Here is a 57,671-nt window from a genome sequence, read left to right on the forward strand (position 1 = left end):
TGTTTTATCAGGTGCCGATGAACAACGGTCTTCTGTTCAGTGTAACAAACACAATTGATACGTATGTTTACCGCGGACTCCTGCAACTCAACGATGTTGGTCGTTCCTCGGCAGCCGGTTTCTTACAGTCTATTCTCGGTTTTGTTCTGGTTATGATTACGAATATGATTACGAGAAAGATCGATAAAGAAAGCGCGTTGTTCTGATTATACGGGAAAGGGATGATACTATGATTACCACAAGTAAGTCTGCTAAAATTATACCGCATATTGTTCTGATAATCTTAACGTTGGTGTGCTTGCTTCCGCTCTTGCTCCTGTTGATGGCATCCCTCACGGATGAACAAACACTTATGCTGAACGGTTATTCTTTCTTTCCGGAAAAGTTCAGTACGGATGCTTATACGTATATCTTTAAAACAGGAAAAACGGTTTTGCGCGCGTATGGCATTACATTCTTTGTCACGGCAGTTGGTACGGTTTGCAATGTATGCATGACGGTATGCCTGTCTTATCCGCTTGCACGCCCGGGCCTCAAAGGTCGAAATGCAATTGCATTCTTTGTGTTCTTTACGATGCTTTTTAACGGTGGTCTCGTGCCGACGTACATTATGTATTCGCAGTTCTTTCATATTCGCGATACAATCTTTGCCCTTTTGATCCCAAGCTTTTTGATGAGCCCGTTTAACGTAATTCTGATGCGCAATTACTTTAAAACGAATATTCCGGATGCAATCATCGAAGCCGCAAAGCTGGACGGCGCAAGTGAACTGCGTACGCTCGTCAACGTCGTATTGCCTATGTCAACACCGATCATCGGAACGATCGGTCTGATGTCCGGTCTGGCTTACTGGAACGACTGGACGAACGGTCTGTACTACCTTGTAAAACGTACGGATCTGTACAGTATTCAGAACGTTCTGACGAATATGCTTAACAACATTCAGTTTCTCAAAACCGCAACGCAGCTGCAGGGCATCAACATTGAAATGGGTACACTTCCGAGCGTCAGTATCCGTATGGCAATCGCAGTTGTGGCTGTTATCCCGGTCATGATCGTATATCCGTTCATTCAGAAATCCTTCGTCAAAGGCATTGTCATTGGCGGCGTCAAGGGCTGATAAAAAGGGGGAAGAGCATGTCTAACTGGAAAAAATATATGGAACAAAGTGATGCTTACGCAGCATCGCTCTGTAAAAAACCGCATAAAGTCTACGATGTAGATCCTTATGTTATGGTTTTTGAAGATGAAGATGTGCCCGGTGTTTTTCATATCTATTATGATGCACACAGCAAGGGCGCAGGTGCGTGGATGCACCTGATCGTCGGACAGGAACGGGCACTGCTGATCGATACGGCGTTTGGCATCGGTGATCTGCGCGGTCTGGTTGAGACTTTGACAGATAAGCCGGTTGATGTCGTCAATACACATTTCCATGGAGATCACAGTGCGGGCAACGGCCAATTTGAAACCATTTTTATTCATAAGTACGATATTCCGTATCTGGAAATGTCCGAAAAGGCAGAGAACAGACTATTGCCTGCACCGGGAACATACCGTGAGGAGGACATTATTCCTCTGCGGTCTGCGAAGCATATTGCGATGGAGGACGGCTTTGTTTTCCGTCTCGGCGAGGGACATGAAGTGGAAGTGATTCATATGCCGGGGCATGCAGCCGGAGGCTGTATGCTGCTTGACCGTAAGTATAACCTTTTATTCAGCGGAGACGCGGTTGTTTTTACGCCGACATTGATCATCGGCAGATTTCCGGCTCCGTATTACCCTGAGTATCTTACTGTTACGGCGTTCCGCGATGCGTTGAAAAAGGCGCTTCCCAAATGCCAAAATGTTAAAAAGCTCTATACAGGGCACAGTGTACAGGGGATTTCTCCCGTTTATTTGACGGATATGATGGATTGCTGTGAGAAAATCATTGCACATCCGGATCAATACGAGACCTACGATTATGTGTCGGATCCGTCACAAAAACAAATTATGTGTGTCGGTCGTGCGATGATTGTTTATACAAATGATCGTATTTAACGCGTTTTAAAGATCTGCTTATTTTGGAGGTAAAAATATGGCACAGATCCATTGCAATTTCTTTTCGTATTCACTTTGTCACGGTGTTGATATCGAAGTGACACTTCCGTCTTTTACATCCTGCAATATGGATGACCCGCATACACACAGCCTGCCGGGGAAATTCCCGGTTGTATATTTGCTGCATGGTATGGGAAACGACTACATGGCTTGGCTCCGCTATACAAGCGTTGAGAGATACGCAGAAGAAAAAAGGATTGCTATCGTCACATTCTCTGTCGGAAACAAGGCGTATATGAATGATGATATGGGCGACAATTACTACGATTTTCTGAATCAGGAACTTCCTGAATTTGTTGAAGCCTATTTCCCGATTTCCGACAGTCCGAAGGATCGCTATATTGCGGGTCTTTCCATGGGTGGCTACGGCGCGTTGCTGCATGGCATTGAAAATCCGGACCGATACAGCGCGATCGGTGCATTATCTCCGGCCGTATTCTCGAAAAAGGATATGGAAAGCAAAAAGATGAAGGGACCGCAGTGGGTAGATCTTTACGCTGCGACAGAAAAAACTGTGACAGAGGGTAAAAAGCTGCCGGATCTCTTCCTGAGCATCGGCGACAGAGATTTTCTTTATAAGAATGTGCAGGAATACCACAAATTTGTTGAACCGATCTGGAAGAGCGGTCGGCTGCGCTACGATGACCTGCCCGGTTATGAGCACGAGTTTGCCATTTGGGATCTTGAAATCAATAATTTCCTCGACTGGATCGACAGAGGGGATGTCTACAAGAAAATGGGTGCCAACAAAGTGTAAAGCAAAGGAAGACGACAATGAAAATTTCAGAAATCATTGATAAATTAGAAGCATATCACGGACCATTGGAGCCGGAGCGCAGAACGTGCGACATCGTGCAATACGGCGATCCGGATCAGGTCTGCACAGGAATCGTGTTGTCCTGTTGCCCAACGGCAGAGGTCATTCGTAAAGCTGCTGAACTGGGGTGCAATTTAATCATCGGCCATGAGCCTCTTTTCTACGACGGATGGGACGAGACCGATTGGCTTCAGGATAACCGTGTATATCAGGCAAAAAAACAACTTCTTGACCGTCTCGGTATCGTTGTATACCGCGATCACGATCATATCCACAATCATAGACCCGACGGTATCTTTTCCGGGTTGGCTAAAATGCTCGGCTGGGAACAGTATCAGGAGACGGAAAACTATTTTCCGGGAACCGCGTACCACTTGCCGCTCACTACGGTCCGCGCGGTGGCGGAGCATGTTGCGCATACCATGCAGATTGACGGAATTCGCATTATAGGAGACCCTGAAATGCCTGTGGAGCGAGTAGCTATCGTCGGACATTTTTTCGGAACGGACTGGGACAGGCAAAATATACAGCTCATTGAAAAAATGAATTGCGATTTGATCATTCCGGGTGAGGTGATCGATTGGACAATCGGCGAGTATGTGCAGGATGCAAATACTTTGGGAATCCGACGCGCGCTGCTGAATGTCGGACACTTCAATTTGGAAGAACCCGGAATGCGGTATATGGCACAGTGGTTGCCGAAAGTGCTTGCGTGTGATCTTCCGATCCATTTTGTACAATCCGGTAACAGTTTTGGCTGGCTTTCGTTCAAAAAGGCAGAAGAAGGCAAGAGATTATAAAAATATGGAGGTAAGTAAACTTGACTGCAGATTTGATGTTGACGCTTGAAAAAGCCATGCAGGCATGGCAGCCCCCGGAAATTCCGGAAGATATTCCGCAGGGAGATACTCCGGGAGACAAAATATGGATTGGACCGCAGCAGAAAGAAAAAGCCGCAAAGATTTTTCCGGTAGTTTTACCTATGCTGCGCGAAGTTCTGGAAAAATCACCGGCAAAACGAGCGGTTATTACGGTGTGCGGTGGATCCGGCGTGGGAAAAACGGGTATTTCGTCCCTTTTAACATACTATTTAAATCAACTCGGAATCGGGTGCTATACGCTGTCCGGCGACAATTACCCTCGGCGTATCCCTTCTTTGAATGACGCGGAACGTATGCGAATTTTCCGTTTAGCAGGCATACGCGGTATGCTGGAGCAGAATGTTTATACCCCGGATGCCGCACGTGAACTTAAAGCACTGCAGGAAGCGGAAACGGACTCTGCATCGAAAGAAGCAGACAGATACCCGTGGCTGACCGTATATCAAAAAGCCGGTCGAAAGGTGTTGGCAGAATATCTCGGTTCCGAACAGGAACAGGAATTTGATGAACTGTCCAAAACGCTGACACAGTTTAAAAGCGGTGCGGATAAGATATGGCTGAAAAGGATGGGCCGCACGGAGACGGAGCTTTGGTATGAAGAAAAGGATTTTCGGAATATTTCGGTGATTATTCTCGAATGGACGCACGGCAATTGCGGAAAGTTTGACGGTGTGGATATTCCGATCCTGCTGAACAGTACACCGGCTGAAACGAGAGAATACCGTCTGCTTCGTGCTCGAGATGCGAATACAGATACGCCGTTTATTGCTATGGTTTTGGAGATAGAGCAGGGTATGTTAGAAAACCGAGCACATGCTGCAAAAATTATCTTGTCAAAATCCGGCGACTTTTTAACTTACGAACAGTTTAAGCGGCAAATGGACGCCGGTCGATAGGAGATATTGTATGTGTGACGGTGATTTCTGCCTTGGCCCGATGCTGAATGCTTATCCTGACAGCTTGGGCGGCACATTAAAGGAATGTATATCGTTTTTGGAACAGCCGGAAATGAAGAGCGTATTTTCTTCGTTCTATATTCTTCCAAGCCTGTTCAACACCGATCTTGATCGCGGATTTTCTGTTATAGACTATCGACTCAATGACTTGCTGGCAGAACAAACGGATCTCGATGCGCTGCGTTCAATGGGAATTGACTTGAAGTTGGATTTTGTACTAAATCATGCTTCGGTGCTTTCCGAGCAATTTCAGGATATACTGAAAAACGGGGAGCAATCCCTCTATCGTGACTTCTTTATAGATTGGAACAGATTTTGGGAAGGCCATGGAACGATGACCGAGGAGGGATATATCCGGCCGGACCCCGAACTGCTGCAAAATATGTTTTTCCGTAAACCCGGCTTGCCGATTTTAATGGTGCAGTTTCCTGACGGCAGCAATGTTCCGTACTGGAATACTTTCTATCAGGAAGTTGTCTATTCCCATGTAGATGCGCAGGACTTTATGGCAATCACACACGGAAAATATGCTCCGGCAGCTCGGTTGGCTTCTTTGGTCAATGCGGCTGTCGAGCAGGGCAAATGGCCCGAGCAGACGGAACTTGGTCAATTAGAAGTGTATCGCGGTGCGGTGGTTGACTTCATGGAAAGAAATCGTCGATATTTGGGTCAGATGGATCTGAATATCCGTTCACCGCTCGTTTGGGAATTCTACAAAAATACGCTGCAAACACTTGCCGGTTACGGCGCAAAGATCGTTCGCCTGGACGCCTTTGCCTATGCACCGAAAGAGCCGGGTGCACGGAATTTCTTGAATGATCCGGGAACATGGGAGCTGCTCGGCAAGGTGACAGATTTGGCAAAACCGCTGGGCATCACGCTTTTGCCGGAGATACATGCCAGCTATGCGGAGGGAACATACCGCACGATTGCAGAAAAAGGTTATATGGTATATGACTTTTTCCTACCCGGATTATTGCTGGATGCACTTGAACGAAGGTCCGGAGAAGTTCTTGTACAGTGGATACGGGAAATCTGTGACCGCAAAATGCTGACTGTTAATATGTTGGGCTGTCATGATGGTATTCCGTTGTTGGATTTAAAAGGGCTGCTTCCGGAAGAAAGAATCCAAAGCCTCATTGATACAGTGGTGTCCCGTGGTGGATATGTGAAAGATCTGCACGGCGCAAAAAACGTATACTATCAAGTAAATGCCACGTATTACAGTGCACTGGGAGAAGATGACAAAAAAATGCTTCTGGCACGGGCAATACAGCTTTTCATGCCGGGCAAACCGCAGGTTTGGTATCTGGATTTGTTTGCCGGTCGTAATGATCATGCTGCCGTTCAAAGGGCGGGCGCCGGTGGGCATAAAGAAATCAACCGCACGAACCTGACAAGCTCTGATATAGCTGCCGGAATGAAAAAGCCGATTGTGCAAAAACAAATCGAGCTTTTGCGGATGAGAAACCGGTTTCCTGTTTTTTCTGCAAATGCAAAAATCGTGGCTGAAGTGAACGGAACAAAAATGGATATTCGTTGGCAATCCGGCTCCGAAGAAGCGGTTCTCCAAACAGATTTCGGCGATTATTCCTTCTCTGTCTCCGTTCGAGATACGTCTTCCGATACAGAATATTTCAAGTACGGTTCGTAATGTGTATGGTGATTTAGCCGGAATTGAAAATAAGATGCACTGAGAAGTACGATTTTATCAAAAAAAGTCTTGGCGACTGTTTGCAGCTCCTGCTGTGTCGCCAAGACTTTCTTTATGCTTTTAAAGCTTAATAATACCGAATGACCGCGATAACCTTGCCGAGAATGGTGATTTCATCGGAGATGATGGGCTCGAAATCCGGGTTTTCGGGCTGGAGACGGAACGTGCCCTTCTCCTTATAGAAGCGCTTCACGGTGGCTTCATCGCCGATCATGCCGACCACGATCTCGCCGTTTTCCGCCACGGGCGTTTTCTCTGCGATGACATAGTCGCCGTCCAGAATGCCGGCGTTGATCATGCTCAGGCCGTCTACGTGCAGCGCGAAAAGCTCCTTGCCGCTTTTGTCCGGGTAGGGAATATAGCCCTCAATGTCTTCCACGGCCAGAATGGGCAGACCGGCCGTCACCTTGCCGAGAATCGGCACCTGCTTTGCGGCAGATGCGCCTACAATGTGAATGGAGCGATTCAGGCCCGCATCGCGTGTGATATAGCCAAGCGCCTCCAAAGATTTCAAGTGGGAATGCACCGTAGAGGTGGAGCGCAAACCGGTCGCCGCGCAGATCTCACGCACAGAGGGCGGCACGGCACGTTCCGCCATGGTGGAGCAAAGATAGTCATATACAAGCTGCTGGCTTTTCGTTAAACTCGCCATATGCGATTCCTCCGTTTTAATACAAAATCAGTCCCGTAGAAATGGGCAGTTCTTTAATTAAAACCATTGTATCATATATTTCCGAAAAATGCAAACGATTGTTTGCTTTTTCTGCGGATTTTCTCGAAAAAAGCGTTCATAAATGCGTTCCAAAATCTTTAACGTTTATTCATGGCTATTTAACAACTCTTTTTGAAACCGCGGTATAATATAAGCGTATTCAGAAGAAAAGGAACCGCACCTTTCTTGGATACATGTTCTACCCTCCTCAATATACCCCTCAAGCTAAAAGGAAGAAGGACCGAGCCGCATCGGTCCTTCTTCCTTTTGTATAATGGTATTTTCAGCGCGGAGAAGTGCCGATTTTGCACAGCATTGAAACTGAAAGTTTCCGTCTGCCGAAATCCACTGACCGAAGTATAGTTGCATATTTTTCTCAAACCTGCCCATACTACGGGTAAAGAAACCCAATGACGCTAAAAACAGGAGAGAAAAATATGGCTATGCACTTTAAAAAGCAGGAAAAAACCGAAGCGGAGCGCAAAAAGAGTACGGAGCGGCGCGGGTTTTACCTTGCGCTTGCCGTGTGTCTGACGGCCATCGGCATTGCGGCGTGGAGCACATACGATACCGTTTCCGGGTTCTTGGAGCCCACAGGGAGCGAGAGCAGTGCGTCTTCCGCCGCGTCTACACCGCGCCCCACGCCTGAAACATCCGTCCCCGTAGACGATGACCCGGAGAGCGCCGTTTCTGCGGGCCACGCGCAGGGCACTGTGCCGGAGGTCTCCGCAAGCACAGAAGCGGAGCCGCAGGAAGTGAACGCTCCTGCAGAAGAAACGCCCGTCGAAGAGACCGCTGCCGAGCCGACGTATACGGTCAGCGAAACGCTCACCCGACCGGTGCCGGGGGAGGTCATGACGGAGTTTTCCGATACGCCGGTATACTCCGAAACGATGCGCGACTACCGCGTACACGCGGGCACGGATTACACCGCGGCGCACGGCGAAACCGTGCACGCCTGCGCAAACGGAATTGTAAAAGAGACGCATACGGACATGCTGCGCGGGAATATGATTGTGATAGAGCACGGCGATTACGAAGTGCGCTATTGCGGCCTCGGTGAAACGTTCCTCGTGCATGAGGGCGACGTCGTCACGGCCGGGCAGGACATCGGCAGCGTGACCGCCGCGCCGTTTGAGTCCGCACTCGATTCCCACCTGCATATCGAAGTCACCAGAAACGGCGAGCCGGTAGACCCGGAATCTGTCTTCGGTTAAAATTGAGCCAAACTGCCCCCGGCATCGTTTTAGGGGCGCGCAGCCTCGGTGTAAAAATGCACCGGGGCTGCTTTTTGCTGTTTACAATTTGTTCCTTGATTTTTCTGGTTTCTCGTTCTATAATATAGTTCAAAATAGAACGAAAGTAAGTGAGTATATGATCTTTTGGGAGCGGCAAAAATCTCTTACGGCGTTTTACGAAGCGTGCACAAAGCCGGTGCGCGATACATACGACCTGACGCAGATGCAATTCAATATTTTAATGTTCCTGCACAATAACCCGCAGTTTGATACGGCGGGCGATTTAGTCAAAACGCGCCACCTCACAAAATCGCACGTTTCAACGGCGTTAAAGGAACTTGAAGCGCGCGGGTGGATTGAAGCGCATTACGCTGCGGGCAACCGCAAAAGTCAACATTTACGCATCACGAAAAGCGCCGAAGCCGTCATCGCGTCGGGAAAAGCGGCGCAGGAGGTGTTCGGTAAGCAGCTTTTTAAGGGCTTCACACCGAGAGAAACCGAACAGTACAAAATGCTGTTTGACAAAATGTGCGAAAACGCCGCAGAAGGCTTAGCGGAAACGGAAAGGATGAACTGATATGGAGCTTTTAGCCAAAATCCTCGTCTGCTTTTTGGCGGGCGCGGGCGCAGGCATCGGCACAGGCTTTGCGGGCATGAGCGCCGCCGCGGTCATCGGACCAATGCTTATGACGTTTCTCGGCGTCCCGGCGTATCAGGCGGTCGGCATCGGCCTTGCAAGCGATGTCTTGGCCAGCGCCACAAGCGCGTGGACATATAAGAAGCATAAAAATCTTGACGTCAAAAACAGCCTGCCGCTGCTCATCAGCGTGCTTGTTATGACATTAGTCGGCAGTTTTGTCGCAAGTCTCCTGCCGGAGCGCGCCATGAGCGGCACCATGCAGATCGCCATGATCTTCATCGGCTTGCGTTTCCTCCTAAAGCCGGTCAAAACGACCAAAGAGCAAATGGTCGCGGCCACGCCGAAGGAACGCCTCATCAAATCCATCGTCGGCGGTGTCCTCGTCGGGTTTATCTGTGGCTTCGTCGGCGCGGGCGGCGGCATGATGCTGCTGTTCGTTTTGACGTCGTTCCTCGGCTATGAGATGCACATGGCGGTTGGCACCAGTGTGTTCATCATGGCGTTCACTGCGCTGACTGGTGGCATCAGCCACTTCGCCATCGGCGGCATGCCGGATGTCACATGCCTCGTTCTCTGCGTCGTTTTCACGCTCCTTTGGGCGAAGATTGCCGCCGCCATCGCAAACCGCGCCAGCGCCGTCACCCTGAACCGCGTCGTCGGCATGGTCATGATCCTGACCGGCATCGTGATCTTGCTTGTGAATTATGTATTTTAATAAATAATCTCCTCCATAAAAACGAGACCCCCGAAGCACGCTTTGGCACTTCGGGGGTCTCGTCTGTTTAAGCTTTAATACTCATAATGATGCGCTTCTTTCAGCATCATGTCTTTCACCTTCATCAGGCGGATCTGGGTGGAGCGCTCGTTTTCGTCAAGCTTCATCGTGATGTACTTGATGTTCGTCTGCAGCTCCGGGATCATGACGTGCTCCAGCGCGTTGACGCGGCGGCGTGTCTTTTCAATCTCTGCCGCCATCAACTGGCAGGATTTTTCCACTTCCGCCAGCTTCAGCATTTTCGGGAAGACCTCGGAAAGCGAAAGGATCGCGTCGTCAAGGTCGCCGGTCGTAAAGGCGAAGCCGTAGGAGTACATGTCGTTCTGGTCCGGTGTACGCGTCTTAAAGTCAAAATCCGGAATCTCCACGCTCATCACGTTCTGCGTGCCGGCGGAGATCGTCAGTTCCTGCTTCGGCGCAAGCAGCGCGGTGTTCAGCATTTCGTCCGGCATACCGGCGCGCGCCAGCATGAAGTTCTGGTTAGCGGAGACGAGCGCCGTCTCCACTTCTTCGCGCAGCGCTTTGTTTTCGCGCACCTTATCGAGGAACTGGCGCATCAGCTCGTCGCGCTTATCCTTCAGAAGCTTGTGCCCGCGCACGGCGGTGACGAGCTTCTTTTTCAGCCGCGTCAGCTCCATTCTGGTGGGGTTTACCTGGGTGCCTGCCACCGCGCATCACACCTTTCCGTAATACTGATCGAGGTACTTGTCGTCGATTCGCTTCAGTTCGCTTCTGGGCAGGATGGAAAGCAGCTTCCAACCGAGCTCCAGCGTGTCTTCAATGTCGCGGTTCGTGTTGTAGCCCTGCGAAACATACTCGTTTTCAAAGGCGTCCGCAAACTTCGCGTACAGCTTATCGATGTCCGTCAGCGCGGCTTCGCCGAGGATGACCATGAGCTCTTTTGCTTCTTTACCGCGTGCGTAGGCGGCAAACAGCTGGTTCATGGTGCTCGCGTGGTCGGCACGAGTCTTGCCCTCGCCGATGCCCTTATCCTTCAAACGGGACAGCGACGGCAGAACGTCGATCGGCGGCGCAATATTCTTGCGGTACAGCTCACGGCTTAAGATAATCTGACCCTCGGTGATGTAGCCCGTAAGGTCCGGGATGGGGTGGGTCTTGTCGTCTTCCGGCATGGTTAAAATCGGGATCAGTGTGATGGAACCCGTCTTGCCGTTTTGGCGGCCTGCGCGCTCGTACAGGGACGCTAAGTCCGTGTACATATAGCCCGGGTAGCCACGACGGCCCGGCACTTCCTTACGTGCGGCGGAGACCTCACGCAGCGCATCCGCGTAGTTCGTAATATCCGTCATGATGACGAGAACATGGTAGTTCTTTTCAAAAGCGAGGTATTCCGCAGCAGTCAGCGCCATGCGGGGTGTTGCGATACGCTCAATGGCCGGGTCGTTTGCAAGGTTTACAAACATGACCGTGCGGTCGATGGCGCCCGTCTCGCGGAAGCTTTCGATGAAGAAGTTTGATTCCTCGAACGTGATACCCATAGCCGCAAACACAACGACGAACGGGTCGTTCGTGCCGCGCACCTTAGCCTGACGTGCAATCTGTGCGGCAAGCTGGGCATGGGGCAGACCGGAAGCGGAGAAAATCGGCAGCTTCTGGCCGCGCACCAGCGTGTTCAGACCGTCGATGGCCGAAACACCGGTCTGGATGAATTCCTGCGGGTAGTTGCGGGCCGCCGGGTTCATCGGCAGACCGTTGATGTCGTCGCGGCGGTCGGGCAAAATCTCCGGGCCGTCGTCAATGGGGCGGCCGAGGCCGTCGAAAATACGACCCAGCATGTCTTCGCTTACGCCTAATTCCATCGTTCTGCCGAGGAAGCGCACGCGGCTGTTCGAAAGGTTGATGCCGGTGGAGCTTTCAAAAAGCTGCACCAGCGCGTTGCCCTCGTTAATTTCCAGCACCTTGCAGCGGCGCTTTTCACCGTTTGCAAGTTCAATTTCCGCCAGCTCGTCATACGTTACGTTTTCAACGCCCTTTACGAGCATCAGAGGACCTGCGACCTCCTGTATGGTTCTGTATTCCTTTGGCATCAGAAGTCCTCCTTGTTTTCAATGGCTTTGTCAATCTGCTGAGAGAGCTCTGCGCAGATCGCATCGTATTCCGCGGAGACCCGGTCGTTCGCCGTGTATTTAAAGCGGCCTATTTTTTCGCGAACAGGCAGCGCGATGAGGTCGTCCACCTTCGCGCCCTTGTCGAGCGCCGCAACGCACTGGTCGTAGAAATGAACGACCAGCAGCATCATGTCGTGCTGCTTTTCAAGGCTTGTGTACGTGTCCGTCTCATGGAATGCGTTCTGGTGCAGGAAGTCTTCACGAATGGAGCGTGCAGCCTCCAGCTTCAAGCGGTCAGGCGCGGAAAGCGCGTCCATACCGACAAGCTTTACAATTTCTTCAAGCTCTGCTTCGTCCTGCAAAATGCGCATCAAACGCGCACGCAGATCCATCCAGTCCTCCGCCACGTTCGTGTTGAACCAGTTCGCCATCGTGTCCACATAAAGGGAGTAGGAGGTCAGCCAGTTCACGGCGGGGAAGTGGCGCTTATATGCAAGGTTTGCATCAAGACCCCAGAAGACCTTGACGATACGCAGCGTTGCCTGTGAGACCGGCTCCGAAATATCGCCGCCCGGAGGGGAAACGGCGCCGATAACGGAAAGCGCACCCTCGCGGTTGTCGCTGCCGAGCGTAATGACGCGGCCGGCACGCTCGTAGAACTGTGCCAGACGGCTGCCGAGGTATGCCGGGTAGCCTTCTTCGCCCGGCATCTCTTCCAGACGGCCGGACATTTCACGCAGCGCCTCCGCCCAGCGGGAGGTGGAGTCTGCCATGAGGGCTACGGAATAGCCCATGTCACGGAAATACTCCGCAATGGTGATGCCGGTGTAAATGGACGCCTCACGCGCCGCAACCGGCATATCAGACGTGTTTGCGATGAGCACGGTGCGCTTCATCAGCGAATACCCGGTTTTCGGGTCAACGAGCTCCGGGAACTCGTTTAAAACGTCGGTCATCTCGTTGCCGCGTTCGCCGCAGCCGATGTACACAACGATGTCGGCTTCCGCCCACTTTGCAAGCTGATGCTGCACAACGGTCTTGCCGCTGCCGAACGGACCCGGTACGGCCGCTACGCCGCCCTTTGCAATCGGGAACAGCGTATCGATAACGCGCTGGCCGGTGATGAGCGGCATATCCGGCGAAAGCTTTTTCTGGTACGGTCTGCCGCGGCGGACAGGCCACTTCTGCATCAGCGATACGTTCACACCGCTGCCGTTCGGCGTGTCAATGACCGCCACGGTGTCCGTTACGGTGTATTCACCGGCGGAAATGGAGCGGATTGTGCCGCGCACGCCTGCCGGTACCATAATCTTGTGCAGCACGATCTCGGTCTCCTGTACGGTGCCGAGAATGTCGCCGCCTTCTACTTCGTCGCCCACCTGTTTAAGGGGCGTGAAGCTCCATTTTACATCGCGCTTTAAGGAGGGAACCTCCACGCCGCGCTTTAAGTTGTTGCCCGTCATTTCCATAATGGCGGTCAGCGGGCGCTGAATACCGTCGTAAATGGAGCTGATGAGGCCCGGCCCGAGTTCAACGCTCATCGGCTCGCCGGTGGATTCCACAGGCGCACCCGGCCCGAGACCGGAGGTCTCCTCGTAAACCTGAATGGAGGCCTCGTCTCCGTGAATTTCTATGATCTCGCCGATCAGTCGCTGGTCGCTGACGCGCACAACGTCGAACATGTTCGCGTCGCGCATACCGCCTGCAACTACGAGCGGACCGGCTACTTTTTTGATTGTGCCTTGGCTCATGTGCTTAGTCACCCGTTTCGTTAATCGTTGTCGTTAAAGATAATATCGGAGCCGACTGCCTGCTCCACGGATTTTTTAACCATTTTAATGCCCATGCCCGTGTTGCCCGTAACGCCGGGAATCGGGATGATGGCGGGCAGCGGCTGCAGGCGGAAGTGGTCCAGCTCGTGCTCCAGCTCGGCGGCAAGCGCTTCCGTAATGTAGATCACGGCGTATTCGCCCTCCGCTAAGCGGCGCAGCGTTTTGGAGCCCATCTCCGAATCCGTCACGGGAAAGACCTCCAGACCGAGCGCGGCAAAGCCGTAAATGCTGTCGCGGTCTCCGATGACTGCTGCTCTGTACATTTCGTTTCCCTCTTTCTTTACAGGTCTCTCAAACGTGCACGGATGCGCTCATCCGGCAGGTTGTTCTGCTTGCCGGAAATAATAATGCGCACGGTAGAAATCTCGTTTTGGCGCGCCGTAACATACCCAAGCAGCGGCGCCACCGTAAAGTAATCCTGGCGGCTGATTTCTTTTACAAGCGCCGTCTGGCGGTCGTCGCACCATTTTTCAAACGCGGAGAAGCCGTCCTTCAGCGTCTTTACGCCGTCAGCATAGTCTGTGCGGGAAAGGTATGCGTAAAACGTATCTGTGTCTTTCGACGCCGCGTCAATGAGCTCTTCCAGATCCAGCGTGTCGCACGGGGCGAGGCTTTCTTCCAAAAACGCACGGCTTTTGCCGGTGTGCAAAGCGCGTGCCGCGATTTTAATGTCCGCCGCCGCCACCTTAAACTCGGAAAACGCCGTAATCAGCGCGTTTTTGCTCTCTTTACCGGTCTTGTGGATCGCCGTGAGGCATGCGCGGTCTAAAATGATGTCGCACCGCTGACCGTCGCGCGTGGTAAGCAGCGCGTCCGTCGCCTTTTTTGCGGCCTCCGCCATAAAGTCCGGCAAAAGGGAGAAGTCATTTTCTCTGACCGCTTGCTGCATTTTTTCCGGCTCCACGGTGCCGCCGGACATAAACACGTTGTGCGGCTCCGCGTTTGTGACGGTGCACTTCACCGCCGCTTTCATATTGTTGAAGTCTATGGGATACAGCAGTACGCTGAACGGCGTGAGGTCGGGCAGCAGCTCGTGCATGAGCGCCCACGTTTTCTCCTCCTCGGCGGCAAAAATCGCCTCGGCAGAGGTTTCGCCGCCAGCGCCCCAGCCCTTATCGGCCAGTGCACGGAAGCACTCTGTCGGCGTTTTGCACGCCATCAGCCTGTCCAGATCCTGCTGCGTCAAAAGCGAAAGCTCCCGCGCTTTAATGCGCGCCACAGCATAGATGTATTCCTGTTCCATTCGTTAAACCACCTTTTCTGCCGGCGGCTCAGCGAAAGAGCATGCCGCCCGCAAGGTCCTGCAATGTGTCTCCGGCGGCCTCAAACAGCGAAGCGAACGTGCAGTTCACGTCGATGCCGCCGTAAACGAGCAGGAAACCGTCCGGGATATTGCACGGCGTGTTCGATACGGTGATGTTCGTCCCGGGCACAGCCATTTTCAGCTGCGCCGAAAAATCCTGCGGCATGCGCGCAAGGTCTTTTTCGTTTAACTGCATTTCAGCATCGCCCGGCAGCGCGTTTTTCTGCGCAAGCTTTAAAAGCACGCTGAAGTATTCGTCATCCGGCAGATCGTGCAACTCTTTCTGTGCCGCCGCGATTACATCGCGAATGGCGTTCTGCTTTGCGGCAAGCACGGTGCGGCGGCGTGTGAATTCCGCGGTCGAAGCCGCACGGGCTTTAATGTCCGCGCCGACTTTTTCACTGTCCGCAAGCAGGACATTTGCTTTCTGCTCTGCCTCGGCGGCAGCGTCCGCAAGCGTCTTTTTTGCTTCTTCTTCCGCAGCGGCAACCTGTTCCGCCGCTTTCGCTTCGGCATCCGCAAGGATCTGTTCTATAATTCTGTCCAGCCCTGTTGCCATGGATCGATCCTCTTCCTTTCTTTTTTGGATTTTTGGGAGTGGATCATCAGATGGCGATGCCGCCGATGTTTGCAACAGCCAGCAGGGAAACGAGCAGAGCCAGAACCGCGTAGGTCTCAACCATGGCCGGGAAGATCATGGCTTTACCGAACTGATCCGGGCGCTTTGCAACGAGTGCGATGGAAGAAACGGCTGCCTTTGCCTGCTGCTTTGCGGAGATGAGACCGATCACGGCCATCGGCATGCAGGCTGCAAGATAGAGAAGGCCCTTTGCAAAGGAGATGTCTGCGCTGCCGCCCAGAACACCGATGTTCGTCAGCGTGAGGAAGGCGATGAGCAGGCCGTAGATGCCCTGCGTACCCGGCAGAAGCTGAAGAATAAGGACTTTACCGAACAGCGGGGGATTTTCGGAAACGACGCCTGCGGCTGCCTGACCGGTCATGCCTACGCCGATGGCGGAACCGATGCCGCCGAGAAGTGCTGCCAGAACTGCGCCGACAAGCGCGAGAACGATGCCGAGAGAGTTGATATCGAACTTATCCATGTTATTTTTCCTCCGTAATTTTGAAATATTTGGTTTTGGTGGTGAACGGTGCGAATTTGCGTCCGCCGCCCTCAAAGAATTTGCCGAAGAACTCAACAAACTGTAAGCGGTTCGTGTGCACATACGCGCCGAGCACATTGATGCCGATATTCAGCGTGTGTCCCACTACAAAGGCGAAAATAAAGATAATCACGCCGAGCGGGTTGTTGCCGGGCATGGCGCCCATCTGATTGAAGACCGAAGCGATAACGCCGGTTGCAAGGCCGAGAGCCAAAAGTCTCGAGTAAGAGAGAATATCGCTTAAATAGCTCGAAACACCGTACAGCCCGTAAAGACCTTTTAAGAAGCGCTTGCCGATGCTCTTGGAGCTGCGGCCCGAAGTGAGCACAATGCCTACCGCGCCGATGCCTGCCGCAATAATGCCCGCGGTGCCCACCGATGCCGGCAGCGTAAAGGAAAGCGCCACCATGTCGGCGAACATCTGCATGGAAAGCAGATAAATAATCGCGCCGCCGACGAGCAGATACCAGAACACAACGTCATAGATCGCGTCCAGCCACTTGCCCTGTTTTGCAAGCTGGTAGAACTGTGCGCCGAGGCCGGCGAACAGGTGGATGATGCCGACGAGGAACGAGAACAGCAACAGCCGCATCGGTTCATCGACCGGCGTGAACCACAAGGGTGGTATCACGATATCGGTGTTGAAGAATGTTTTTGCGATAACGGTGATTGCGTCACCGAAGAAGCTGCCGAATAAAATGCCCCAGAATATCGTGGAAATACCGCAATAGAGGAACATTGTCAGCGTCTTGCGCAGACCTTCTTCCATGTTTTTGAACTTGTGTAAGATGATGCCGCAGCCAAGGACCATCACAAGTCCGTAGCCCGCATCGGAAAGCATCATGCCGAATAGAAAGTAATAGAAGACCGCCATGATGCCGCTTGGGTCGATTTCATGCTTGCCCGGCATGCTGTAGCTTTCCAGCACGCCCTCGACCGGGGCAGCGAACTTGTTGTTTTTGAGCTTTACGGGCACATCGTCCGCGTCACTCGGGTCGCACAGCTCCACGTAGGCTTCCTGCGTGGTTGTGAGCTCCGTCTTAAGCGCCTCGGCGTTCTCTGCCGGAATGTATCCCGTAATGAGAAACACGTGCGGGCTCTGCCATAAGCGGCCCAAAACATCGTATTTCTCGGTGCGCATCGTAAAGTAATCGATGGTGTAAAGCAGGTCTTCGCGTCGGTTTTTATGTGTGCGAATTTCCGCTTCGTTTTTATCGATCTCTTTTTGCAGCGCCGCAATGCGTCCGTTCAGAATGTCCACGCGCTCTGCGGGCGGCACCTTGCTCGGCTCCGCCGGATACGTAAACCCGATGGAGCGCAGGTAGGTTTCAAGCTTTAACCCCTGTGAGATGTGGCACATCAAAAACGCGCATGTCTGCTGCGGGGAAGCGCTCAAAATCTCCACGACCACACCGTCCACGTCCGGCGCGCCTTCGGCGATTTTCGCCCGCAGCGTTTCTTCCGTGTATTCTACCGGGAACGACCCCGTGAACACGGAGGTTGTCGGCGTGCTGATGGTGCGCATGGAAATATCCAGCTTCATCCACGGCTCCAGCGCACGGATTTGTGTCTGCAAGCGGAGAATTTCCGCGCGGTTGTCCGCACACTTTTTCCACAGCGTGTTGATGCGCGAGGCAATTTTTAAAAGCTCGCCCGCACCGTCAGCCGTTTCCTGATATTTGGAAAGCGGTATCGCGTCGCGTCCGTTCAGAGACGCGAAGAGGCTTTTTTCGGGCGGCTCCAGTTTATCGAGCGCGTCTAACGCCGATTGCAGCGCGGCTGCATTGTTTTCAAATCTTGATTTTGCCGGGACGGTATCCATCTTGGCAAAAACCGTTTCATCCGCTTTGCGGTCATCGATTTCCACGACGCCGCGCCGCTGGATCAGTTCCAGGATCTGTTTACGACGGTTCTTGAGCGCATAAATGCTGATGCGCTTCATAGGCATTACCGCCATAGGGGGATCCCCTCCTTTCGTGTTGGCGCCGCGTCAGCCGGTGATGGCCTCGCGGATAGCGCGGATTACGTTCGCGCTGTTTTGCTGCGCTTTTTTGCGGATATCCTCCGCCAGTGCGGCAGTTTCCTGCTGCGCTGTGCGTTGTTCGGCCGCAGCGGCCGTCTCTGCGCTTTGTTTTGCGGCTGCAAGGTCCGCTTTTGCTTTCTGCATGCGCTCCGTCTTCAGCTTGTCCGCCTTTTGTGCGGCGTCCTGCCGAATGGCGGCGCAGCGTGCAGCGGCCGTGTCCAGAATGCCGGCGGCCTTCTGCTCCGCATCCTTTACGGCGTCCAGAGCTTCTTTTGCCAAAAAATCACCTCCTGCTTCATTATTTTCAAAGAGCGGCGGCAAAAGGGGAAAGACCCGCTTTTTGCACCGTAGGTCATAACATAATACGCCTCCATTATAATATTATTTGCGGAATTTTACAAGAGATTTTACGGGAGTTTTCTCGAAAAAGTGCTTTCATATCGATAATAAAATAGACGTTTTGACGAATTCGTCTGCCTTTTAACATTCCGTCCATAAATGGATCTTTTTCTTTGTGTAACCCGCACGTTCTCTTACAAGTTTCTTACAAAAATTCACATTCTGTTTATGATTTTTTTTGAATCCGTGTTATAATAGAAATAATCACTTAATATGGATAACGGGCCGGTGCGGCCCGCGAACTTACAGGAGGCAGTCAAAATGAAAGCAAAGTCCCTTCACTTTTCCAAGAGCGGCAATGTACAGCCGATCGCATCCGAAATCGGCAGAGTTATGCAGTGCGTATGTGACCAGATTCCCCCGGCATACCCGTGCGAGGGCGAGAAGGTCGTTTTTATCGGCGTTGAAATGAACGGCAAGCTCCCGGGCGCAGTCGATCACTTCTGCAAGGATCTCAACCCCACCAGAGCAAAGGGTGTCGCATTCTATGTTCTGAACAGCAACGGTAACACGGACGGTCTTTCTTCCATCATCGATACGATGAAGAAGAACGGCGTCGAGACCTACGGTGAGCCTCTGGGCATTGCTGTCAAGGGCGGCCTCTTCAAGAAGGGCATGCCGACCGACGCAGACACCAAGAAGGTTCTCGAGTGGGCAGACAAGATTGCAAAGATGTAATTTCTTTGATAAAACAGCCTTTATAATTTTTCATAAAAAAAGGATGGCGCATGCTGTCCTTTTTTCTGTTTTTACGGGATATACAAACCCCGCTTGCGGTGGTAAACTGTATGAGAAATCTTTGAATGTTATTTTTCCCGTAAAGGTGTGAAATTTTCAGTATGACAAAAGAAATGACGAGCGGTTCGCCCATGAAGCTCATCCTCGGGTTCTCCATCCCGCTGCTTTTCGGCAATCTGTTCCAGCAGTTCTATTCCATGGTCGATACCATGATCGTCGGGCGCGTGCTTGGCACGGGGCCGCTTGCAGCCGTTGGCTCCACCGGATCCATCACGTTCCTCATCATCGGCTTCTGCCTTGGTCTTTGCAGCGGCTTTGCCATCCCGGTGGCGCAGCGCTTCGGCAGCAGGGATTATAAAGAGCTTCGCCGCTTCATCGGCAACGCCGTATGGCTGTGCGTCGGCTTCGGCATCGTCTTAACGGTGCTCACGGTCATTTTCTGCCGCAATATCTTAGAGCTCATGGGCACGCCGGCGGATATCATCAACGACGCTTACGCGTACCTTGTTATCATTTTTGCCGGCATCCCCGCAACGTTCCTCTATAATATGCTTGCCGGCATCCAGCGCGCTATCGGCGACAGCCGCACGCCGGTTGTCATCCTCGTCATCGCGTCCATCATCAATATTGTGCTCGATATCGTCCTCGTTGTTTTCATCCCCATGGGCGTCGCAGGCGCGGCGGTCGCAACGGTCGCTTCACAACTTATCGGCGGCGTTGTATGTCTCCTCTATGTGAGCAAGCATTATGAAGTCCTCAAAATGACCCGCGAGGATTTCAAAATCAACGTGCCGTGCATCAAGCGCCTTTTAAGCATGGGTCTGCCCATGGCATTGCAGACATCCATCACGGCTATTGGCAGCGTTATTTTACAGGCATCCGTTAACTCCCTCGGCTCTACGGTCGTCGCCAGCATCACAGCGGGCAGCAGGCTCTATATGTTCTTCGCCTGCGCTTATGATGCCATGGGCGTCACCATGTCTACATACAGTGGGCAGAACATCGGTGCGCGTAAAATTGACCGTATTGGGCAGGGCGTCAAAGCCTGCAACATCGTCGGCATCATCTATTCCGTTCTGGCACTGCTCATCATCGTGTTCCTCGGCAAATGGATGCTTCTTCTGTTTGTCGATGCCGGTGAGACTGCCATTATCAATTCTGCCTATTGGTATCTTGTGTGCAGTGGCCTTTTTATGATCCCGCTGACATTCGTCAATGTGCTGCGTCTTACCATTCAGGGCATGGGGTACAGCCGCCTCGCGCTCTTTGCCGGTGTGTTTGAGATGATCGCCCGCGGCGGCGTGGGTCTGTTCCTTGTGCCGCTGTTCGGCTTCAACGCCGCCTGCTTCTCCGGTCCGATCGCATGGATCTTAGCCGATAGCTTCCTCATTCCCATGTATTACCACGTCATCCACCGTGCAAAACGCGGCGAGGGTATTTACTAAACAAAACCAAAACCGTCCTGCACGAACAAAATATGCAGCACGAAGAGCTTTTAGTCTGCTACCCGGAGCACTGGTCCCGGCTCGTCAAAGCCATTATCGATTGAATTCCAAGGCAGCTGGTTTCGACAAGGGGCTGCCTCAAAAAATTTTCCAAAATCAATTGAGGCAGTCCCTTTAATATTTTATCCGCGAATGCGGAGACTGCACAAGCCTGCAAATAAAAAGTCAAGCCCAAAGCGGACATGACAGAAGAAAGATTTGTAGGCAGCAGATAGAGAAAAAATGCAGCACAAAAAGGCCGCCGCAAAAGTGCCGACCTGAGAGGTCAGGTTACAGTCGGTTAGTCCGTGTGGTGCAGACCTGTTGAGTTCATGTCTACAGGCGGAAGCACCTCAAGAGTGGAGAAGTATGCCGTCACCTTGCCGTAATAACAGCGCAGAAATTTGTTTCCCGCAGCCGTCATGTAAACGAAGTGCGGCTTGCCTTCCGTGCGCTTCTTGTCCAGCAACCGGAACACCGGCTCGTCTGCCGGAGTACGCTGCAAATGTGTTTTCATGACATCGAACCATGTTTTGCGCAGATACGGAGAGCCACGTTTCGTAGCCTTGTTGCTGCGAGGGAATAGTTACCCGATTCGCTCGGCGCCGGGTCAATGTCTGCAAAGGCAACAAGGGATCGCTTGTTTTCAAAGCGGCGCACATCGCCAATTTCCGCCATGAGCTGCGGCCCGAGAGATTCCCTGACGCCGTACATTTCCATGACGATAGAGTACTCCGGGAGCCGACACGATGCTGAAAAACGCTTTGCGCGACGGCGCCGAATTTGCATGGGTGCCGAACGGCGACACCTGCGCGTTCTGCATGACGCTGGCGTCACGCGGGTGGCAGAAGGCGAGTAAGAAAGCCATAAAAAACGGGCACGCAGAGCATATCCACGCGAACTGCGACTGTACATACGCTATTCGGTTTGACCCGGAGGTAAACGTGGAGGGCTACGACCCTGACGCATACCTCAAGGCTTACCGCGATGCCGGCAGCGACGTGAACGAGCTGAGGCGCATCCACTACGCCGAAAACCGCGAGCGCATCAATGCCCAGAAAAGGGCGGCGTATGCGGAGAGAAATACTTTACCAAAGCTTTCAAACTTCACGCCGCTTCCCGAAAATCAAGTAGTCAAAGTTCTTCGCAAAGAAGCGCAAACATGGATCAATGGCTTGTCTGAGGAGGAACGAATTGCAATACAGAAATATACATATAACTCTGGAGACCAGAAGCCTAATCGCTTTTTTGAACGGGTCAATCGAATGTTACGTGGCGATGCGGAAGAAGATACCAAACTACGTGCGTATGCTGAGAATATTTCTGACGCACTGAAGCGCAGTTCACTTGAGCATGATGTCTTATGCTATCGTTCAATGGAGTTTAATCCGTTTGAAGAAATGCAAGTTGGCGATATTGTCTTCCCGGGGCAGTTTTATAGCACTTCTGTGGTAAAAAGCGGTTCGCTAAAAAAAGATTTCCGCATAACGATTTGTGCCCGGTCGGGTTCTTTGGCTGGGTATGTTGAACCGTTAAGTAAATTTAAAGAACAACGAGAACTTTTATTTGACAAAGACACTCTGTATAGAGTATTATTGTGTAAAGAAAAGGAAATTGTATTGGAGGTGATTTTGCCATGAACGATGGGAAAAACATGACTGATGGGGAACGTGCTTGGCAGGAGCGTCAGGAAATTTTGGCGAAAGAACCTGTTAAGTTTCGTAAGCTTACACCCGAGGAAATCGAAGAATTAGAAAAGCAAGGACGTATTTAATGTCACTTGCGCATTAAGCCACGATGCGAAGCTGCACCGTGGTTTTTCTTTACCTTTAAGGAGTGTTACAATGACGAATGAGCAGATAAACAAGTATATCAGCAAGGCAATAAGAGAAATTCAGAATGCCGGACTGACCATTGCAAAAAACGCAGAGAAAATGGTAGGCGGATATATCAGCCAAACTGGAGATATAGACATTCATATTTGCGTACCTGTATCTCGAAGTGGAGCCACTGTAATTACCGTAAATCACGAGCTGGTGCCAGACACGGTATACGATGAATCGAACTGTGTTACGGTATTGCATGGCAGGTAAAGTATAAAATTAAACATTGTTGAATCAGCACGCTGCCGATATTTTTCGGCGGTGTGCTTTTTTCATACCTAAAATTACGCGACGGCTGCGGAAAAGCCGGAAAGGAGAACCAAAATGGCAGAAACTGTAAACCAGGAAACGAACGGCACTGCGGCCGAAACGCAGGAAAACGAGCAGCGCACCTTTACGCAGGCGGAAATGAACGCGATCATTCAGGACCGGCTGACGAGGGAACGCGGCAAATACGCAGACTACGAAGCGCTGAAAGCGAAAGCGGCGAAGTTCGACGAGGCGAAAGAAGCGCATTGCAGAGATCAACGCTCTGATTCAAAAAATCTACGAGGACAACGCCAGCGGAAAGCTGTCCGATGAGCGCTATGCCACCCTGACTCTGTCCTACGAGGAGGAACAGAAAACGCTGAAGGCCGCTGTGCCGGAGATTGTTTTGGCTGGAAAATTGACTTGAAAAAGACCTCTATCACGCGAAAAAAATTTGAAAAATCTTAGTTATGGAACCAGAGACCCTATATGTGGGTATTTCACTTTGATAAACCCAGACATTGGGGAAATTCTGTGTAAAGCCGGAAAATAGACAAAAGAAGAATATGGTTTTAAGTGAGGACTCAACCAATGGTCGGTTGTTTTGCTCTTTGCTTTTTGCTATTGTAAGGATGAATTTAACACTGACGGAGCGCTTCGTTACGTAGCTACCCAATCTATGGGGAAATAGGTGTGTAAAAACAGACAGTAAAAGACAGCCGTGTTCCCTTCAAGGCAAGGGAATACGGCTGTCTGGTTGAATTTATAGATTCTAAAGAAGATTTTTATTCGAAAACAGGTACGCGTTTTACCACGCCGCCGTCCATGGCAGATTGGTGAGCGCAGATTCCTACACCGGTCCAGTAGGCGCCGTCAATATCGCTTGGAACCGGGGTTCGATCTTCCAGAATGCTTCGGACAAATTCGTGGACTAGATGAGGATGAGAACCACCATGGCCACCGCCTTGCAGGAACGATAGATGGGGATTGCTGTCATCATACACTGTTTGTTTGGTGAAGCGCCCAATTTCCGCCGGTAAACGATCTGCATAGTCGGGGATTTGGATACGTTCTTCCGTCACAAGGCCGCCTCGACCGTAATCGTTCATAACATGTTCAGCATTTGCACCACGCGCCATGGAGAACAGTACCGGTTGTTCCGATTCTAACTGCTGCCATTCAAAACTTTTTTGTTCACCATATATATTGAAACTTTCAGTGTAACCTCGGGCTACGTGGTAGAGGAACCGAGCCATTTCAATGCTTACATCACTGTCTTTTAGGGAGATCAGAGCTGACTCAAAGGCATATGGACAACCATAGGGAGCTTCCACTTCTTTACGTACTTTGCCGGAGCCCTTGCAATATACGGTTTCCGGACGCTTGCCCAGCAACATCAGACAAGGCGCTACCGCGTGGGTAGGATGCATCAGCGGAGGGAAGCCCAACCAGTAGTCCGGCCATCCTTCCATATCTTGATAATGCGCGCAGCGCATGAACTGTATTCTGCCCAGCTCTCCTTTTTCGTAAAGGTCCTTCACATACAGAAACTCTCGACCATAGACGGAGGTCTCCATAAACATATAGTGTTTCCCGCTTCTTTTTCGAGCATCGATGACTTGGTACAATTCATCGATACTCATTCCCATCGGAATGGTACAGGCACAGTGCTTTCCGGCGTTCATCACCTGTATAGATAGGGGAGCATGAGTAGCAGGCGGTGTTACCAGATGGACGGCGTCGATGGTTTTATCTTCCAACATGGCATTAAAGTCCGTCAAGCGTTCTTCCAGAAGAAACTTATCGCCAACCGCATTCAGCAGTTTTTCATTCGTATCCACTAACACCAAAGAATCTACGTCCGGGTGTTTCAGATAGATGGGTATAAATTCCGCGCCGAAGGAGACTCCTACGAGCGCCACTCTTAATTTACCGTTTTTCATATTGTATCCCTCCTAGGATTCTTTGAAATGATTATACAGTGTATCCGAAAAAAAGTCTATGGAGAGAATGAAAATAGTATGGAATAAACGAAACTATTTATTGAATTATTGTCTGGCTCCTTTTAGGCAGACATATCATAAGATCATTTTACTGGAAAAGGCAGATGTTCAACCATGGATATAAAACAAACCGATCTCCACTGGTTTCGGTTAAACGAGGAGATTCGCGTGGAGGATGTCGATAAGTTTAGCGGCAATAATATGCATCCGGATAGAATGATGACGCAGTGGGTACTGGTGTTGATGATCAGCGGAGAACGCTCTTTCCGTGTTTACGGTGAGAATTACGTCGTTCATAGCGGCGAATTTTTCCTGTTGCCTCCTTACGTGCAGCATTGCGGGCTTCAATATGATAATCATGCAGCCTATTTTGCTCATTTTCAGGCAACAGGTATTCAGATTCCACCGCCTGTAAAGGTAGATACCAATCATATTTTGCTTCCGTTACATGGACAGATTCCTCTGGAGCTACCTTGCTTTGATCTGATGGAGTACGCGATTCAGCACCGAACATTGCCTTTTTCAAGCAAAAATTTTTTATCATCCCAAATTCAGGCGATTCTGTACCAGATTAGTTTCGCTGTGCAAAAAAGAGAGCTTTGGTGTAATTTGGAAAGCAGACTGGCCTACCGAATCTTACAATATATTAATGACAACAAAGACCGGCACTTGAAGAATCGGGATTATGAGGATACCTTTGGGAAAACATACAATCGTCTAAACACTATATTCCAAACAGTATATGGTATGACGATCAAACAAATGCAGGTAACCTTGCGCGTCAATCAGGCAAAGCGTATGCTCAGGTCCGGCTATACTATTTCTGAAACCAGTACAGCCTGTGGGTTTGAGGACTATTTCTACTTTTTGAAAGTGTTCAAAAACAAAACGGGGATGACACCATCCGAATATAAAAATTCCTGATCAAATCGGTAGTAACTGTGATTCCAATGGAAATTGTTTTATCAGCTGTCTTTGCCAAAGGATGTTCTTTATATAGTTGACTTCACAGACAACAATTCCTTTCGGCTGCTTAAACAATTTTTGTTTTCAAATATGGAGACCGGCATTTCCAGACAAGAGAATATTTTGGTGGATACAATAGGACGAAATAAAAAGAAGATGAAATACATTGAATAACAATTAGTAATAGATTAAATAGCGGATTAAATGAGCATAAAGAAGTTTATAGATCTGTTTACGGACCCCAAAATACCAAGACATAAAAGGACGCCTCTTCAGGAGACCGCCACGAGTCGGCAATGTAGTTGGTCGACCCATTGGAGGCCCTTTTAGAGGCGTTGTCTGTATCATACCCTTCTAGGGCTTACTAGTTTTATGAAATTTGAATGCAATCCCGATACAGGAGGCGTCGAACTAGCGCACCGTCTCTACTCTGAATCGGCATGTTTTCCTCGCTCCGCAGAAGGAGCTACGCCGATTATCTTTTTGTATACCTGAGAAAAATAGGAGTAATTTTCAAAACCTACCCGGGCGGCGACTACAGCGACAGGCAAGCTGGTGGAACACAGGATGGCCTGTGCGATTTTCATCTTTTCGGATAAGATGTACTCCTTTAGGGACATCCCCGATTCTTTTCGAAAAAAGCGAGATAGATAATCGGGGTTCAGGTAAACGGCATCGGCAATATCGGAACGCCGAATCTCGTCGCAGAGATGATCCTGAATATATTCAACAATACGGGCCATTTGTCCTTTTTCGCTGCCTTCCTCTTTTGGAATTTGCAACTGTCGGAAAATTTCCTGCATACAGATAAGGGTGTCCTCCAAGCTTTCTGAGGCGTGAGAGAAAGCGGTCTGGATTTCTGGTTGTGCCAGCACATCCCGCAAATTGTTTCCACGAGGAAGTTTTGAAAGCATCTGAATGAAGTCGCCAAAAAACTGTTCGAGAAACTCGTGGTTTAAGGCACCAGACGCCTCTGCCTGATACAGATAACAGCAGACCTCATCTTCTGCCATTTTGGAACATCCATTGAGTAAGAGATTTTTCCAATACGGCAGTTTATCTGTGCGTGTGAGATCGGGAGGAAGCGGCTCAGGTTGTTTATAGAAAAATACGCCGCCTTGCCGGGAAATGTTGTCTAATTGCATCTTTTTCAGGCGCTGTGTCAGTTCTGGAGCGTCCTTTAACAGGATAGATGCGCCCACATAGCAGGCGATATCGCAGTGCAGGTGGTACCGAAAGGTCTCGAAAAGCCGAACCAGCTGAGCCTCTAAAATCGTATCTCCCGGAGGATTCTGAAGAGTCTTGGAAAACAGAAGAAGCAAGTAGCTCGTCTTTTCTAAGCGCAGAAGAAAAAGTCTTTGACCGAGTTGATCGAAGAGCTCGGCGGAGATATTTTCCATGGCGGTATAGAGAGAAGAAGCATCCCAAGGCTCATCGTGCCAGCGCAGTAAATGAACCATGGCAATGCGGACGTGCGACTCCTCTTTCACGGGGATTTTCAGATCTCCGAAGCACTTTAGGATTTCTCTGAGTTGAAGGGAAGCGCCGGTGAGCCAATCTTTTAGAATGCCCTGCAGAAAGAGATCTCGATTTCGGTATGCTGCTTTCCCGTATGAATATATCTGTTGCTCTTGTAGATTCTGCCGTACTTTTTTCACAGCTCTGCGAACAGCACCGCAGATTTCCTCATATCGGGCGGGCTGCAGAAGATAATCGAAGCTACCCAACTTCAACGCTTCTGCAGCGTAGATAAAATCTGCGTGTGCGGTGAGGAAAATACACTCTACCGGAAGTTCTTTGTTGCGTATCCAGCGCAAAAGACTCAAACCGTCCTCTACAGGCATTTCAATATCGCTCAAGAGAATATCCACCGGTTGGTTTTCCAAAACATCCCGTGCCATTGTTGCGTTGTAAGCGTGCAGCACCTTCGAGACGCCGGCGCTGGCCCAATCGACACCGGAAACAATGCCGTTGACTACATTGATCTGGTCGTCTACCACTAAAACGATCACGTGGAATCCTCCTCCTTGATATTGGAATCGTTTCTGGGCAAAAACAGCTCTGCGCAGGGAAACCCAGCAGAATTGTATAAGGAAAGCGCGGCGGTCTCGCCGTATAGCAACTGCAGGCGGTATCGGATGTTGTTGATTCCTACATGCTGGGAACGGTAGATCTGCGGTTCCGGATCCGCCGCTTCTTTCAAAATAAAGTCCGGAAAAGCCGGCCCATTGTTGGAAATCAGCAGGCTTACGTAATCCCTGCCTTTCCCGCTGATCAACGATACGCGGATACGAATGACCAACGCATGCTCCAGAGTAGTCCCGTGCTGGACGGAGTTTTCCACAAAGGTGACTAGAGAGAGGGGAGGAATCAGAAAATCCTCCAGATCGGCATCGATATCCATTTTGCAGCAGGGCGGATTGGCATTACAGAGCATCTGAAGCTGCATATAGTCCCGGATGCTGCGCAGTTCCTGAGAAAGGGGAATGCGCTTCATATTGTCTCTGAAAACAAAACGCAAATACCCGGAAAGTGCCAAGATGGTATTTTGAATACTGCGATATTGCTTGGCCTCTGCCAGCGCATACAGGCTTTTTAGGCAATTTAAATAGAAATGTGGACGAATTTGCAGCTGAAGGTATTGGAGCTTAGCATGTTTTGCTTCCAGTTCCTTTTCATAGGAGGTAATCTTCAGCTGACGAATCCGCTCCACCATATGATTGAAGGCAATTCGGACACGTTCGAATTCCCGGATGGAAAAAGGGGCGTCCATTTTTACATACAGCTCGCCGTCTCCCAGTTTTTCAATGGTACGGATCATTTCCTGCATGGGATCAAACAAAGACTTTTGCAGCAGCACAAAAAATACAGGAATCAGGCCGATTAGCACACAGCATAAAAGCAAAAGCGTAATTTGTACGCTGTCCATCCCGCTGAGCAGTCCGAAGTATGGCGTGGCGTAGCCGATGGAAATGCCAAGGCCGTTCATGGGCTTCTGCACAATGAGATACTTCTGCGTGTCTCCGCTGATCCAATAGTCGTCCTCCTGTGCGTGCAGAACAATCCCCGTTTCTTCGAACTGGGAACGGTTGCTTAGGGGAAGAGACTTCTCTTCATTGACGGAAGCACAAAAGAATGCAAAAGCATCTGATGAATCGGCATGGATGTCTGCTGTTTGTGCAGCGATGGCCCGATTCAGATCTAGCATGGCGACGCAGTAGGTGTGCGTTCCGTTTCGCCCGAAGAAACGGAACAGAAAAGCCTGACCGCACATTTCCCGAAGAACCCATCCGTTTGCAGAGTAGTTTTCATCCAGGGCGGCGCATTCTTTCAGGAAAGCCAAAATTTCCTCCTTTGTCTCCAGAGGATAATTCTCCACATTGTAGGCACCGCGGAAGAGATTGTTTTCCGGCGTAAGAATGAACAGTGCGCCCAAAGAGGGGTTTCCCTCCAGTTGAAGCTTGAACTTCTGCACCAGGTTGTAGGAGCTAAAGTGTGCGTCCGAATAGGATCTGTGGTAACAAAGCTGCTGAAAATCAGGATCTATGGACAGAAGATTCGAAAGGTAGGTGGAGATATTCCGCGCATCGGCTTCCAAGGCATTTTGATGGTAGGAGAGCGCGCTTTCAGCATTTTCTCAGAGCCGGTCGTTCTGCTGCTGGATGGTATAGACTGCAAAGCTACCGATAAAAACCAGCAGCGGTACCATGAAAATCAGCAGGGCGACCAAGGTTTTCCGCTTAAAGGATATAGAACCGAAAGACTTCATCATTGCGGGTGCACCTCTTTTCGGACGAAGATCAATCTAGAAGATGGGCTGATGTGCCGCATATTTTTCCGATATATGCGCTGCTGTTCGTTTTGTCAGGCGTATATTCTGCTTTTTGGACGACTTTCAGCGCCAAAGCAATCAATAGTTGATTGGTACCAGACGGACGTGCGAGTTTCTCTTTGTGATTTTTTTTCAGCGTAGCATATAAAGGCCGATAAGACAATCGACTGTTGGTTTATTGTTTTCTGTCTTCCGACCAGATTGCGGCACGCCCGGTTCGCTTCCTGCCCTACGGGTGAATTCGGACGGCGCTGGCTTAAAGGAGAAGCGGAAAGTCAGATTTTCAACAGGAAATCGTCTCTTTTTCTATTAAAGCACCGATGGTAATTTAGAAAAGTCGGAAAATCAACAGGAAGATGTCACAAAGATTCTTTCAGGAAGAACGGAGATTTGCTAAGATAAACATACACCCGGATCGGGAAATTTACAAAAGCAAAGGAGATGCAGCAACATGAAACCCAAAAAAATCCTGTCGGCGATTTTGGCGACCGTCATGCTGACCGGCATGATGGCGGCCTGCGGTGGAGACAGCAATTCCCCTGCGGCCCCGGACACATCCGGCAGCACGGTTTCGGCAGAAGACGCGAGCGCACAGGAGGAGTACACAGTAAAGATCATGTACTTCGGTGACGATACGACGGAGGACACCAATGAAGTGGCGGCAAAGCTGTCAGAGTTGACCAAGGCCAAGTACAACACCACCATCGATATGGTCCGCGTGGGATTTGGCTCTTATACGGATCAGGCGAATCTGGCGCTGAATTCCGGAGAGAAGCTGGATGTCATCTCGTCCTTCGGGCTTTCTGCGCAGACCATGATGGCGCAGAACCAGATCCTGCCCCTGAACGACTACCTGGACGAATACGCGCCGGAAACCAAGGCGGCAATCAGCGACCTGGACTGGCAGTGCATGACCATTAACGGCAATATTACGGGCGTTCCCGCTAATATTGAAAAAGCCAGTGCGTATGGTCTGCTGATGGTGAAGGACGTTGTGGATGAGCTGGGCATCGATTGGGAGAGCGTAAAAACGCTGGAAGATGCAGAGCCCATCTATGAGCAGGTTCAGGCAGCGCATCCGGAGATGTACATGCTCGTTGCAGACTTCGGCGACATCCGGCGCCCCCTGTGCTACGATCCGTTGGGCAATGATAATTTTGGCATACTCGAGGATCCGCTGACCGAACGGGAAGATCTGGAGGTTGTCAATCTGTATGAGACAGAGGCCTTTGTGGACTGGATCAACATCATGTACGATTTCAACCAGAAGGGATACATACAGCCCGACGCGGCCAGCAGCACGGAATCCGCCAACAGCCTGCTGGGTGCTGGAAAGGCGTTCTCGAATATCACCAACATCAAGCCCGGCATTGAGGCGGAATGGATGCGCAACTGCGGCAAAGAGGTTTACATCGCGCCGTTGGTGGAGCCGTACAGTACCACGGACAACATCAGCCTGCGCTGGTGCATCGCCAACAGCTGCGAGAAACCGGAGCGCGCCATGCAGGTAATCAATGAAATGTACATGGATCCCGATTTCTCCAACACCTTCATCTACGGCATTGAAGGAAAGCATTGGGAGTTTGTGGACGAAGAGCAGGGCATCGTCGGTTACGCCGACGGCGTGGAGGCCGGCTCCACCGGCTACTCCAATCTGGCCTGGGGCGCTGCCAACGAGCAGATCGCCTATGTGTTCGAGGGGGACGACCCGAATCTCTGGAAAGAGCTGGGTGAGTTTAACGAAACTGCGCCTCCGTCCATTGCCAAGGGCTTTGTGTGGGATAATACAAACGTCCTCACCGAAGTGACATCCTGCACGAACGTGCTCAACAAATACGTCAAGGCACTGCAGGCTGGTGCGCTGAACCCGGAAACCGAGTTGCCCAAGCTTAATCAGGAGCTTAGGGACGCCGGTCTGGACACCATCATTCAGGACAAGCAGACCCAGTTGGACGCATGGCTGGCGGAAAACAGATAATCTTTACAGGACTGTGAAAAAGGCGGGGGACGGGCAGCGCGCCCGGCAAAGCGTTTCAGGATGGCTCCAGCTTCGGGCGCGGGCTGTCAGCCCGCACTTTTCCGGCCCGCCAGTTCGAATTTCGATAGGGGGGACTTGCTGTGAAAAAAGCGTCTGCTGTGCAGCCAGCAAAAGAAAAAAAGCATTTTGTCCGGTATCTGCCGCTCTATTTGATGATGGTTCCCGGTATTGTCTATATCATTATCAACAATTACATTCCCATGACAGGTATTGTCGTGGCGTTTAAGCAGTACAATACGCGATTAGGGTTATACAACAGCCCCAATATTGGACTGAAAAACTTCGAATTCCTGTTCCGCACCAAGGACGCGCTGCTGATTACCCGAAATACGCTGCTGTACAATCTGGCGTTTATTGTGATCGGCACGGTGTTTTCCATTGCGGTGGCGGTGCTGCTCAATGAAATCAAGTTCAAAAAAGCCCAGCAGGTTTATCAGACCATTATCCTAGTGCCGTTTTTGATTTCCATTGTCATCGTCAGCTATCTGGTCAATGCCTTTTTGGCCACGGATACGGGATTCATTAACAATTCCATTTTGCGCGCTATGGGGAAGGAGCCGATTTCCTGGTATTCCTCTCCGCAATACTGGCCCTTTATCCTGATTCTGGTGCAGATCTGGAAGGTGTTCGGCTACAACAGCATCATCTACTTTTCCGTGCTGGTCGGGATTGACCAGGGCTATTACGAGGCGGCCGTAATCGACGGTGCAAACCGCTGGCAGCAATTCCTGCATGTGACCCTTCCGGGATTGAAGCCGACCATCATTACACTGACGCTGATGAGCATAGGCCGCATTTTCTATTCGGATTTTGGCCTGTTCTATCAGGTGCCCATGGATTCGGGCGCGCTGATGGACGTAACCAACACCATTGACACCTTTGTCTATCGCAGCATGATGCAGCTGAACAATATCGGTATGGCGTCGGCTGCGGGTGTGTACCAGTCCCTTGTGGGGTTTGTGCTGGTGCTGACCGCAAACTTTGTTGTGAGGAAGCTCGATTCCGAAAATGCGTTGTTTTAAGGAGGTGGTATTCATGGTAGAGAGAAATAAAACGTTTCAAATTGTCACGCACTGTATCATGATTCTGCTGTGCCTCATGTGCGTTTTGCCCTTCGTTCTGCTGATTATGTCTTCCCTCGCTGATGAGGGCTGGCTAATCATGAATGGGTATTCCTTCCTTCCGGCGAAACTGAGTCTGGATGCTTATCGGTACCTGCTGATCGATTCCACATCGATTGTGCGCGGATATATGATTTCTATCTTTGTCACGGTTCTGGGAACCTGTATCAGCCTGGTGATGACCACGTTAATGGCATATCCACTATCGCGAAAGGATTTGCCTGGTCGCTACTTTTTTTCTTTCTTCATCTTTTTCACAATGTTGTTCAACGGCGGTTTGGTGCCCAGCTACATCATGTGGACCCGGATGTTCCACATCAAGAACACAATTTTTGCGCTGCTGATTCCCAATCTGTTGATGGGGGCGTTCTATGTCATCATGATGCGCACATATTTTTCCTCCAACATTCCGGATGCGGTTATTGAGGCAGCCCGGATTGACGGGGCAGGGGAAATGCGGATTTTGCTAAAAATTGTGTTGCCCATGTCTTTGCCGATTATTGCCACGTTGGCACTGTTGACAGGACTTGGGTATTGGAACGACTGGCTCAATGGCCTGTACTATGTCCAGAACGACAAATTGTACAGCATTCAGGTTCTGCTCAACCGAATGCTGATGGATGTACAGTTTCTGATGAGCAGCACCAACACGGCGGCTGTTGGGCATCAGCAAATGGGACCGCTGCCCTCCACGGGAATCAAGATGGCAGTAGCCGTGCTGGGCGCATTGCCTGCACTCATCATCTATCCATTCTTTCAAAAGTATTTTGTAAAGGGCATCGCCATCGGTGCAGTTAAGGGATAACAATATATAGAGGACAAACAAAAACAAAAAGGGAGTATGTTCAGATGAAACAATACACGTTAAATGTAAATTCTGCAGTGAAACCGCTGGAAAAGTACTGGGAACTTTGTGTGGGAAGTTGCCATGCAACTACAGCGCTGCGGGAGGACTACCGCAAACAGCTGGAACAGTGCCAAAGAGAAATCGGCTTTCGCTACGTACGCTTTCACGGTCTATTTGACGATGATATGAGTGTACTGGTGCAGGATAGCTTCAGCAAGGATGTACGAGTTTCTTTTACCAATATAGACAGCATCTTTGACTTCCTGCTTTCCATCAACATGAAGCCTTTTGTGGAGCTGGGCTTTATGCCGGATTGCCTAAAGAGCAAGCCGGCCACTATATTCCACTATAAGGGGAACACGGCGCCGCCGGCAGATCACGATCAGTGGGCCTGGTTTATCCGGAAGTTTGTTCGGCATCTGCTGGATCGGTATGGGCGTACGGAAGTGCGGCAGTGGTTCTTTGAGGTGTGGAATGAGCCCAATCTTGGCGGACCGGATTCTCCGGACGGTTTCTTTGCGGGCTCTATGGAGGACTACTTTAAGCTGTATCGCGTGACTGCAGAAGCGGTCAAGGCCGAAGATCCGTGTTTGCGGGTAGGCGGTCCTGCTACCTCCAATAACGCATGGATTCCAGAAATGGTCAAGTTCTGCAGAGAGAACCAGGTGCCGATCGATTTCATTTCCACACACCATTACCCCACCGATGTTGTTCTGGGCTATGGCGTGGAAGACAGCGCCAATTTCGGGCGACCCACGCCGGAACAGCTGGAAGACCCAGAATACATGAAGACTTATCGGGAAAAGATGGAAGCTTTTCACGCCCATTTGTGGGAACGTGTGGACCGCGGCGTCGTCACACGGATGACACAAAAAGCGTTTCAGGAGGCAGATGGCATACCGCTCTATTATACTGAGTGGAACAGCTTGGCGGGCCTGCCCTCAGACGGCCCCTTTGGCGCTTCCTTTATTGCCAAGACGGTGCTGGATGGCGTAGGGATGGCGAAAGGGTATTCCTACTGGACTTTCAGCGACATTTTCGAAGAAAACGGGATGCCCAGCGCGGAGTTCCATGGAGGTTTCGGCCTGCTGACGCTGCACGGTGTACCTAAGGCGACTTATCGCGCTTTCCAGCTGCTGCATACGCTGGGGGACTTCCTTTATGAGCAGAAACTGGCGGATGGAACACTGGATGTCTATGCGGTAAAGCATGTACCCGCCGGTGCACTGCAGTTTCTTGTGGTAAATCACCATTCTCTTCTGCATTCCATTGCGGAGGAAGAGGTCCAGATTACACTGAAAGATCTCGAAGTTCCCGTAAATACGGTGCTGAAAGCACAGGTGGAACGCATTGATGATAATCACGCCAATGCGATTGCCTGCTGGCGTGAGCTGGGTTCCCCGGAGTATGTCACGAAAGCGCAGTTGGAAGCGCTAAAATCTGCTTCTGGGATGGAACGTGAACTTCTCGAAATTTCGGTCGAACAGAAGGAGGCATCCGTCACAGTAAAAGTACCGGCAATGGGTCTGGCCTTGCTGACGGTTTATCTGCTTTGAGGGTTTTGAGAATAATATAATGGCAAATGGAGCGGCCTGTAAGGATCAAACTGTGTGAGCTCTTTAGCCTGTAGAAAAAACCTGCTGTGGCAATTAGGCCAGAGCAGGTTTTCCTACGGACTACAGTTGACGGGGCTGTCTCACAAAGAGGCAGCCCCTAAAAATTGCGAAGCCCGGCTCTGTGCAAGAGTCGGGCTTCGGCGTATTATTTAGGTGTGAAACAAAACAAAACGCAGGTAGAGTATACAGCATACGGGACTGGATATCAAGTCTGCTTGCCCATGAATTTAGAAATTATCATCCCGTCGGACGAGCCGGTGAGATTGCTCAGTGCTGTTGCAGAGGAGTTGGATTACAGTAGACAGACCCGGACGCGACCTTTATGCACATGAAGGAAGACCATATGAAAAATGGTCAGCTAAAACCCGGATATAATGTGAATATAGCCACCGTCAGTGGTACATTGTCGGCAATTACATCTCTGCGGACAGAACGGATACAAAGACATTCATTCCGTTTCTGAAAAAACTGTGCAGCACCTATCCGGTGCAGCGAGTTGTGGTCGATTCCGGATATGAAAGTGAAGAAAACTACAGCTATGTAGATGACAGTGAACAGCTTTCTCTGTTTGTAAAACCGGCTGATCACGAGCAGAAAAAGAAACGCAAATACAAAAGAGACATTGTCCGCAGAGAAAACATGACCTATGACGCTGAAAAAGATGAGTATACCTGCGCCCAGGGAAAGAAATTACAGGCAGCGGCAGGCAAGAAGCGGAGATCCGAGACCGGCTATGCCCAAGAAGTGGCTGTTTACGAATGTGCAGATTGCAACGCTGCCCGGTAAAAGCGCAGTGCATCCGTCAAAAGAAGACGGACAAAAAATCGCCGGAAGATCGCTTCAAGCGTTTGAATGTCTCCAAATATTTTATCCAACAGCGAAAAGCAATGGAGAAAAAGATTTCCACAGCCGAAGGGATCCTGCTCCGGGTCAATCGTTCCATTCAGGCGGAGGGCGTGTTTGCCGCAATCAAGGAAGATCTGAACTTCCGCCGGTTTCTGACCCGAGGAAATGCCAATGTCACAGTGGAATGGTATCTTGTGAGCATGGCGTATAACATATTGAAACTGTATCATAAAATATAAACCGGCCGGTTGGGAATTCACCTGTTTGTTCCGGGTGCTGCATAGCATGTAAAAACATAGAAACAGCACACTTTTGAGAGGCAAATGACCTGCCCCTCTGGTTTGGTGCGCAGTTTTTCACGTTTTTCGACCGTTTGGAGTCATATTTCTCCTAAAAGGAGGGCCTGCCTCAATTGATTTTGGAAAATCTTTTTGAGATAACCCCTTCCTGTTATTACGCGTTCTCTTTAAGCCACTCCACCGCACAATGCGCCATGCACGCCGCGCCGATAGGGAGGACGCCCTCGTTGAAGACGACCTTCGGGTTGTGCGCGGTATACTGTCCGCGCTCGTCCATGTAGCCCGCGCCAAGGTACATCATTGCGCTCGGCACACGTTCGGCCACAAGGGCAAAGTCCTCGGAGCCCGTCGCCGAAATGCCGCCGTACGGCGTAAAGTTCGGAATGTTCAGCGCGCCCATGTAGCGCAGCATGTCGTCCGTCACCGATTTGTCGCACACGAGCGGGCACACTTCGGAAAGCGTCCTGATCTCCACTGTCGCGTTATACACGGCAGCCGTGCGCTCCGCCACCTCGCGCATGCGGCGTACAAGCAGTGCGCGGGCCTTTTTGTCGTTCGTGCGGATGGTGCCGCGCAGCACGGCCGTGTCCGGGATGATGTTCGCGGCGGTTCCGGCCATAAACTGCCCGATTGTCAAAACGCACGTCTTTGTCGGGTCGCTTTCGCGCGCGATGAGCTCCTGCAAGGCGAGATGAATGTGCACGCCTACGTTGATGGGGTCAATGGCAAGGTTCGGGTTCGCACCGTGCGAGCCGCGCCCGTGAACTGTAATCTCAAATCCGTCTACGGAAGCCATCATCACGCCCGAGTCGTTATACATCACAAAGCCCACGGGCGATTTGCCTGCCGCCACGTGGTACGCGAGCGCCGCATCGACCGGCGGATTTTCAAGCAATCCGTTTTCCAGCATATCGCGCGCGCCTTCGAATGTCTCCTCCGCGGGCTGGAACATCAATTTCACCGTGCCGCAAAGCGCGTCTTCGTTTTCTTTCAGCATTTTCGCCGCCGTCAGCAGCATCGCCGTGTGCATATCGTGTCCGCAGGCATGAGCCGTTTCGCCGGTGGGGCAGGCAAACGGCTCGCCGCTCTCCTCCGGCATCGGCAGCGCGTCCATGTCGGCGCGCAGCAAAAGCGTTTTGCCGGGCTTGCCGAGTGTCGCTGTCACGCCATGTCCGCATTCTGTCGGCTTTAGGCCGTATTCGCGCAGCTTTTCCGTCACAAACGCCTTTGTGTTCGGTAGGTTCAACCCCACCTCGGCATTCTGATGAATACGCCTGCGGTTTTGGGTGATCTCGTCTTTCAGTTCCTGTGCCCGTTTCCAAAAGTCCATAGTCTCGTCCCCTTTTAAAAAAATTTTGTGAGCAAAAAGGCAGCATGAAGCAATACCCATGCTGCCTTTATTTTGTGATTTACTCAGCGGAAGATTCAGAAGAAGTCTCACTCGTCTCGGAAGAAGTTTCGGAAGATTCCGCACTGCTCTCCTCGGAAGAAGCGCTTTCGTCGCCGCTTTCGGAAGCGACGGAAGACGTGCCGTTCTTCGTGGTATCCGCAAACATGGAGGGCTTGTAGCGGTTCAGTACCTTCTGGTTCCATTCCACGCCCTCAAAGCTCTGTGCAGCCGCGCTGACAGCATCGGCGTATTCGGTGTTCTTCAGCTCAAGCAAAAGCTGCGAGCGGTTGTCACTGCTCTCCAGCAGCGTGTCTTCGTCCTCCTTGATCGGCAGACGGTGCAGAACGATCATGTACTTTGTCGATTCCACGACCTCCACGTCGCCTTCCTTCATCTCCTTAATCGCAGAGATGAACGCGTCCGGCATGTAGCTTGACTGCATACCGTTTTCGTCCTTGATGCCGGTCTGGTAGGTGGAGTCCTGCTGTACTTTGAGCGCATAGTCCGTTGCGGCGTCGTTTACGGTCATCGCACCGGATTCGATCTTCGTCTTGTATTTTTCCAGCGTCTCCTTGAGATCGGCCTTTTCCTCGTCGGTCAGGTCAACAGATTTATTGTCATCATCCGTCTTCGTCAGCGGCGCAGAGAAATACTCGTAATCGTAGTAATCGTCTTCAATGTGCTGGCGCAGCTCGCTTTCCGGCACTTCATTTTCGCCGCCCTCGCCGTACAGCGCGTTGAAGACCTTAAGGTACATTCTGTTATACTGGGAATACGCAATGTCAAAGGAGGTTTTTGCAATGCCGAACTTTTCAAAGCTCGTGCCGAAGTAGTTCCAGTAGCTCTCGGTGGTCTGGAGGCATGTGCTGTAATCCTCGTCGGTCATTTCAAGGCCCAGACGCTTCATTTCGTTCTGAATATAGAAATACTGATTCACATACTCGTCCGCGCGGTTTTTGATCCACGTCTCGGCCGGCGTGCCGTCGATTTCGGACTTCAAGACCTCGTCTTCGGTAGAGACCTTGGAAGCCGCTTCATTGTACGCAATGGAGAGGTAGTAAATGTATGCGCCGGCAGGCAGCTCGGTGTCGTCGTACTTTGCGGACCAGTTCAGATCCTCATCGTAGCAGCCCGCAAGGCTGAAGCACATGGCAACGGCCAAAAGCAGCGCCACGGTAATCTTTGCGATTCTTTTCATGGTGTTTGTTCCGTACCTTTCTTAAATATTGCGGACAAAATGTCCACAAAGGTTTGCTGTTGTTCATTATACCGCCGATACGGCAAAATGTCCAGTTATTTTGTAGCGGGTTTCGGCGCTTTCGCGTCCTCATCGCCGCAGAGTATCTTTAAAACGTCCTCCAAAACGGTGAGCGGTGCCTTGCCGCCCAGCGCCACGCTGATGTACGGGCGGCTGCCGGCGGAGAGCATCACCTTGTTCGGCATGCCCTGAATGAGGCGCTTCACGCGCTCCATGTCAAACTTATCTTTGTAGAGCAGAAGCGCGTTTGCCTGTTGCTTGACTTCCGTAATACCAAGCTGTGTCGCGCGGTTGCGCAGCAAAGCAATGTCGATAAGCCCATAAACGCTTTCGGGCGGCTCACCGAAGCGGTCAATGAGCTCATCCACAACATCGCTCGAATCCTCATACGTTTTAATGTCTGCGATGCGGCGGTAAACATCCAAACGCAGCGCGGTGGAATCGATGTAGCTTTCCGGGATATGCGCCTGCACCTGCATGTCCACGGTGCATTCCTCCACGGGGTTTTCGGGCGCTTCGCCCTTCATCATGGCTACGGCTTCGTTTAAGAGCTTCAAGTACATGTCATAGCCCACGCTTTCCATGTGCCCGTGCTGCTCGCCGCCGAGGATATTGCCTGCGCCGCGAATCTCGAGGTCGCGCATCGCAATCTTAAAGCCGGAGCCGAACTCCGTAAATTCGCGTATTGCCGCCAAACGCTTCTGCGAAATCTCACTCAAAACCTTGCCGCGTGTAAACGTAAAGTACGCGTAAGCGCGGCGGGTGCTGCGGCCCACGCGTCCGCGCAGCTGGTGCAGCTGCGAAAGTCCCATGCGGTCGGCGTTGTCGATGATCAGGGTGTTCGCGTTTGGCACGTCCACGCCCGTCTCAATGATCGTCGTGCAGACGAGCACGTCAATTTCATGCTCCATCAAACGCCGCCAGACTTCGGAGAGTTCCTGCTCGCTCATTTTGCCGTGGCCGATGCCGATCCTCGCCTCCGGCACGCGCTCGCGAATACCCGCCGCCACGCGCTCAATCGATGCTACGTCGTTGTGCAGGTAATACACCTGCCCGCCGCGGCGCAGTTCTTTTTTGATGGCGTCGGAGATGACGCCGGGGTCATATTCCATCACGTATGTCTGCACCGGGTGACGGTCGTGCGGCGCTTCTTCAATGACGGACATATCGCGTATACCGGAAAGCGCCATGTTCAAGGTGCGCGGGATCGGCGTTGCAGAAAGCGTCAGAATATCGGCAGATTTGCACACGTCTTTCAGCCGTTCTTTCTGCTGCACGCCGAAGCGCTGCTCCTCGTCGATGATGACAAGGCCGAGGTCTTTAAACTGCACGTCTTTCGAGACCAGTCGGTGTGTGCCGACGATGAGGTCAATGCTGCCGCGTCTCAGTTTTCTCAAAATTTCGTCCTGCTGACGCGGCGTACGGAAGCGGGAAAGCAGCTCCACATCCACGGGGAAGCCCTCCATACGCTTTAAAACGGTCTGGTAGTGCTGCCACGCCAAAATCGTCGTCGGCACCAAGATGGCGCACTGCTTGCCGGCGGTGATGCACTTAAACGCCGCGCGCAAGGCAACCTCCGTCTTGCCGAAGCCCACATCGCCGCACAGCAGTCTGTCCATCGGCGCTTCACGCTCCATGTCGTTTTTAATCTCGTTGATGCAGCGCAGCTGGTCGTCCGTTTCGTTGTATTCAAAGTGCGCCTCAAAATCGTGCTGCCACTCGTTGTCTTCGGGGAACGCAAAGCCCTTCTGCTTCATACGTTGAGCGTATAAAACAATAAGCTCCTTTGCGATGTCCTTTACGGCGGCGCGTACGCGCGCTTTCGATTTCTGCCATTCCGTGCCGCCAAGGCGGTGCAGCTTTACGCCGGAATCCTCACGCGGACCGATGTATTTCGCAACTAAATCGAGCTGTGTCACCGGCACATATAAGGTGTCGTTTTTCGCGTACCGCAGCTTAATGTAGTCCTTCGTGATGCCCTGCATGTCGATTTTGTGGATGCCCTCAAAAATGCCGATGCCGTGCGTTGCGTGCACTACATAATCGCCGGGGGTCAGCTCGGCAAGGCTGTAAACGGCCTTGCTGTTTTTGTCCTTTTTTTTCGCTTTCGGCTGGCTGCCCGCGCTCATGCGCCCGTGCGTGATGAGCGTAAATTTCGCGTTCGGGTATTCAAAGCCTGCGGAAAGCGTACCCGCCACAACGGCTACCGTGCCCGGCGTGATGGCGGAAAGGCTCTCAAAATAGCCCGCAGGCAGTCCGGCGGCCTTTAAATCTGCCGCCACGTTCATCGCGGCGCGCTCCGTGCCGGCTAAAACAGCACAGGCATGCCGATTGTGCAGCGCAGCCGTCAGGTCTTCGGCCAAAAGCTGCGTGCTGCCGCCCCAAACGGAAAGCTGCCGCACCGTCATGTTCACAAGCGCCTTTGTCGGCGTGTCGTAAGAGCCGCGTGCAAACGCGTCCATATAAACGCTCGCCGTGTCCTCCGCGCGCTTTAAGGCGTATTCATACGTCTCGGTATACATGTCAAGCCCGCGGCACAGCACGCCCTCCGCGAGCAGTCCGCGTACGTCCTCGCCCCACTGCCACAGCGTCGTGCGCATGCGTTCCTTTAGTTTCGAGCCTTCGGAAAACACCAGCAGCGCATCCGTGTCAAAATAATCGAACAGCGTTGCGACTGTCTCGTAAACGAACATGTAATATTTGTCCATGCACCCAATGTGCAGGTCGTTTTTCAGTTTATCCGCCTCGCGCAGCAGCACTTCCTTTGCGGCAGGCGCCGCCTTGCCGCGCAGCGTTTTTGCGTGTGCCTCGAGTTTCTTTGCAAGGATACTCATGCTGTCCGGCACGACCTCCACGGCAGGGGAGATGGTCACCTCCGTGATCTGGTCGGTGCGGCGCTGCGTCTCCGCGTCAAAATACGAGATGGTGTCGATCTCGTCGCCCCAGAATTCCACACGCACCGGTGCTTTTCCGCCGGGGGAGTAGAAGTCCACAATGCCGCCGCGGCGCGCAAACTGACCCGTGCCGTCAATCTGATCGGCGCGCACATAGCCACAGCGCACCAGCGTCCGCACAATCTCATCCACCGAAATTTCCTGTCCGGCAGAAAGTTTCACCGTGCGCTCTTTCAGCTTTTTCGGCGGCAGAACATACTGCAATGCCGCGTCGATCGTCGTCACAATGCAGGTGCACTGCCCGGTTTGCAGCAGCGTCAGTGCTTCGATGCGCTGGCGTTCATATTCATGCGAGCTGCCCTCCGTGTCGCGCAGGCTGAAATCGCGCAGGGGGTAAAACGCAGAAGTCACGCCCATCGCGTTCAGGTCTTCCAGCATACGCGTCGCTTCCGCTTCGTCGCCCGCAATAAACAGCGCTTTTTTCGACATGGCAGAAAGCAGCGTGTGCAGAATATTTGCTTTGTGAATGGAAGCCAAACCCGTCACGGCCACCGGCGTCTTGCGCTGCCGCACAGCGTTTTCGATCGCGCGGTATTCCGGCACGCGCCCGAGCGCGTCATTCAAAAAATTCATACGCATAGTAGTGTTCCTTTCGGGGAGCCGCTCAGGAATTATAGCGGTTCATCGCCTTGTCCGGCGCGCCGGAGAGGAGCAGCTCCACGGCGTCCGTTACGTTTTCGGAAACGGTTTTTAGCGTTTTCATCTCGTCATTTGTAAAGCGGGAGAGTACCCAGTCCGCAAGGTCCCAACCTTCGGGCTTGCTGCCTACACCGATCTTCATGCGCGGGAACAGGTCGCTGCCGCTCAGATAAATGATGTTCTTCATGCCGTTGTGCCCGCCTGCACTGCCCTTTAAGCGGATGCGCGTGCGCCCAACGTCAAGCGAAATGTCGTCGAATACAATCAGCGTGCGCTCCGGCGGAATATGAAAGAAGTTCATCGCCTCCGTCACGGACTGTCCGCTCAAATTCATAAAGGTGGAGGGCTTTAAAAGCACGGCGCTCTGTCCCGCAATGGTGCCCTTGCCGTAAAGGCCTTTGAATTTCACGCGGCGCACCTCAATGTTAAAGTGCTCCGCGATGGCGTCCAGCATGAAAAAACCGGCGTTGTGGCGTGTCATCTCATATTTCGGGCCCGGGTTGCCGAGTCCCACGATCAGCCAGTCCGCGCCGCCCGAAGTTTGATCGTTTTTAGAAAAAAGCTTCATGGAATGTTCCTTTTTACGTCAATGTTTTTGTCTTCTTTTTCGCACAGCCCGTTTTCGGGGATGCCGAAAGGCACGCAGAAGCCGCACAGCCGCCGAAAGGGGGAGACCCTTCGCCGCTGCGCTTTTCTCTGCGTGTGTATTTGCGGGTATGCCCGCTTTTCAAATATATTATATTATGCCACTCGCAAAAGGGTTTTGCAAGCCTATTTTGTCCGAAAACGCGGGAAAACCCGCCTTAAAAAATCGTTTTGCGGCGCAAAAATCTGTCTAAAAGAAAAATTCTGCGAAAAATTTCCGAAAACAGACGATTTCTCGAAAAAAGGTATGGAAATTCGCAAATATATTTGGTATAATAGAGTGCGGCGAAACAGTGGATAAGTTTTTTACGCCTTTTTCGCCGGAAAAATCAGTTAATACTCGGTTTAACCGTGTAAATTTTCAAGGAGGTAGTTTCCAATGAGCAAAAAGTATGTCTATTTGTTCACAGAAGGCAACGCGAGCATGCGCGAGCTTCTCGGCGGTAAGGGCGCAAACCTTGCTGAGATGACGAACCTCGGCCTGCCCGTTCCGCAGGGCTTCACCATTTCCACCGAAGCCTGCACCCAGTATTACGAAGACGGCCGCCGCATCAACGATGAGATCCAGGCTGAAATTATGGAGTACATTGAAAAGATGGAGCAGATCACCGGCAAGAAGTTCGGCGATCAGGAGAACCCGCTTCTCGTTTCCGTCCGTTCCGGTGCACGCGCATCCATGCCTGGCATGATGGATACCATCCTCAACCTCGGCCTCAACGAGGACGTTGTTGAAGTTATGGCTAAGAAGTCCGGCAACCCGCGCTGGGCTTATGACTGCTACAGAAGATTTATCCAGATGTATTCCGACGTCGTTATGGAAGTCGGCAAGAAGTACTTCGAGCAGCTCATCGACGCGATGAAGGCTAAGAAGGGCGTAACGCAGGACGTTGAGCTGACCGCTGACGACCTGAAGGAGCTCGCAAATCAGTTTAAGGCTGAGTATAAGGAAAAGATCGGCGAGGACTTCCCGTACGATCCGAAGGAACAGCTCATGGGCGCTATCAAGGCTGTTTTCCGTTCCTGGGACAACCCGCGTGCAAACGTCTATCGCCGCGACAACGATATCCCGTATTCCTGGGGTACCGCTGTTAACGTGCAGATGATGGCATTCGGCAACATGGGCGAGACCTCCGGCACCGGCGTTGCATTTACCCGTAACCCGTCCACCGGCGAAAAGGTTCTCACCGGTGAGTTCCTCATGAACGCACAGGGCGAAGACGTTGTTGCAGGTGTCCGCACCCCGCAGCACATCGACCAGCTTAAGGAAGTCATGCCGGAAGTTTACGAGCAGTTCGTAGGCATCTGCAACACCCTTGAAAATCATTACAGAGACATGCAGGACATGGAGTTCACCATCGAGGACAAGCACCTCTACATGCTCCAGACCCGTAACGGCAAGAGAACGCCGGCTGCTGCTCTGAAGATCGCTTGCGACCTCATCGACGAAGGCATGATCGACGAGAAGCAGGCTGTTCTCATGATCGAGCCGAGAAACCTCGACGCTCTGCTGCACCCGCAGTTCGACGTTAAGGCTCTTAAGGCTGCTACCCCGGTCGCTAAGGCTCTGGCTGCATCTCCCGGTGCTGCTTGCGGCAAGATCGTCTTCACCGCTGAAGATGCAAAGGTTTGGAACGAGAAGGGCGAAAAGGTCGTCCTCGTTCGCCTTGAGACCTCCCCGGAGGACATCGAAGGCATGAAGGCTGCACAGGGCATCCTCACCGTTCGCGGCGGTATGACCTCCCACGCAGCTGTTGTTGCGCGTGGCATGGGCACCTGCTGTGTTTCCGGTTGCTCCGCTATCACCATGGATGAAGAGAACAAGAAGTTCGAGCTCGCCGGTAAGACCTACCACGAGGGCGACTGCATCTCCATCGATGGTTCCACCGGCAACATCTACGACGGCCTCATCCCGACCGTTCCGGCTTCTGTTGATTCCGGCGACTTCGGCCGCATTATGGGTCTTGCTGACAAGTTCCGTCAGATGAAGGTCCGTACGAATGCCGATACCCCGCAGAACGCTATCGATGCAAAGCGCCTCGGCGCAGAAGGCATCGGCCTCTGCCGTACCGAGCACATGTTCTTCGATCCGGACAGAATCGCAGCTATCCGCGAGATGATCTGCGCTGACACCGTCGAAGGCAGAAAAACTGCCCTTGCTAAGCTCGAGCCGATGCAGCAGGGCGACTTTGAGAAGCTCTACGAGACCATGGAAGGCGAGCCGGTTAACATCCGTTTCCTCGATCCGCCGCTGCATGAGTTCGTTCCGACCGAAGAAGCTGACATCGAGCTGCTGGCTAAGTCCACCGGCAAGACTGTCGAGCAGGTCAAGGCAATCATCGCCGGCCTCCACGAGTTCAACCCGATGATGGGTCACCGTGGCTGCCGTCTGGCTGTCACCTATCCGGAAATCGCAGAGATGCAGACCTCCGCAGTTATCAAGGCTGCGCTGAATGTTTCCGCTAAGCATCCGGATTGGAACATCGTTCCGGAAATCATGATCCCGCTCGTTGGCGAAGTCAAGGAGCTGGCATATGTTAAGAGCGTTGTCACTGCAACGGCTGATAAGCTCATCGCAGAGGCAGGCTCTTCCATGACCTACAAGGTCGGCACCATGATCGAGATCCCGAGAGCTGCTCTGACGGCTGACGAGATCGCGAAGGAAGCAGAGTACTTCTCCTTCGGTACGAACGACCTTACTCAGATGACCTTCGGCTTCAGCCGTGACGACGCAGGCAAGTTCCTCGGCGCTTACTATGATAAGAAGATCTACGAGAACGATCCGTTCGCAAAGCTCGACCAGGTCGGCGTAGGCAAGCTTGTTAAGATGGCTTGCGAGCTCGGTAAGTCCACCCGCCCGGACATCAAGCTTGGTATCTGCGGCGAGCACGGCGGCGACCCGACTTCCGTCGAGTTCTGCCACAACGTTGGTCTCACCTACGTTTCCTGCTCTCCGTTTCGTGTACCGATCGCTCGTCTTGCTGCGGCTCAGGCTGCCATCCGCAATCCGCGCCAGTAAAAAGTTGACGCAGTAGCGTAGGCAAAACAACCGATATAAATACGGTCACACAGTCCTTTTGGATTGTGTGACCGTTATTTTTTTGCCCATTTTCAGTTGAATACACCGCAAATCAAGACGCTGGTTTCACTATGAATCAGCGGCTTTTTTCGTTCCCAAAAAATTTTTTCGTTTAGGGGGTCTATAAATAAACCTTCTCGCTGCCTACCTATTGAGGGACAAAACGAATTCCCTCGTGAACCTTGAAAACCGAATACACATTCAACAGGTATATTCCTGATTGGGGGCGAAAGCCCCAGCCGGATGAAGGTGCGCCACGAACTTCCTGCCCATAAGGGTTATCACGGAAAGCGTGGATAAGCGTGAAAACGAAATTGTCGGCAATTCGCGAGCTTTTCGAGGAGCTTGGCGTGCACGCGAAAGCGGAAGACCTTGTGTACTGCGGCACGCGCCGCGTGGTATATGACGGCGAGTTTTGCGGCAAGCTGTTTCACGACCGTCAGGTCTCGAAGGTGTTCTACCTTTGGTTCGACGCAGATGAAAGCGCTTTTAACATCGACTCCGCCGAGGTAGACCGTGTTTTATGGATGAATTTAGATGCGTGCATCGACGGTGTGCGGCATAACACGTTTCCGCACTGCATCAAAATGGACGAGCTCGAAATTTTATGCAGCGGCTTAAAGGTCGATTTTGCATAAGTTTTTTACCGCGTAATGACCTGCACCGTGGTATCGGCATAGTCGGAAAGCAGGGAAAAATCCTCTTTCAGTCCGTCCGTAATGTAGACCGTGCCGTCCGCTGCAATGAAAATCGCTTCAAAGTCGCTGCTTTCTGCCCAGAGAGCAGCGGCTTTTTCTAAGCCCATCACAAAAAGCGAGGTGGAAAGCCCGTCGCACATCGCGCCGTCCTCGCCGATGACCGTCACGGCAAGCAGGCCGCTGTCTGCCGGACGTCCGGTCTTCGGATCCATAATGTGCCAATAGGTCTTGCCGTCCTGTTCAAAATAACGTTCGTATCCGCCGGATGTGACAACGGCTTTGTCGCGCACGGAGACCACCATCATGGGCTCTTTATTGTGAGGGTTTTTCACGGCAATTTGCCATGCGCCGCCGTCCGGCTTGCTGCCGATGGTCTGCACGTTGCCTCCGAGATTCAAAAGTGCGGAGGTGACGCCCTTTTCGCGCAGAAGTTCCGCTGCCTGTTGACCGGCATAGCCCTTTGCAATGCTGCCGAGGTCGATTTCCATGCCTGCAGGCAAGATCACTTCGCCGGTGACTTCATCGTACTGCACATTCGTGTAATCGACCAGCGGCAAAAGGGAGGTGAGCTCCTCCTCGCTCGGCACCTTGTAGCTGCCGGTCGTAAAGCCCCATGCGCGCACAATGGGGTAAACGGAAATATCCAGTGTGCCGTTTGTGCGGCTGCACATCGCAAGTGCCTTTCCCATCAGGTCGGCGGTGCTGCCCGTAACGGTACCAGAGCCGTTTTGGTTGATCTGCGCGATCTCGCTTGTGTCTTTCGTCACAGAAAGCTCGTCTTCAAGACTGTTTATCAGCGCCTCCGCGTCGTCAACGAGCGAAGCGCTGCCGTATACGGTAAATTCCATGGTGGTGTTCATGGCGTAGAATGTCTTTTTTTCGGCTTGTGGCGTGCGGGAACACCCCGTGCACAGTGCAAAAATCAGCACAAAACAGCCAAAAACGGATAAAACTTTCTGCATAGTGGTCTCCTTTTGAGAAAAAATCATAGAATATTAAAAATAGATGACAGATATTTAAAAAATGAATACCGTTTCCGGTTGACAACAAAGGAAATTTTTGGTAGCATACTGTGTAGAGGTTAGTACTATCTAACTTTATATACACCGTAAGAGCAGAGAACGTAATCCTTCGCGTGAGGGATTGAAAGCCTTTTGCGGCGCATAAAGCTTGGGTGCTAACACTGATTTTTTCAGTGTAAGTTAGATACATCTAACCCACGCGCAGCATTATACCACGGAAAAGCGCGTCTTTCAACCATTTTAAGAGATTTTATTGAAAGCTGTCCGTGGCAAAATCCGGCGCGGCGGAGAAGCCGCGACAGAAAATGAAGGAGGCAACATGAGAAACATTGGCAAAAAGACAGTCTCATTGCTTTTGGCGGTCATGCTTCTTCTGTCCATGACAGCCGTCGGCGTCATGGCAGAGGCAGCAGCACCGACAGAAGTGAAGAACTGCACGTACAGTGGGTTTGACAGCACACTGAACATCAGCTTTGAGGATTCCGCAAAGGCTTGGCTCGATGCCATCACCGATGTTACGGCAAACGGCGTCACGTATACCAAGGGAACGATCAGCTGGGGCGCAGAGGGCAACCTCTGGAACATCGGCACGGTGTCCGGCGCATACGGAGACGAGCAGGCATTGAAGCTGCTGTATTCTTCCGGCAGTTTCCCGTCGACGATTGTCGTCAAGGCAAACGGCTATGACACCGTTACGCTGAACGTCACGTCCGAAAGCTCCGGATACAAGGCAACGATCACGACGGCCGAGCCGACCGCTGCCCCGACGGCAAGCCCGACCCCGGAGCCGACGCCGGTAGAGGATACGGATCCGCCGACCAATTACACGGTATCGGCATACTTCGGCTACGACTTCAACATGACGTTTACCGACGCGGAAGATTGGCTCAACGCGATCACCGATGTGCAGGTTAGCGGCACGTCTTGGAAGAAGGTTTCCTATTCGAACCTTGTCAGCAACAACGCCAAGTATTATGTGAGTGGCAGTGACGGCAGACTGTATATCGGTGAAGGCTTCGACGGCGATACCGCGGTCTGTGTAATTACGGCGGAAGGCTATAAGCCGCTGACGCTCACCTTGAACAAAACAAACCACAGCGCCGTGATTGGCGCCGTAACACCGACCGCTGCCCCGACGGCAAGCCCGACCCCGGCGCCGACGGAGGAAAAAGACCCGCCCACGGAGTTTACCTCCGGCAACAACTTCGGCTACGATTTCAAGCTCACCTTTGCAGACGGTGACGAATGGCTGCAAGCCGTTACGGATGTCGAGGTCAACGGCACGTCTTGGGAGAAGGTCTCCTCTTCGAGCCTTGTCTTCAACAACGCCAAGTATTATGTGAGTGGCAGTGACGGCAGACTGTATATCGGTGAAGGCTTCGACGGCGATACCGCGGTCTGTGTAATCACGGCGGAAGGCTATAAGCCGCTGACGCTCACCTTGAACAAAACAAACCACAGCGCCGTGATCGGCGCCGTAACACCGACTGCTGCCCCGACGGCAAGCCCGACCCCGGCGCCGACTAAGACCGTCGACATCAAAGATGTTACGCTGGAAAGCGACACGTTCGGAAGCGATTGGTACATTAAGGTTGCAAAGCCGGAAGGCTATGTAAGCGACGTCACGGACTTTAAGGTGAACGGCGTTTCCTGGAACCGCAAGTCCTATGCACCGGCAAGCGGCGGCGCATATTATAAAGACACCGACGAAAATGCGATCACCATCGCGCAGAAGAGCTATTCTTCCAATGAAAGCGAAAGAGCCGTTCAGAGCGGCGATGTCATCACCATTTCCGCAAAAGGCTATGAAGACCTGAACCTCAAGTTCGTTGTAGATGCAAGCGGTAAGGCTTCTCTCGTTGCAGACGACGGCGAAGGCGATCCGTATGAGCTCCACGTTAAGATTGAGGGCTCGTTTGAAGCCGCTATCGTCGGCCAGAAAGATTATGACGGCGTTTCCGGCGCAAGCACGGGCGGTTCCACATCGAATAGCAACAGCAACGTTACCGTTTACGGTGCACTGGTTGAAAAAGACAAAGAGCCGACCGACGACGATTGGCAAAAGCTCGATAATAACTCCGAAATCGATCTCAACGGCAGCAAGTGCAAGGTCAGCATCGTGCCGGATGTCGAAAGCGGCACCCCGGAAGACGCAGACAGTGGTATGAGCGGCGTTTATATGCCCATCAGCAGTGACCTTACGCTAAGCGGCACACCGAAGGACGCAGGTAACTACCTCGTCTCGGTTTCCATCGAAGACAATCAGGGTAGAAAAGCGACCAGCAACACGCTGCCCTTTATGATCTACACCGGCGAAGAAACGCTCGCCGAGCAGATCAAGATCGAAAACCTCAAGCAGTATGCAAACGGCCTGTATGCTTGGGATATCATGGAGCCGTGGGCCATCAAGAACTTCGGCAGCAATGTGGACGGTGAAGAAGAAAGCGTCCGTGTACCGGCTGACCTCGAAGTCTGGTTCGGCTCGCATGAGAGCGGCACATACGGCTACCTCGGCTATGACCTTGCTTGGGACGAGGTAGAAGCGGGCAACATTCCGCAGACACTGTACATCCCGGCCGGCTGCAACTTGACGCTCACCAACATGGAAATTCTCAGCAGCGTGCGCATCGTCGTCGAAGACGGCGGCAAACTAACACTGGACGATTCCGTTGTGCAGGGCATCATCGACGTTCAGGGCGGCGGTACGTTCTCCATGAATTACAGTGCTTACAGCGGCAAATTCAAGACGGGCGCTTCCGTTTGCGGCCGGATCCGCCTTGCAGACGGCGCAATTTTGGAAAACGCAGCGATCTATTCCCATGCTAACTACCTTGCAAACGGCGATTTAACAGACCGCACCACGTCCGAGCCGGTCGTTGTCACAAACGGCAATGTGGCCGTCAAGGGGCAGGTCTTCATTGAAGGCGATGATGCCGGCAATGAGATTGGCCAGACCGCTCTGCAGGTCAACGGTACCCTGACGCTTGCAGACGGCGCAACGCTCGTTGCATACGGCGGCGGTGGTATGACCTATTTTGCAGGCGGCACTGCAATCGATTTGAACGGTACTATCACCGGCAATGGTAAGCTTGTTGCCATCGGCGGTGCACCGCTCTTCGGTGACGGTGGCACGGCAATTTCCGGCAGCGGCACCATCTCCACAAGCGAAACCTTCCTCCAGGGCGGCACGGCATTTACAAGCCGGGATGCAAAGCCCGGCAAGGCGCTGAACGGCGACATTACGCTCACAAGCCAGAGTCGCCATGTAAAAGACGGCACACTGGAAGAAACCGGTACGGACGATCCGCTCAAGGCGCTCTACTGGAATACCGGCATTGAGCTTATCCCGCCGCTCAATACGTTTACCACCGAGCAGCATACGGATGCCGTAACGGATACAACTGTGTGGAAGTTCGACGAGAACACCCACTGGAACCCGTGCGACGACGTGACCTGCAGCGTACATGTAAACGAAGCGGCACACACCTTCGTTTGGGTCAATGACGAAGCGGAAAGTGACATCAGCACTCGGAGCATAGAAGACAGAACAAAGCACGAGGAGTGCACCGTTTGCGGCTATACGCGCAATGAAAATACACCCATCACGCCCGATCCGGTCGTGACTCCGGAGCCGTCTGCCAAACCTACGGCGGAACCGACCACGGCACCTACGACAGAGCCATCGGTTACCCCGGCACCTACGACAGAGCCATCGGTTACCCCGGCACCCACAACGGAACCCACAGCAACACCGGCACCGACCACAGAGCCGACCACAGAGCCGACCACAACGCCTGCGCCTACGGCAGCGCCGAGCGCAGCGGCTACCGTTACCCCGGTTCCAAACAATAACAACGGATCAAATACCCCGAAAACCGGCAGCGATTACATTGCCGTCATCTTCAGTATTTCCCTCCTCACCGTTTCCGGCGCAGCCATTGCCGCACTTGTGCTTTTGAGTAAAAAGCGTGGTAAGCACGTCGCAAAGTAAACTCGTTTTTTACGAAACAGAAAATATTTTCTCCCTGATAAACACGCCCCGGTGGACAATTTCCAGTCCGCATGGGCGTGTTGCTCATTCTTTTACAAAAGCAAGACCGAAGAAGCACCTGACGCTGCTGCGCCTGTACTTGATGCGGTCCAGTACTATAAGGATCACAAAGATCTCGGAGCACGTGGATGTACAGGAAATCTCGGCATCGGATACGAAGCCATTCGTCGCAATAGAATGAAAAGCGATGCCGGGAGTTCGAGCAGGGAATTGGCTTCCCGTTGACCAGCGCTGCTTTGCACTTGTTCACTTTTTCCTTGGCCTCCCGATAAGTCTTGCCGTAGCAGAAGCCATACTTAATTTTTCCGGAAGCTCGTATCCTTTGATATAGCGCGCTTCCCATCTGCCGTCCTTGCGTTTGAAAATATTTTCACCTTTTGCCATCTTAAGAACCTCCTGATTAAAAAAAACTGTGTTAACTTACATTCTACCAACAGCACCAAGCTGGTTCAGACTGCGCATTTGACTGCGATAAACCGTCAGCCAAACGTGTCAGCAGCAGGAATCGGGCACATAATTTCAGTTTCACACCCGCGCCCCGATGCGTTCTGAAATGACCCCAAAAGTCTGGAAAGGGAGACACCGGAGAAATTCGGTGTTTTTCGCATTTTGCGGGAAAATTGTGTAAAGTTTTCTTTACTTCTCTGAGTTAAAGTAGTATACTAATATGTATATATTCGAAAAGTGCGGCAGTTTGGCTTTTGGGGTATAGCAGGTATTTTACGGAGGAGTGTATAGGACTATGGAGAAAAAAACAAGCAATTTTTCCGGACAGCTCGGCTTTGTGCTGGCGGCGGCCGGCAGCGCGGTGGGCGTGGGCAATTTGTGGCGCTTTCCGTACCTTGCGGCAAAGGACGGCGGCGGACTGTTCCTCATCATTTATCTGGTGTTGGTGCTGACGTTCGGCTTTACGCTGCTGACTTCCGATATTGCGATTGGCAGAAAGACGCAGAAAAGTGCCATCGGCGCGTACGAGGAGATGCATCCGAAGTGGAAGTTCCTTGGTGTGCTGACGTTTTTGGTTCCGGTGCTCATTATGACGTATTACGCGGTCATCGGCGGCTGGATCACGAAGTACGCGTGCGTGTATCTGACGGGGCAGGCTTCGAGCGCGGCGCAGGACGACTACTTTACGTCGTTTATCACGTCGCCGGTGTCGCCTGTGGTGTTCGGCCTGCTGTTTATGGCGGTGACAGCGTTCATTGTGTATAAGGGCGTTGAGGGCGGCATTGAGAAGGTATCGAAATTCATGATGCCGGTGCTGCTGGTTCTTGTTGTTATTATTGCGATTTACTCGCTGACGTTAAAGCACGAGGACGCGGACGGCAACGTGCGCACGGGTTTACAGGGTTTCCTCTACTACATCACCCCGCACTTTGAGGGGCTGACCGTGGAGCGCTTTTTGCAGATTTTGCTCGATGCAATGAGCCAGCTGTTCTTCTCGCTGAGCGTTTCGATGGGCATTATGATCACCTACGGCTCGTATGTGAAGCCGGAGGTTGACCTCAACAAATCCGTTTCGCAGATCGAGTTTTTCGACACCGGCGTGGCGCTGCTTGCAGGCGTGATGATCATTCCGGCGGTATTCGTGTTCTCCGGCACGGACGGCATGGGCGTAGGCCCGAGCCTGATGTTTGTGTCTTTGCCTAAGGTGTTTGACGTGATGGGCCCGGCGGGCACGGTGGTCGGTGTGCTGTTCTTCATCTCCGCAATTTTTGCGACGCTGACCTCCTGCATTTCGGTTTTGGAGTCTATCGTTGCAAACTGTATGGAGATCTTCCACACGGACAGAAAGAAGACGACGCTTGTGCTGGCGCTGATTTACCTCGCAGCTTCCGCGGTGATCGCGCTCGGGTACAGCGTGTTCTACTTCAACGTGACGCTGCCGAACGGCTCGAGCGCGCAGCTTCTGGACATTATGGACTACGTCAGCAACAGCGTTATGATGCCGCTGATCGCGCTGCTTTCCACCATTTTGATCGGCTGGGTGAAATCGCCGAAATATGTGGCGGACGAGATGGAGCGCGGAGGGTATAAGTTCCGCCGCAAGCGTATGTATTACGTGATGATCCGCTACGTAGCGCCTGTGATGATGCTGGTGCTGTTCTTACAATCTACGGGCTTGCTTTCGATGATATTTAAGTAAATTTATCGGTGAATTTCCGCGAGAGCGGTTTAAAGCAGTGCCGTGCGGAGTTTTGCGGCGCTGCTTTGCTATTTTAAAAACGAAAGGTGATACTTATGAAATTTCCCGAAATGCTGACCGGTGTGCAGCACATCGGCGTGCCGACGAACGATTTGGAAAAGACCGTTGCGTTTTATGAAACCATCGGTTTTCGGCCGGTTTTGGAGACCGTAAACGAGGCGGCGAACGAGCGCGTGACGTTTTTGCAGCTCAAAAATTTAGTCATTGAGACGTATGAGAACCACGCGGCGGTGGGAGAGCCCGGCGCCATCGACCACATTGCGCTCGACACGACGGATGTTGAAGCGGCGTTCGCAGCGGCGAAGGAAGCGGGGCTTACGATGCTCGACGACGAGATTCACGGGCTGCCGTTTTGGGCGAACGGCGTGAAGTTTTTCACCGTGGAAGGTCCGAACGGTGAAAAAGTGGAGTTCTGTCAGAAATTGTAAGCGATAATTAGAATATAGAATTTCGGCGGCTGAACTGCGTTTTCGGATGCGGTTCGGCCGCCTTTTTTCTGCCAGAAGGGGCCGGATTTCTGGGAGATACAAGCGTTGCAAGCAAAGTGCAAGTTTACTGCAAAAGATTTGCAAAAATCGAGACAGGGCAGGGTGAGTCTGGTATAATTGGGGCAGAAAGGGGCGGTGTGGCCGCCAAAGGAGTGTATGGAAATGAAAAAACTAATTTTAGTGACTTTGGTGCTTTGCATGGCGTTATCGGCATGCACGAAGGCGGAAGTGGGGAAAGCGCCGACTGCGGAGAGCGCGGCGGCTTCTTCCGTGGAAAGCACCGCGAGCGGCGGGAAGAGTGCGGCGAGTGAAGTCTCATTGCCGGAAAAGACGAAGACGGCGGCGCATGTGACGAAGACGTTATCCTCCGGCGTTGTGGTGGACGCAGACGTGACTATGCCGGAATCGATGCAGAAAACGGAGCTGCCGGAGATGAAGGGCACGGGGCACGAGGTGGCGCACGAGGGGCTAAGCGAGGTGTTTTTCGGTGGGGCAGAGGTGGAATCGACCGTGACAGAAATAGCGGATAACGGTTATTTTTCTTCTAACACGATGCACGAGCTTTGGCAAGTGGGAGACACGGTGCTGTCGGCTGTAGGCACGACAGTGGCGTACTCAAACGGACGAGAGGTGACGGCGATGTACCTCTTTTCGGAATACGCGAGCTCTTTGCCGTTCGGCGACAACCGCGCCGTGTATTTGACAGGGAAGAACCTCGACTTCGCGACGATAGACGAAGTGAAAGAAAAAATGCGGGCATATATTGACGCGCTGGGGGTCTCTGTTTTGGAGCCGACCTGCTACACGATGGACTATGACACGATGCGGGATGTGTATGGCGGGCGTACGGCGCTTGAGACGTATGACGCGGACTTTGACTTTGTGATAGAGCCGACAAAGGAAAACGAGCAGTATGTGCTGGAATACCCGATCACGGTGAATGGTATGCCACTCGGTAGCTTTGACGGCGGCAGTTACAGCGGGGACGTGTGGGTGACGGGGACCTCGGTGAAGGTGTTTTACGGCGCAGAGGGGCTGAATATGCTTTCGATGCCGTATGCGCTGGATGTGACGGACGCGGGCACGTCGCAGCCGGTGCTGACATTAGACGAAGCGATACAGAAACTGGAGGAAAAGTTTGACTCCATGATCGTGGAGGGCGAATGGCGCGTAGACGAAATTGAGATGGCGCACATTGCCGTGCCGATAGAGGGCACGAACGACGCGAGGCTGCTGCCGGTGTGGCGCTTTCAGACGGAGCACACGATGGAATACGCCGGAAAGGACGACCCGAGCCAAACGACGACGCTGACGGACAGGGGCGACATTTTGTTTAACGCGCTTGACGGCACGGAACTTTTGAAAAATAACGGTTCGATTTAGGAGGTGTTTTTGTGAAACGGTTTGCGGTGGTTTTACTTTCTGTGCTTTTGGTGCTGCTGCCCGGCTGCACGAAGCCGGTGACGGAAAGCGGTGTGCAGAGTACGGAAAGCGGAACGGCGGAGAGCACAGCGGAAGCTTTGAGCAGTACTGAGAGCGGGGCGGAGAATACTGCCGAAAAGGCAGAGCATATTACGCAGACGTTATCCTTCGGCGTTATGGTGGACGCAGATGTGTATGTTCCGGAATTCATGCAGAAAAGTGCGTTGGCGGAAATGCGCGGACAGGGGCAGCTCATCGATTATGAAGAGCTGAAATCACTTTTTTGTTCTGGCAAAACCATAACAGAAGAGGGAGAAGAGCCTTGGGAAATGGTGACCCCGGGTGCCATGGAAGCTGTCGGAAAGTATGTAAGTACGCAGGACGGCGATTACTTACAGCGTATTTGCGGAAATACATTTTACTATATGACAGAGCGGGACATACAGGATATAGAAGACTTGACAATATATGAAACCGGAAAAAATCTGGATTTTGCTTCGATAGAAGAAACGGATAAAACCATTCGGGACATAGCGGAGAAGCTGAACATTGCGGTTGGGAAGGGTGTATGCTATACAATAGATACAAGTGCACAGCCGCATTATGTTTTTCAATATGAGATTTTGGTAAACGGAATGCCGCTCGCGATGTTTGATGGCGGCAGTTACAGCGGAGATGCTTATGTGCCGGGTACATATATGACCGCCGTGGTGGATGCGGATGGAATCCGCCATTATGACGTAAGCTATGTTCTGGAAGAACTGGAAAGCGGCGAATCAAAGAAAGTGCTGACGCTGGACGAGGCTTTGCAGGCGGTTGACGATAAGTATAACTCGGTTATCATGGAGGGCGAATATTTCATTGACGATATTCAAATGGCGTATACGCCTGTCCGGACGGAAGAAACCGGCATTGTGCGGCTGATTCCGGTTTGGTATTTTCAGACGACCCATCAGATTCTGGTGCCGAACCGATCCGGCACAGGGGAAGTGATGCTGCCGCAAAGCGGTTATATCCTCATCAATGCGCTGGACGGCACAGAGCTGCTGCACAGCAACGGAGATATATGAGGTGCGTATGCGTGTGTTTTGGAATGTTTTGAAAAATGACCTTGTGCGCACGGTGTGCTCGAAATCGTTTGCGGCGGCTGCGCTGGGGCTGACCGCGGCGACGTTTTTGACCGGTATGGAGGAGCTTTCTTATATGCAGCCGGAAAATGACCTGATCTACATTTACGGGATCTTTCAGCACCTTGATTTTCAGCTTTTGTTTTTG

General features: G+C 52.0%; 53 protein-coding genes (2 of these 53 cut by a window edge). 32 read left to right on the plus strand and 21 right to left on the minus strand.

Annotated elements, in window-relative coordinates; translation table 11 throughout:
- The 7 genes from R2K26_RS00515 to R2K26_RS00545 all read left to right on the plus strand — a co-directional run.
- Positions 1-206, plus strand: partial view of an ABC transporter permease subunit gene (locus R2K26_RS00515; RefSeq protein ID WP_316518069.1) — the end only. Its footprint begins 742 nt before the window's first position; the window shows 206 of its 948 coding nt (coding positions 743-948); its start codon lies beyond the left edge, outside the window; it ends in the stop codon at positions 204-206.
- Positions 207-352: 146 nt separating this feature from the next.
- A complete protein-coding gene (locus R2K26_RS00520) occupies positions 353-1,120 on the plus strand; it encodes a carbohydrate ABC transporter permease (RefSeq protein WP_316518071.1) in 768 nt (255 codons plus the stop codon).
- Between the two features lie 17 nt (positions 1,121-1,137).
- Positions 1,138-2,043, plus strand: a complete 906-nt coding sequence (locus tag R2K26_RS00525; RefSeq protein ID WP_316518073.1) for an MBL fold metallo-hydrolase — start codon at positions 1,138-1,140, stop codon at positions 2,041-2,043.
- Between the two features lie 37 nt (positions 2,044-2,080).
- Positions 2,081-2,860: an alpha/beta hydrolase-fold protein gene (locus tag R2K26_RS00530; RefSeq protein WP_316518075.1), complete on the plus strand. Its 780-nt coding sequence runs from the start codon at positions 2,081-2,083 to the stop codon at positions 2,858-2,860.
- A gap of 17 nt (positions 2,861-2,877) precedes the next feature.
- Positions 2,878-3,720, plus strand: coding sequence for a Nif3-like dinuclear metal center hexameric protein (locus R2K26_RS00535; RefSeq protein ID WP_316518077.1), 843 nt, complete (start codon positions 2,878-2,880; stop codon positions 3,718-3,720).
- A 20-nt stretch (positions 3,721-3,740) separates the two neighbouring features.
- Positions 3,741-4,697, plus strand: a complete 957-nt coding sequence (locus tag R2K26_RS00540) for an adenylylsulfate kinase (RefSeq protein ID WP_316518079.1) — start codon at positions 3,741-3,743, stop codon at positions 4,695-4,697.
- A 10-nt stretch (positions 4,698-4,707) separates the two neighbouring features.
- Positions 4,708-6,411 carry a glycosidase gene (locus R2K26_RS00545; protein ID WP_316518080.1) on the plus strand — a complete coding sequence of 568 codons (1,704 nt, stop codon included), beginning with the start codon at positions 4,708-4,710 and terminating at the stop codon, positions 6,409-6,411.
- Between the two features lie 127 nt (positions 6,412-6,538).
- Here the strand turns inward: R2K26_RS00545 and lexA are convergent, their stop codons facing one another.
- Positions 6,539-7,123, minus strand: coding sequence for a transcriptional repressor LexA (gene lexA / locus R2K26_RS00550; protein WP_176821133.1), 585 nt, complete (start codon positions 7,121-7,123; stop codon positions 6,539-6,541).
- Between the two features lie 497 nt (positions 7,124-7,620).
- On the opposite strand from lexA, the gene R2K26_RS00555 reads away from it, so the two are divergent.
- The 3 genes from R2K26_RS00555 to R2K26_RS00565 all read left to right on the plus strand — a co-directional run bounded on the left by R2K26_RS00555 (position 7,621) and on the right by R2K26_RS00565 (position 9,776).
- Complete coding sequence (locus tag R2K26_RS00555; protein ID WP_316518083.1) at positions 7,621-8,400, plus strand: M23 family metallopeptidase; 780 nt, start codon at positions 7,621-7,623, stop codon at positions 8,398-8,400.
- Positions 8,401-8,557: 157 nt separating this feature from the next.
- The gene (locus R2K26_RS00560) at positions 8,558-8,998 is read left to right on the plus strand and encodes a MarR family transcriptional regulator (protein WP_316518085.1); all 441 of its coding nucleotides are present in this window, start codon (positions 8,558-8,560) and stop codon (positions 8,996-8,998) included.
- A gap of 1 nt (position 8,999) precedes the next feature.
- A complete protein-coding gene (locus R2K26_RS00565) occupies positions 9,000-9,776 on the plus strand; it encodes a sulfite exporter TauE/SafE family protein (protein ID WP_316518087.1) in 777 nt (258 codons plus the stop codon).
- A 74-nt stretch (positions 9,777-9,850) separates the two neighbouring features.
- Here the strand turns inward: R2K26_RS00565 and R2K26_RS00570 are convergent, their stop codons facing one another.
- The 9 genes from R2K26_RS00570 to R2K26_RS00610 are packed head-to-tail and all read right to left on the minus strand — an operon-like array spanning position 9,851 to position 18,505.
- A complete protein-coding gene (locus tag R2K26_RS00570) occupies positions 9,851-10,504 on the minus strand; it encodes a V-type ATP synthase subunit D (RefSeq protein WP_176821137.1) in 654 nt (217 codons plus the stop codon).
- Between the two features lie 6 nt (positions 10,505-10,510).
- Positions 10,511-11,884 carry a V-type ATP synthase subunit B gene (locus R2K26_RS00575; protein WP_308449868.1) on the minus strand — a complete coding sequence of 458 codons (1,374 nt, stop codon included), beginning with the start codon at positions 11,882-11,884 and terminating at the stop codon, positions 10,511-10,513.
- Positions 11,884-13,656 (minus strand): V-type ATP synthase subunit A, encoded by a 1,773-nt coding sequence (locus R2K26_RS00580; protein ID WP_316518090.1) that lies wholly within the window; start codon positions 13,654-13,656, stop codon positions 11,884-11,886. Before R2K26_RS00580 ends, R2K26_RS00575 begins: the two co-directional genes overlap by 1 nt.
- Before the next feature lie 20 nt (positions 13,657-13,676).
- Positions 13,677-14,000, minus strand: coding sequence for a V-type ATP synthase subunit F (locus tag R2K26_RS00585; RefSeq protein WP_176821140.1), 324 nt, complete (start codon positions 13,998-14,000; stop codon positions 13,677-13,679).
- A 17-nt stretch (positions 14,001-14,017) separates the two neighbouring features.
- Positions 14,018-14,980, minus strand: a complete 963-nt coding sequence (locus tag R2K26_RS00590; protein ID WP_316518092.1) for a V-type ATPase subunit — start codon at positions 14,978-14,980, stop codon at positions 14,018-14,020.
- Between the two features lie 28 nt (positions 14,981-15,008).
- Positions 15,009-15,599 (minus strand): V-type ATP synthase subunit E family protein, encoded by a 591-nt coding sequence (locus R2K26_RS00595; protein WP_176821142.1) that lies wholly within the window; start codon positions 15,597-15,599, stop codon positions 15,009-15,011.
- Positions 15,600-15,645: 46 nt separating this feature from the next.
- Positions 15,646-16,143 (minus strand): V-type ATP synthase subunit K, encoded by a 498-nt coding sequence (locus tag R2K26_RS00600; protein ID WP_176821143.1) that lies wholly within the window; start codon positions 16,141-16,143, stop codon positions 15,646-15,648.
- Between the two features lies 1 nt (position 16,144).
- Positions 16,145-18,160 carry a V-type ATP synthase subunit I gene (locus R2K26_RS00605; RefSeq protein WP_308449866.1) on the minus strand — a complete coding sequence of 672 codons (2,016 nt, stop codon included), beginning with the start codon at positions 18,158-18,160 and terminating at the stop codon, positions 16,145-16,147.
- A 33-nt stretch (positions 18,161-18,193) separates the two neighbouring features.
- The gene (locus tag R2K26_RS00610; protein ID WP_316518096.1) at positions 18,194-18,505 is read right to left on the minus strand and encodes a hypothetical protein; all 312 of its coding nucleotides are present in this window, start codon (positions 18,503-18,505) and stop codon (positions 18,194-18,196) included.
- 381 nt (positions 18,506-18,886) lie between these two features.
- On the opposite strand from R2K26_RS00610, the gene R2K26_RS00615 reads away from it, so the two are divergent.
- Together R2K26_RS00615 and R2K26_RS00620 are read left to right on the plus strand one after the other, a co-directional pair.
- On the plus strand, positions 18,887-19,303 hold the full coding sequence (locus R2K26_RS00615; RefSeq protein ID WP_176821146.1) for a hypothetical protein: 417 nt from the start codon (positions 18,887-18,889) through the stop codon (positions 19,301-19,303).
- 161 nt (positions 19,304-19,464) lie between these two features.
- A complete protein-coding gene (locus R2K26_RS00620) occupies positions 19,465-20,808 on the plus strand; it encodes an MATE family efflux transporter (RefSeq protein ID WP_316518099.1) in 1,344 nt (447 codons plus the stop codon).
- A gap of 340 nt (positions 20,809-21,148) precedes the next feature.
- Here the strand turns inward: R2K26_RS00620 and R2K26_RS00625 are convergent, their stop codons facing one another.
- On the minus strand, positions 21,149-21,364 hold the full coding sequence (locus tag R2K26_RS00625; RefSeq protein ID WP_316518101.1) for a hypothetical protein: 216 nt from the start codon (positions 21,362-21,364) through the stop codon (positions 21,149-21,151).
- Complete coding sequence (locus R2K26_RS00630; RefSeq protein ID WP_316518103.1) at positions 21,361-21,567, minus strand: transposase; 207 nt, start codon at positions 21,565-21,567, stop codon at positions 21,361-21,363. Before R2K26_RS00630 ends, R2K26_RS00625 begins: the two co-directional genes overlap by 4 nt.
- 29 nt (positions 21,568-21,596) lie before the next feature.
- On the opposite strand from R2K26_RS00630, the gene R2K26_RS00635 reads away from it, so the two are divergent.
- From R2K26_RS00635 to R2K26_RS00650, 4 genes are all read left to right on the plus strand, one after another.
- Positions 21,597-22,487: an ADP-ribosyltransferase gene (locus R2K26_RS00635; RefSeq protein WP_316518106.1), complete on the plus strand. Its 891-nt coding sequence runs from the start codon at positions 21,597-21,599 to the stop codon at positions 22,485-22,487.
- Positions 22,484-22,621 (plus strand): hypothetical protein, encoded by a 138-nt coding sequence (locus R2K26_RS00640; protein ID WP_316518108.1) that lies wholly within the window; start codon positions 22,484-22,486, stop codon positions 22,619-22,621. Before R2K26_RS00635 ends, R2K26_RS00640 begins: the two co-directional genes overlap by 4 nt.
- Before the next feature lie 70 nt (positions 22,622-22,691).
- A complete protein-coding gene (locus R2K26_RS00645; RefSeq protein ID WP_316518111.1) occupies positions 22,692-22,940 on the plus strand; it encodes a hypothetical protein in 249 nt (82 codons plus the stop codon).
- A 114-nt stretch (positions 22,941-23,054) separates the two neighbouring features.
- Entirely contained in the window at positions 23,055-23,312 is a 258-nt protein-coding gene (locus tag R2K26_RS00650) for a hypothetical protein (RefSeq protein WP_316518113.1), read from the plus strand.
- Between the two features lie 452 nt (positions 23,313-23,764).
- Here R2K26_RS00650 and R2K26_RS00655 read toward each other — a convergent pair whose 3' ends face one another.
- Positions 23,765-24,922, minus strand: coding sequence for a Gfo/Idh/MocA family oxidoreductase (locus tag R2K26_RS00655; RefSeq protein WP_316518115.1), 1,158 nt, complete (start codon positions 24,920-24,922; stop codon positions 23,765-23,767).
- Positions 24,923-25,096: 174 nt separating this feature from the next.
- Here R2K26_RS00655 and R2K26_RS00660 point away from each other — a divergent pair, with 174 nt between their 5' ends.
- Entirely contained in the window at positions 25,097-25,906 is an 810-nt protein-coding gene (locus R2K26_RS00660) for an AraC family transcriptional regulator (RefSeq protein ID WP_316518117.1), read from the plus strand.
- Positions 25,907-26,373: 467 nt separating this feature from the next.
- Here the strand turns inward: R2K26_RS00660 and R2K26_RS00665 are convergent, their stop codons facing one another.
- Together R2K26_RS00665 and R2K26_RS00670 are read right to left on the minus strand one after the other, a co-directional pair.
- Entirely contained in the window at positions 26,374-27,960 is a 1,587-nt protein-coding gene (locus R2K26_RS00665) for a response regulator (protein ID WP_316518119.1), read from the minus strand.
- Positions 27,957-29,384 (minus strand): histidine kinase, encoded by a 1,428-nt coding sequence (locus R2K26_RS00670; protein WP_316518121.1) that lies wholly within the window; start codon positions 29,382-29,384, stop codon positions 27,957-27,959. Before R2K26_RS00670 ends, R2K26_RS00665 begins: the two co-directional genes overlap by 4 nt.
- 18 nt (positions 29,385-29,402) lie before the next feature.
- On the opposite strand from R2K26_RS00670, the gene R2K26_RS00675 reads away from it, so the two are divergent.
- The 7 genes from R2K26_RS00675 to R2K26_RS00705 all read left to right on the plus strand — a co-directional run bounded on the left by R2K26_RS00675 (position 29,403) and on the right by R2K26_RS00705 (position 36,487).
- Complete coding sequence (locus R2K26_RS00675) at positions 29,403-29,921, plus strand: hypothetical protein (RefSeq protein ID WP_316518123.1); 519 nt, start codon at positions 29,403-29,405, stop codon at positions 29,919-29,921.
- A 310-nt stretch (positions 29,922-30,231) separates the two neighbouring features.
- Positions 30,232-31,758 (plus strand): ABC transporter substrate-binding protein, encoded by a 1,527-nt coding sequence (locus R2K26_RS00680; protein WP_316518124.1) that lies wholly within the window; start codon positions 30,232-30,234, stop codon positions 31,756-31,758.
- A 140-nt stretch (positions 31,759-31,898) separates the two neighbouring features.
- A complete protein-coding gene (locus R2K26_RS00685) occupies positions 31,899-32,840 on the plus strand; it encodes an ABC transporter permease (protein ID WP_396897204.1) in 942 nt (313 codons plus the stop codon).
- 13 nt (positions 32,841-32,853) lie between these two features.
- Entirely contained in the window at positions 32,854-33,744 is an 891-nt protein-coding gene (locus tag R2K26_RS00690) for a carbohydrate ABC transporter permease (protein WP_316518125.1), read from the plus strand.
- Positions 33,745-33,788: 44 nt separating this feature from the next.
- A complete protein-coding gene (locus R2K26_RS00695; RefSeq protein WP_316518126.1) occupies positions 33,789-35,342 on the plus strand; it encodes a GH39 family glycosyl hydrolase in 1,554 nt (517 codons plus the stop codon).
- A gap of 546 nt (positions 35,343-35,888) precedes the next feature.
- Positions 35,889-36,188 carry a hypothetical protein gene (locus R2K26_RS00700; protein WP_396897205.1) on the plus strand — a complete coding sequence of 100 codons (300 nt, stop codon included), beginning with the start codon at positions 35,889-35,891 and terminating at the stop codon, positions 36,186-36,188.
- Positions 36,161-36,487, plus strand: a complete 327-nt coding sequence (locus R2K26_RS00705) for a transposase (protein ID WP_316518128.1) — start codon at positions 36,161-36,163, stop codon at positions 36,485-36,487. Before R2K26_RS00700 ends, R2K26_RS00705 begins: the two co-directional genes overlap by 28 nt.
- Positions 36,488-36,701: 214 nt before the next feature.
- On the opposite strand, the gene R2K26_RS00710 is transcribed toward R2K26_RS00705, so the two are convergent.
- From R2K26_RS00710 to pth, 4 genes are all read right to left on the minus strand, one after another.
- Positions 36,702-37,877, minus strand: a complete 1,176-nt coding sequence (locus tag R2K26_RS00710) for a M20 family metallopeptidase (protein ID WP_316518129.1) — start codon at positions 37,875-37,877, stop codon at positions 36,702-36,704.
- A 79-nt stretch (positions 37,878-37,956) separates the two neighbouring features.
- The gene (locus R2K26_RS00715) at positions 37,957-39,135 is read right to left on the minus strand and encodes a hypothetical protein (protein ID WP_316518131.1); all 1,179 of its coding nucleotides are present in this window, start codon (positions 39,133-39,135) and stop codon (positions 37,957-37,959) included.
- A gap of 95 nt (positions 39,136-39,230) precedes the next feature.
- Positions 39,231-42,728, minus strand: coding sequence for a transcription-repair coupling factor (gene mfd / locus R2K26_RS00720; RefSeq protein WP_316518132.1), 3,498 nt, complete (start codon positions 42,726-42,728; stop codon positions 39,231-39,233).
- Between the two features lie 25 nt (positions 42,729-42,753).
- On the minus strand, positions 42,754-43,356 hold the full coding sequence (pth, locus tag R2K26_RS00725; protein ID WP_316518133.1) for an aminoacyl-tRNA hydrolase: 603 nt from the start codon (positions 43,354-43,356) through the stop codon (positions 42,754-42,756).
- A gap of 456 nt (positions 43,357-43,812) precedes the next feature.
- Here pth and ppdK point away from each other — a divergent pair, with 456 nt between their 5' ends.
- Together ppdK and R2K26_RS00735 are read left to right on the plus strand one after the other, a co-directional pair.
- Positions 43,813-46,449: a pyruvate, phosphate dikinase gene (gene ppdK, locus R2K26_RS00730; protein WP_316518135.1), complete on the plus strand. Its 2,637-nt coding sequence runs from the start codon at positions 43,813-43,815 to the stop codon at positions 46,447-46,449.
- Positions 46,450-46,811: 362 nt separating this feature from the next.
- Complete coding sequence (locus R2K26_RS00735) at positions 46,812-47,147, plus strand: NUDIX domain-containing protein (protein WP_316518137.1); 336 nt, start codon at positions 46,812-46,814, stop codon at positions 47,145-47,147.
- A 5-nt stretch (positions 47,148-47,152) separates the two neighbouring features.
- Here the strand turns inward: R2K26_RS00735 and R2K26_RS00740 are convergent, their stop codons facing one another.
- Positions 47,153-48,169, minus strand: coding sequence for an FAD:protein FMN transferase (locus R2K26_RS00740; protein WP_316518138.1), 1,017 nt, complete (start codon positions 48,167-48,169; stop codon positions 47,153-47,155).
- A 379-nt stretch (positions 48,170-48,548) separates the two neighbouring features.
- Between R2K26_RS00740 and R2K26_RS00745 the strand changes: the two genes are divergently transcribed.
- Positions 48,549-52,220, plus strand: coding sequence for a hypothetical protein (locus R2K26_RS00745; RefSeq protein ID WP_316518139.1), 3,672 nt, complete (start codon positions 48,549-48,551; stop codon positions 52,218-52,220).
- A 306-nt stretch (positions 52,221-52,526) separates the two neighbouring features.
- Here R2K26_RS00745 and R2K26_RS00750 read toward each other — a convergent pair whose 3' ends face one another.
- A complete protein-coding gene (locus R2K26_RS00750; protein ID WP_316518141.1) occupies positions 52,527-52,664 on the minus strand; it encodes a hypothetical protein in 138 nt (45 codons plus the stop codon).
- Between the two features lie 358 nt (positions 52,665-53,022).
- Between R2K26_RS00750 and R2K26_RS00755 the strand changes: the two genes are divergently transcribed.
- From R2K26_RS00755 to R2K26_RS00775, 5 genes are all read left to right on the plus strand, one after another.
- The gene (locus R2K26_RS00755) at positions 53,023-54,426 is read left to right on the plus strand and encodes a sodium-dependent transporter (RefSeq protein ID WP_316518143.1); all 1,404 of its coding nucleotides are present in this window, start codon (positions 53,023-53,025) and stop codon (positions 54,424-54,426) included.
- A gap of 95 nt (positions 54,427-54,521) precedes the next feature.
- Positions 54,522-54,914 carry a VOC family protein gene (locus R2K26_RS00760; RefSeq protein WP_316518145.1) on the plus strand — a complete coding sequence of 131 codons (393 nt, stop codon included), beginning with the start codon at positions 54,522-54,524 and terminating at the stop codon, positions 54,912-54,914.
- Between the two features lie 222 nt (positions 54,915-55,136).
- Positions 55,137-56,357 (plus strand): hypothetical protein, encoded by a 1,221-nt coding sequence (locus tag R2K26_RS00765; RefSeq protein ID WP_316518147.1) that lies wholly within the window; start codon positions 55,137-55,139, stop codon positions 56,355-56,357.
- Positions 56,358-56,368: 11 nt separating this feature from the next.
- Entirely contained in the window at positions 56,369-57,466 is a 1,098-nt protein-coding gene (locus tag R2K26_RS00770) for a hypothetical protein (RefSeq protein WP_316518149.1), read from the plus strand.
- Between the two features lie 13 nt (positions 57,467-57,479).
- On the plus strand, positions 57,480-57,671 hold the start of the coding sequence (locus tag R2K26_RS00775; protein ID WP_316518151.1) for a hypothetical protein. It continues 591 nt past the right edge of the window; only the first 192 of its 783 coding nucleotides appear in the window; its start codon is at positions 57,480-57,482; its stop codon lies beyond the right edge, outside the window.

It is taken from the genome of Neglectibacter sp. CSJ-5 (genome assembly GCF_032490475.1).
GTDB classification, from domain to species: domain Bacteria; phylum Bacillota; class Clostridia; order Oscillospirales; family Acutalibacteraceae; genus Hominenteromicrobium; species Hominenteromicrobium mulieris.

What these genes read in the sequence shown, in the direction of transcription:
- R2K26_RS00600 (WP_176821143.1), bottom strand. Translation starts at nt 16,143, where the DNA reads ATGGATAAGTTCGATATCAACTCTCTCGGCATCGTTCTCGCGCTTGTC.
- R2K26_RS00740 (WP_316518138.1), bottom strand. Translation starts at nt 48,169, where the DNA reads ATGCAGAAAGTTTTATCCGTTTTTGGCTGTTTTGTGCTGATTTTTGCA.
- R2K26_RS00655 (WP_316518115.1), bottom strand. Translation starts at nt 24,922, where the DNA reads ATGAAAAACGGTAAATTAAGAGTGGCGCTCGTAGGAGTCTCCTTCGGC.
- R2K26_RS00640 (WP_316518108.1), top strand. Translation starts at nt 22,484, where the DNA reads ATGAACGATGGGAAAAACATGACTGATGGGGAACGTGCTTGGCAGGAG.
- R2K26_RS00630 (WP_316518103.1), bottom strand. Translation starts at nt 21,567, where the DNA reads ATGGAAATGTACGGCGTCAGGGAATCTCTCGGGCCGCAGCTCATGGCG.
- R2K26_RS00580 (WP_316518090.1), bottom strand. Translation starts at nt 13,656, where the DNA reads ATGAGCCAAGGCACAATCAAAAAAGTAGCCGGTCCGCTCGTAGTTGCA.
- R2K26_RS00750 (WP_316518141.1), bottom strand. Translation starts at nt 52,664, where the DNA reads ATGGCAAAAGGTGAAAATATTTTCAAACGCAAGGACGGCAGATGGGAA.
- R2K26_RS00525 (WP_316518073.1), top strand. Translation starts at nt 1,138, where the DNA reads ATGTCTAACTGGAAAAAATATATGGAACAAAGTGATGCTTACGCAGCA.
- R2K26_RS00760 (WP_316518145.1), top strand. Translation starts at nt 54,522, where the DNA reads ATGAAATTTCCCGAAATGCTGACCGGTGTGCAGCACATCGGCGTGCCG.
- R2K26_RS00555 (WP_316518083.1), top strand. Translation starts at nt 7,621, where the DNA reads ATGGCTATGCACTTTAAAAAGCAGGAAAAAACCGAAGCGGAGCGCAAA.
- R2K26_RS00620 (WP_316518099.1), top strand. Translation starts at nt 19,465, where the DNA reads ATGACAAAAGAAATGACGAGCGGTTCGCCCATGAAGCTCATCCTCGGG.
- R2K26_RS00535 (WP_316518077.1), top strand. Translation starts at nt 2,878, where the DNA reads ATGAAAATTTCAGAAATCATTGATAAATTAGAAGCATATCACGGACCA.
- R2K26_RS00520 (WP_316518071.1), top strand. Translation starts at nt 353, where the DNA reads ATGCTGAACGGTTATTCTTTCTTTCCGGAAAAGTTCAGTACGGATGCT.
- R2K26_RS00605 (WP_308449866.1), bottom strand. Translation starts at nt 18,160, where the DNA reads ATGGCGGTAATGCCTATGAAGCGCATCAGCATTTATGCGCTCAAGAAC.
- R2K26_RS00625 (WP_316518101.1), bottom strand. Translation starts at nt 21,364, where the DNA reads ATGAAAACACATTTGCAGCGTACTCCGGCAGACGAGCCGGTGTTCCGG.
- R2K26_RS00755 (WP_316518143.1), top strand. Translation starts at nt 53,023, where the DNA reads ATGGAGAAAAAAACAAGCAATTTTTCCGGACAGCTCGGCTTTGTGCTG.
- R2K26_RS00635 (WP_316518106.1), top strand. Translation starts at nt 21,597, where the DNA reads ATGCTGAAAAACGCTTTGCGCGACGGCGCCGAATTTGCATGGGTGCCG.
- R2K26_RS00565 (WP_316518087.1), top strand. Translation starts at nt 9,000, where the DNA reads ATGGAGCTTTTAGCCAAAATCCTCGTCTGCTTTTTGGCGGGCGCGGGC.
- R2K26_RS00660 (WP_316518117.1), top strand. Translation starts at nt 25,097, where the DNA reads ATGGATATAAAACAAACCGATCTCCACTGGTTTCGGTTAAACGAGGAG.
- R2K26_RS00650 (WP_316518113.1), top strand. Translation starts at nt 23,055, where the DNA reads ATGGCAGAAACTGTAAACCAGGAAACGAACGGCACTGCGGCCGAAACG.
- R2K26_RS00680 (WP_316518124.1), top strand. Translation starts at nt 30,232, where the DNA reads ATGAAACCCAAAAAAATCCTGTCGGCGATTTTGGCGACCGTCATGCTG.
- ppdK (WP_316518135.1), top strand. Translation starts at nt 43,813, where the DNA reads ATGAGCAAAAAGTATGTCTATTTGTTCACAGAAGGCAACGCGAGCATG.
- R2K26_RS00645 (WP_316518111.1), top strand. Translation starts at nt 22,692, where the DNA reads ATGACGAATGAGCAGATAAACAAGTATATCAGCAAGGCAATAAGAGAA.
- R2K26_RS00765 (WP_316518147.1), top strand. Translation starts at nt 55,137, where the DNA reads ATGAAAAAACTAATTTTAGTGACTTTGGTGCTTTGCATGGCGTTATCG.
- pth (WP_316518133.1), bottom strand. Translation starts at nt 43,356, where the DNA reads ATGAAGCTTTTTTCTAAAAACGATCAAACTTCGGGCGGCGCGGACTGG.
- R2K26_RS00530 (WP_316518075.1), top strand. Translation starts at nt 2,081, where the DNA reads ATGGCACAGATCCATTGCAATTTCTTTTCGTATTCACTTTGTCACGGT.
- R2K26_RS00585 (WP_176821140.1), bottom strand. Translation starts at nt 14,000, where the DNA reads ATGTACAGAGCAGCAGTCATCGGAGACCGCGACAGCATTTACGGCTTT.
- R2K26_RS00705 (WP_316518128.1), top strand. Translation starts at nt 36,161, where the DNA reads ATGTGCAGATTGCAACGCTGCCCGGTAAAAGCGCAGTGCATCCGTCAA.
- R2K26_RS00745 (WP_316518139.1), top strand. Translation starts at nt 48,549, where the DNA reads ATGAGAAACATTGGCAAAAAGACAGTCTCATTGCTTTTGGCGGTCATG.
- R2K26_RS00715 (WP_316518131.1), bottom strand. Translation starts at nt 39,135, where the DNA reads ATGAAAAGAATCGCAAAGATTACCGTGGCGCTGCTTTTGGCCGTTGCC.
- R2K26_RS00710 (WP_316518129.1), bottom strand. Translation starts at nt 37,877, where the DNA reads ATGGACTTTTGGAAACGGGCACAGGAACTGAAAGACGAGATCACCCAA.
- R2K26_RS00575 (WP_308449868.1), bottom strand. Translation starts at nt 11,884, where the DNA reads ATGCCAAAGGAATACAGAACCATACAGGAGGTCGCAGGTCCTCTGATG.
- R2K26_RS00590 (WP_316518092.1), bottom strand. Translation starts at nt 14,980, where the DNA reads ATGGAACAGGAATACATCTATGCTGTGGCGCGCATTAAAGCGCGGGAG.
- R2K26_RS00560 (WP_316518085.1), top strand. Translation starts at nt 8,558, where the DNA reads ATGATCTTTTGGGAGCGGCAAAAATCTCTTACGGCGTTTTACGAAGCG.
- mfd (WP_316518132.1), bottom strand. Translation starts at nt 42,728, where the DNA reads ATGCGTATGAATTTTTTGAATGACGCGCTCGGGCGCGTGCCGGAATAC.
- R2K26_RS00615 (WP_176821146.1), top strand. Translation starts at nt 18,887, where the DNA reads ATGAAAGCAAAGTCCCTTCACTTTTCCAAGAGCGGCAATGTACAGCCG.
- R2K26_RS00695 (WP_316518126.1), top strand. Translation starts at nt 33,789, where the DNA reads ATGAAACAATACACGTTAAATGTAAATTCTGCAGTGAAACCGCTGGAA.
- lexA (WP_176821133.1), bottom strand. Translation starts at nt 7,123, where the DNA reads ATGGCGAGTTTAACGAAAAGCCAGCAGCTTGTATATGACTATCTTTGC.
- R2K26_RS00595 (WP_176821142.1), bottom strand. Translation starts at nt 15,599, where the DNA reads ATGGCAACAGGGCTGGACAGAATTATAGAACAGATCCTTGCGGATGCC.
- R2K26_RS00690 (WP_316518125.1), top strand. Translation starts at nt 32,854, where the DNA reads ATGGTAGAGAGAAATAAAACGTTTCAAATTGTCACGCACTGTATCATG.
- R2K26_RS00545 (WP_316518080.1), top strand. Translation starts at nt 4,708, where the DNA reads ATGTGTGACGGTGATTTCTGCCTTGGCCCGATGCTGAATGCTTATCCT.